This is a genomic window from Microbacterium sp. UBA7513 (genome assembly GCF_002478345.1).
Classification (GTDB): Bacteria; Actinomycetota; Actinomycetes; order Actinomycetales; family Microbacteriaceae; genus Microbacterium.
Genome location: NZ_DLNJ01000013.1, coordinates 1 through 42,356, shown reverse-complemented (window position 1 = coordinate 42,356; position 42,356 = coordinate 1). Strand labels below are relative to the sequence as shown.

Sequence of the window (42,356 nt, the reverse complement as noted above, 5' to 3'; positions counted from 1 at the left end):
CCGTTACTTTCTTCGTGACCCGCTCGGCGGCCATGCTGGGCGGTGGCGGCCTGCCGGGCCCGGCATGATTGCTGCCCCCTGTCCTCGATGATCCGGGGGGTGTTGTCACCGGGCCTGGTTGGCGGTGTGTGATCGCTGATAGGGGCTGGACCCGAGCATGCTCGAGGCCGTTCGTAACGTGGATGCCGAGACGCGCCGCCGCGGACGCCGTCACGAGTGAAGCGGAGGACGAAGTGGTCACCAGCATCGACAGATACGACGAGGTCGACGTGTTCGTTGGGCTCGACGTCGGCAAGGGCGAGCATCACGCGGTCGCGCTCGACCGGGAAGCCAAGCGACTATTCGACCGAGCACTCCCGAACGACGAGCGCCAATTGCGGGCGGTGATCGACCAGCTCGCCTCGCATGGCGTGGTGCTGCTGGTCGTAGATCAACCCGCGACGATCGGTGCACTCCCGGTCGCGGTCGCGCAAGCCGCAGGTGCTCTCGTTGGTTACCTGCCGGGGTTGGCGATGCGGCGCATCGCGGATCTGCATCCCGGTGAGGCGAAGACCGACGCGAGAGACGCGGCGATCATCGCCGAAACGGCCCGCACCATGCCGCACACGCTCCGGTCGATCCAGGTCGCCGACGAGAAGGTCGCGGAGCTGAGCATGCTCTGCGGGTTCGACGACGACCTCGCCGGTCAGATCGTCCAGGTCTCCAACCGGATCAGGGGTCTGCTCACCCAAATCCACCCGGCGCTGGAACGCGTGCTCGGGCCGCGGCTGGATCACCCCGCGATCCTGGACCTGCTGCAGCGCTACCCGTCGCCGGCGGCGATGAAGACTGCGGGTGAGAAGCGGCTAGGGAACCGGCTGCTGAAGAACGCGCCCCGCAAAGGTCGTGTCTGGGCGGCAGAGATCATGACCGCGCTCGGCGAGCAGACCGTCGTGGTGACCGGCACCGACGCCGCCGCGCTGGTGCTCCCCAGGCTCGCAGAGCAGCTCCAGGCGTTGCGACGGCAGCGTGACGAGATCGCCATCGAGGTCGAGAAGATCGTCGACGCTCACCCTCTTCAACCGGTCCTGACGAGCATGCCCGGAGTCGGCGTCAGGACCGCAGCCCGGCTCCTCACCGAAGTCACCACCAAGACCTTCGCCACTGCCGGGCACCTCGCCGCCTACGCCGGCCTCGCACCCGTGACCCGACGATCCGGCACCTCGATCCGCGGCGAGCATCCCTCCCGGCGCGGGAACAAGATCCTGAAACGGACCATGTTCCTCTCCGCGTTCGCCGCACTCCGAGACCCCGAATCACGCGCCTACTACGACCGCAAGATCGCCCAAGGCAAACGCCACAACCAGGCCCTCATCGCCCTAGCTCGACGCCGCTCCGACGTCCTCTACGCCATGCTCCGCGACGGCACCCTCTACCAACCGCGACCAGCCGAACCCGCCCTCGCCGCTTGACAGAGGACATAGGGGCACCCCCCAGATCCTCACGAAGGAGAGAAATGTCCCGCGCCATCAGCACCCAGATCCAGCTCGCCCGCCGCCCCGAGGGGTGGCCGACCCACGACGACTTCCGCACCGTCGAGGTCGAGTTGAGCGATCCGGCGCCGGGGGAGGTGCGCGTGGCGAACGAGTTCGTCTCCGTCGACCCCTACATGCGCGGGCGGATGAACGACGTCCGCAGCTACGTCGCCCCCTACGCCCTCGACGAGGTCATCGCGGGTGGCGCCATCGGCCGGGTCGTCGCTTCTGCGGCGGACGACCTCCCCGTCGGCACCGTCGTGCTGCACCAGCACGGCTGGAGCGATGTCGTGCAGGCGGACGCGTCGACCTTCCGGGCCGTGCCGGAGGTGCCGGGTATGCCGCTGTCGCTGCGCCTGCACATCCTCGGCATGACCGGCCTCACCGCCTACGTCGGTCTCACCGCGATCGCCGGACTCGCCCCGGGCGACTCCGTGTTCGTCTCCGGCGCCGCCGGTGCCGTCGGCACGGCTGTCGGTCAGATCGCCAAGCTCCTCGGCGCGGGCCGCGTCATCGGCTCGGCGGGCTCGCCTGAGAAGGTCGCCCTGCTGACCGAGAAGTACGGCTACGACGCGGCGTTCAACTACAAGGACGGCCCGGTGCGCGAGCAGCTCGCCGCCCTCGCGCCCGAGGGCGTGGACGTGTTCTTCGACAACGTCGGCGGCGACCACCTCGAAGCCGCGCTCGACGTGATGAACGACGGTGGCCGGATCGCGCTGTGCGGCGCCATCACGAGCTACAACACCACCGAGCGCGTGCCCGGGCCCGACAACATGGCGAACATCATCACGCGCGGGCTCCGGCTCCAGGGCTTCACGCTGGCCTCGTACCTGCACCTGTCGCCGGAGTTCAGCGAGAAGATGACCCGCTGGTTCGCGGAAGGGCGGATCGCCTACGACGAGACCATCGTCGACGGTATCGAGAACACGGTCGACGCGTTCCTCGACATGATGCGCGGAGCCAACACGGGGAAGATGCTCGTGCGCGTCACGCCCTCCGCCTGACGTCCGGAGCGGGCCGCCAGCGCTTTTGGGATATATTGCTTGAGACGTAGAACTTCACTCTCCATGACCCCCACTGGAGGCAGTGTGACACTCTCTGGCGGCCCCCTCGAACGCCGGTCGATGAGCGACGAGGCTTTCGTGCGCCTGCAGGATGCGATCATCAGCGGCGAACTCCAGCCCGGCGAGCGCCTGCGCGACTACGAGCTCGCCGAACGCCTCGGCACCTCGAAGACGCCGATCCGTCATGCCCTCGACCGCCTGGCCGACAACGGCCTCGTCGAGATGCAGCGCAATCGCTACACCCGCGTGGCTCCGATCGATCTGGAGCGGGTGCGCAACGCCGTCGACCTGTTCGGCGACATCTGGATCGGCTCGGTCCGTCACGTCATGCCGGTGATCCAGGACGACGATGTGGCCTACCTCGTCGAGCTGGCCGACGACATGGCGGCGTCGGTGCAGGCGCGGGACATCATCGCGTTCGGCGCGGCGCTCCGCAGTGCGGCGACGGGTTTCGCCCGGATCGAGGGCAACGCCACGCGCGCCAACTCCATCGAGCGTCTCGGCCCGCAGATCCGTCGGTTCACCCAGCACGCGAAGGACGCCGTGGACTGGTCCGCCGTCGAGGAGTTCGTCGGTGCGATCCGCGAGGCGACGTCGGAGCGCGACGCGGTCAAGACCCGTGCCGTGCTGGTGAGCTTCTTCGATGAGACGCTCCCGGCGATCATCGATCGGGCCGAGCAGTCGGGACTGGCCGAGATCTCGGAGTGATCGACGGCTGACGAACGAGGGCGACCGCACACCGCGGTCGCCCTCGTCGCGTCCGGGCTACGGCGTGAGGCGATGGACGTCGCGGGGGAACAGCGTCACCTCGCGGACATTGGCCGCCTCGACCAGGCGGCCCACCCAGCGCTCCAGTCCGATGGCGAAGCCGCCGTGCGGAGGCATCCCGTGCGCGAACGCCTCCAGGTAGCCCGCGTACGCCGAGGGCGATTCTCCTCGCGCCTCGATCGCGGCGACGACCTCGCTGTGCCGATGCAGCCGCTGTCCGCCGGTCACGAGCTCCAGACCGCGGAACAGGAGGTCGAAGCTGTTGCTCCCCTCCGCGTCGTCGGGCTGCGGATGCGTGTAGAACGGGCGTTTGCGCAGCGGGTAGCCCTCGACGGCCAGCACGTCGCTGCCGAACTCCTCCTTCGCCCACGCCCCGAGCGCGCGCTCGTGCGCCGGGGAGAGGTCCGGCTCGTCGGCCGGAGCACCGACCCGGCGCAGCGCGTCGCGGAAGTGCACGACGGGGATGTCCTCGGGGATGTCGGGGAGCGTTACGTCGAGCAGTGCGAGCTCGTCCGCCGCGTCGGTGCGTATGCCGCCGAGCATGCCGCGCAGCACGTCGCCGAGAAGGCTCAGGACGTCGCGGTGGTCGCGGATGAACCCGAGCTCGACGTCCAGCGACACGTACTCGGACAGATGCCGCACGGTGTCGTGGGGCTCGGCTCGGAAGACCGGCCCCACCTCGTAGACGCGTTCGAACACGCCGACGAGCTGCTGCTTGTAGAACTGCGGGCTCTGCGCGAGGTACCCGGTCCTGCCGAAGTAGTCGACGGGGAACACGTTCGCCCCTGACTCGGTCACGGTGTCGACGATCTTCGGGGTCTGCACCTCGGTGAAGTCCGCGGCGTCGAGCACCCGGCGGAACGCGCGCACGCTCGCCGCGGCGATCTGCCAGGTCGCGCGGCGTGCGGGATGACGCCAGGTCACCGCCGCGTGGTCGAGCAGAGTCGGCAGGCTCGTCTCGAGCGTCGGGCGCCACAGCTCCACGACCGGCGGTGCGGCCGGCTCCGACAGGCTCTCGATCTGCGGGTCGACGATCTCGACGCCGCCGGGGGCCTGCGGGTTCGCGGCGATGGTCCCCGTCACGCGGACCACGGTCTCCTCCGGAGGGAGGCCGTCCGCTGGATGCTCGGCGGGGCGGACCACGACCTGCGCGAGTCCGGAGCGGTCGCGGACGATCAGGAACGCGACGGTGGCGAGCTCCCTCCGCCGATGGACGTGGCCGAGCAGCGTGACGCGGCGGCCGGAGACGATGTGCACGAGCTCCGCGGCGAGAGTGCGGGCGGGGTCGGGTGATCTCATTTCTCCTCCAGGTTGTGGGAGCCCTGGAGGTGTGGGCGGGGGCCAGATCGCGGTGCCACCACACCTTCGCCGGTGAGAAGCCGGCCTCTCGTCGGTACGCCGGACGCGCGGGGACCGCCTGCCCGGAGGCCGGGGGTCGTCACGCCCCGGCGGTCGCCGCGTCCAGTCTAGGGGCGTTCTCGGCAGATCCACAGAATCGCTTGGGTGCCGTCTCGTACCCTGGATTATCCAAGGGGAGTACTCCGACACGGTCGGGTCGTCATTACGGATGCGTCTGCATCCCGGCCTACCGGTCCCGCTCGGGATGGGGAAGACTTTGGCGCTGTTCCGTCACGCCCGAGTCTGGAGTACCCGTTGGAAATCACCCCCTTGATCTGGGTCATCACGATCGCGGTCACCATCGCGTTCTTCGTGTACGAGTTCTTCGCGCACGTCCGCAAGCCGCACGAGCCGAGCATCGGCGAGTCCGCGCGCTGGTCGATCTTCTACATCAGCCTCGCGCTGCTCTTCGGCGTGGGCATCGGCATGGTGTCCGGCTGGACCTACGGCGGCGAGTACTTCGCCGGCTACCTCACCGAGAAGGCGCTGTCGATCGACAACCTCTTCGTGTTCCTCATCGTGATGACGGGCTTCGCGGTGCCGAAGATCTATCAGCAGAAGGTGCTGATGATCGGCATCGTGATCGCGCTGATCCTCCGCGGCATCTTCATCGCCGTCGGTGCGACCCTCATCGAGAACTTCTCCTGGATCTTCTACGTCTTCGGCGCGTTGCTGCTCTTCCTCGCGTACCGGCAGGCCTTCAGCAATCATGAGAGCAACCCCGCGAACGGCCGCTTCATGACCTTCGTCCGTCGGCACCTCCCCGTCAGCGAGGAGTACAACGGCGACAAGCTCACGGTCGTCCAGAAGGGCAAGCGCTACGTCACGCCGATGCTGCTGACGATCATCGCGATCGGCTTCATCGACCTCGTCTTCGCGGTCGACTCGATCCCCGCCATCTACGGCCTCACCGACCAGGCGTACATCGTGTTCACCGCGAACGCGTTTGCCCTGATGGGGCTGCGTCAGCTGTACTTCCTCATCGGCGGACTGCTCGAGCGCCTGGTCTACCTGGCTCAGGGCCTCGCCGTCATCCTCGCGTTCATCGGTGTGAAGCTCGTCCTGCACGCCCTGCACGTCAACGAGGTGCCGTTCATCAACGGCGGCGAGCCGATGCTGTGGGCGCCCGAGATCCCGATCTGGTTCTCGCTGCTCTTCATCGCCGCGACCATCGCGGTCGCCACCGTCGCGAGCTTGATGAAGACGCGCCGGCACCGCAACTCCGTCTCTTCCCCGACCGATTCCACCCCCACCATCGACAAGGAGCACTCTTGAGCGCGCAGCGCTGTTCTGACTCTTCGGACTCTGACAGTACGAGCACCCGGTTCATCCCGGGTGCTCACCCCGCCACCGAGGAGGTCGCCCGCTGATGGGCGATCTGCTCTGGAACATCGCCCTCGTCCTGCTCTTCGTGCTGATCGGCGGTGTCTTCGCTGCGACGGAGATGGCGCTGGTCACGCTGCGCGAGAGCCAGCTCAACGCGATCGCCGTCCGCGGCCGTCGCGGAGCGAAGGTCGCCGCCCTCGCCCGTAACCCCAACACCTTCCTCTCTGCGGTGCAGATCGGCGTGACCGTGGCGGGCTTCGCGTCCGCCGCCTACGGGGCGACCTCGATCGCGCCGTCCGTCGCGCCGCTGCTGGAGGGCTGGGGTGTCGCGCCTCCGCTCGCGATGACCCTCGCCACGATCGTGCTGACGCTCATCATCGCGTACCTGTCGCTCGTGCTCGGCGAGCTCGTGCCGAAGCGGCTCGCGATCCAGCGCAACGCGCAGTTCGCGTACGCGGTGGCACCGGCCCTGAACGGCTTCGCGACCGTCATGCGCCCGGTGATCTGGCTGCTGTCGGTCTCGACGAACGCCCTCGTCCGCGTGCTCGGCGGCGACCCGCACAAGACGAGCGACGAGCTCACCGATGAGGAGGTGCGCGACATCGTGGCGACCCACCAGGGCCTCCCCGACGACGAGCGCCGCATCCTCGACGACGTGCTCTCGCTGCGTGGGCGCCAGGTGAGCGAGGTCATGCGCCCGCGACCGGAGGTCGTGGCGCTCGACGAGGCTGGCACGGTCGGGGCGGCGGTGGAGCAGGTGCGCGAGCTGCCCTACTCCCGGTACCCGGTGTCGCAGACGTCGATCGACGACATCACCGGCTTCGTGCATGTGCGCGACCTCTTCGAGGCTGCCGCGGACGACCCGGAGCGTCCGCTGCAGGGGCTCGTCCGCGACATCCCTTACATCCCGTCCACGGCGGGGGTGCTGCCCACCCTCACCCGGATGCGGGCCGAGGGACACCACATCGCCGTCGTCGTGGACGAGTACGGCGGCACCGACGGTCTCGTGACCCTGGAGGACCTCGTGGAGGAGGTCGTCGGCGAGATCTTCGACGAGTACGACGCCGAGGTCTTCCTCTCCGCCGACGACGGACTGGACGGGCGCCTCAACCTGCAGGACTTCGAGGAGGCGACGGGGCTCGCGATGCCGCGCGGTTCCTCGGACACGATCGCCGGATTCGTCACGGAGCAGCTCGGACGGCTCGCCGTGGTCGGCGACACCGTCGAGGTGCCGGGCGCGACGATCCAGGTGGTCGAGATCGATCGCCGCCGCATCGCCCGCGTGCGCGTCTCGATGCACACCGATCCGGGTGCCGAGCGGGGCGTCGTGGACTGACGGCCGGCCGGGCGGCGGGGCGCGTCAGTCGCCTGCTCCGCTGCCCAGCTCGCGCAGGCCCTCGCCGAGGACCTCGGTCAGGAGCCGGGCGTAGCGACCGTCCGGGTCGAGGTCCGGATCGAACACGGTGATGCTCGCCCCGATCGCCTGCGGGGCGAGGGCGCGCAGGAGGGCGGTGAGGTCTGCCGCCCCGAGTCCGCCCGGGTCCGGGCTGTCGACGGTGGGCATCACCGACGGATCGAGCACGTCGACGTCGAGCTGCAACCAGTAGCGCCCACCCGCGGACGCGGCGGTCTCAGCCGCGACCGCGCCGGCCCCTCGTGCCAGGACGTCGGCCGCCGGCGTGACGCGCGCGAGGAGGCCGCGGGCCTCCGCCTGCTCCTCGTCGTCGTCGCGGTGCCCGATGTGGGCCGTGCGGGTGGCGGGGAAGTACGGGGCGAGTCCGTCGATGTCGGCGATCGCCGGCCAATGCTTGCCGACCGCGGCCGCCAGCGCTTCGCCGGCCACGCTCGCGCACTCGTCGCTGTTGCCCGGGTGGCGGAAGTCGGTGTGTCCGTCGATGTGCACGAGGCCCGCGCCTCCACGGCGCTTCACGGCGATCCCGGCGCCGACGAGGATGCCGCAGTCGCCGCCGATCACGAGCGGGGCGCGGCCCTCGTCGAGGATCTCGCCGATACGCGAAGCCAGACGGAGGGAGTGGTCGACGAATGCGGCCTCGTTGCGTACTCGGCCAGCGGGCCGCGTGGCGTCGTCGTCCACGTAGCGCCCGGCGAGGACGATGCCGCCGTCGCTCACTCCCCGGTCGGTGAAGCGCCGGAACAGCCCCGCTTCGCGAAACGCCTCCGGTGCCTTCGCGGAGCCGGGCACGCTGCCGGGCTCCGGAGGGCGCAGGCCGAGATTGCTGGCGGCCGACAGCAGTGTGATCATGCGCTCATCCTGCATCGGGCGTCCGACATCGCGACGCTCAGCGGATGGCGTAGACGGCGCTGCCGACGATCACCGCGATGACGGTCGTCCAGGCGACGATCGCGACGGCCTGCCACACGAGGATGCGCCCCTTGCCGATGCCGGACGCGGCGAGCATGGTGGCGGTGAAGTGCGTGGGCAGCAGCAGCGGTCCCAGCAGGCTCACCCCGGGGACGCCGTAGCGCTCGAACGCGCGCTGGAACTTCTCGCGGCGGGCGGACCCGCGTCCGGTCTCCGCCGGGACGCCGTCGGCCTCCAGGCTCGTCCCGCCGCCCACCGTCACCGGCTGCTTCGCCCGCGAGCGGTCCACGATGGCCCGGCGGGCGCCCGCGCTGGCGAGCACCAGGATCGCGACGCAGAGGAAGTTGCCGACCATCGCGGCGATGGCCGCGACCACGGGCGGGATTCCGCCGAGGATGCCGATGCTCGCGGCACCCTCGCCTTCGACGAACGGCACTGCCCCGGCGAGGGCGACGATGAGGGGCTGGACCAGGTCGGGGACCTGGGCGACGAGGTTCTGGAAGGTCTCGATGAGGTTCATGGGGGAAGCTCCGGGTGTCGGTGCAGACGGTCTCTCCGTCGCGATGACCCCAGTCCAGTCGATGCCGCCCCGGGGCGGCAGTGCCGCCGCGTCACCGCTCTCCGTGCGGTTCGCACCCGGATCCCGTGACATGTGTCACGCCTCTATCGTGGGGAGCGTGAGCAGTCCTTCCCCCGGCCCTCTCCGATCCCGGTCCCGGTGCCCGCCAGCTCGCGCGGGGCATCACCGCCACCTGGTGGTACACGGTCGGCGGGGTGATCTTCATCGAGCTCATGCTGGTGGCCGCCTGGCTGGGCATCGCCGTGGCACTGGATCGCTCGGGCGTCGCTCTGCTCGTCGTGGGGGTCGGTGGGGTGCTCTGGGCGGCGTCGACCGTCCTGCTGCTGGTCGACTACCGTCATCGCGTCGACGCCGGCCCCGGGGTGGGCTGGGTGCGGCTGGCCGTGCCGACCGTCGTCGCCCTGATCTACGGCGGCGCGGCGGGGGCTCTGGTCGGTAGTTGGCAGCTCGCCGCGATGCCCGTGGTGCAGGTCCTCGTGCTGGTGAGCTGGCCCCGCGGGATCCGGGTGCGCGTGGCCGTGGCGGCGACGGTCGTGCTCGTCGCGCTCGCGCTGCTCGACTCGACCACGACCCTCGGTTCCGGGATCCCGGCGTGGGTGCCGGTGCTCTACGGAATCATGCTCCCCGGGATGACCGTGAGCTCGCTGTGGTGGTGGGACGTGCTCGTGGCCCTCGACCGGGCACGCGCCTCGGAGGCGCGCCTGGCGGCGACGCAGGAGCGCCTGCGGGTGGCGACCGACGTGCACGACCTCCAGGGGCATCATCTCCAGGTGATCGCGCTGCAGCTCGAACTGGCGGAGCGCCTGCTGCCCACGGATCCGCAGGCGGGGATGGAGCAGCTCCGCGCCGCCCGGGCGAGTGTGGACGACGCGCGGCAGGGCACCAGGGACCTCGCCACGCCGTTCCGCTCCGTGCCCCTCGGCGACGAGCTGGCGAACGCCCGAGACCTGCTCGTGGCCGCAGGGCTGACGGTGGAGGCCCGGATCCACCCGGATGCGGACGCGGCACCCGTGGCCGACCTCGGCCCGGTGATCCGGGAGACGACCACGAACGTCCTGCGGCACGGACGCGGTGGTCACGCGCGCCTGATCCTCGACCGGACGGCGGACGCCTGGCGGTACGAGGTCGCCAACGACACCGACCCCGCGTCCGAGGACGGGGCGGGCGGCTCCGGGCTCGACGGCGTCCGCCGGCGCATCGGCGAGGCGGGCGGCACGTACGAGCAGCGGCGGGACGCCGACGAGTTCGTCGTGACGGTCACCGTGCCCGCGCGCGCGGAGATCGTCCGATGATCCGGGTGCTGCTCGCCGACGACGAGGGCATGATCCGCTCCGCGCTCGCCGCCCTGCTGCGTCTCGAGGCCGATATCGACGTGGTCGCGGAGTGCGCGGACGGCGAGGAGGCCGTCGCCGCCGCCGTCCGGCTCGAACCCGACGTGTGTCTGCTCGACCTGGAGATGCCGGGACTCGACGGTGTGCAGGTCGCCGAGAGGCTCAACCGCACGATCGCGACCCGCTGCATCGTCGTCACCCGGCACGCCCGTCCCGGGGTGCTCCGGCGGGCGCTCGCCTCCGGCGTCTCCGGGTTCGTGCCCAAGTCGCGAGGTGCGGACGAGCTCGCCGCGATCATCCGCCGCGTCGCGGCCGGCGCCCGGTACGTCGATCCGGAGATCGCCGCGGATGCGCTGAGCGACGAGCGGTCGCCGCTCACCGATCGGGAACTGGATGTGCTCCGCGCCGGGCGTCGAGGGGAGACCACGGGACAGATCGCGCGGGCGCTCGCGTTGGCGCCGGGGACGGTGCGCAACCACATCTCCGTGATCCTCGGGAAGCTCTCGGTGAGCACCCGTCAGCAGGCCGTGCTCGTCGCCGAGGAGCGCGGCTGGATCTGAGCATCGTCACGCGTCCGTTCCGAGGGTCGCGGCCTGCGAGAATGGAGGCGCCGAGTCCCGAGCCGAGGAGCACACGTGCCGTTCATCTCCACCCGCGGCGGCATGCAGCCGCAGTCGTTCAGCGAGACGCTGCTGGAGGGCCTGGCGCCCGACGGCGGCCTGGCCGTCCCCGACGTCATGCCCGAGGTCGACGGCGAGACGCTCGAGCGCTGGCGTGCCCTGACCTATCCGCAGCTGGCGACCGAGGTGCTCGGCCTCTTCGCGACCGACATCCCGCGGGAGGATCTCGCCCGGATGACGGCGGCGGCGTACGCGGACTTCCCGGACGGCGTCGTCCCGCTGCGTCGCGTGGACGACGACCTCGCGCTGGTCGGCCTCTCCGAGGGCCCGACGCTGGCGTTCAAGGACATGGCCATGCAGTTCCTCGGGCAGGTGCTGGAGTACACGCTCGAGCGCCAGGGCTCGGTCCTCAACATCCTCGGTGCCACGTCTGGTGACACCGGCTCGGCCGCGGAGCACGCCCTGCGAGGCAAGGAGCGCGTCGCGGTGTTCATGCTGTCGCCGCAGGGCCGGATGAGCGCGTTCCAGCGGGCGCAGATGTTCTCGCTCGACGACGCGAACGTGCACAACATCGCGGTGGAGGGCGTCTTCGACGACTGCCAGAACCTCGTGAAGAAGCTCGCCGGCGACCTCGACTTCAAGCGCGCTCAGCACCTGGGCGCCGTGAACTCGATCAACCTCGCTCGCATCACCGCGCAGACGGTCTACTACTTCTGGGCGTGGCTGCGGGCGACCGATGCCGGCGGGTGGACCGAGGTGTCGTTCACCGTCCCGTCCGGGAACTTCGGCAACATTCTCTCCGGATTCTTCGCGAAGCAGATGGGACTCCCGATCCGGCGCCTCGTCCTAGCCGCGAACGAGAACAACGTGCTCGACGAGTTCTTCCGCACGGGGGTGTACCGCCCCCGCAGCGCCGCCCAGACGCTCGCGACCTCGAGCCCCTCGATGGACATCTCGAAGGCCTCGAACCTCGAGCGCTTCATCTTCGAGCTCGTCGACCGCGACCCGGCGCGCGTCGTCGGAGCCTGGGACGATCTGGAGGCGCAGGGCTTCTTCGACTTCTCGGCCGAGCAGTCGCGCTTCACCGAGGAGTTCGGCATCGTGAGCGGCACCTCGACGCACGAGGACCGGCTCGCGACCATCCGCGACGTGTACGAGGCCTCCGGCGAGGTGATCGACCCGCACACCGCCGATGGCGTGAAGGTCGCGCGGGAGTATGTCGAGCCCGGAGTGCCGATGCTGGTGCTGGAGACGGCCAAGCCGGAGAAGTTCGCCGAGACGATCCACGAGGCCATCGGGGTGGAGCTGGCGTACGCCCCCGAGCTCCGCGCCATGCTCGACGCCCCCCAGCACGTGACCGAGATGCCCGACGACGAGCACGCTCTCCGCGCCTTCATCGAGGAGAACGCCCTCCACTGATCCGCGAAACCCCGCTTTCGCGCCGAAACCCCCTGTCCCGGACGCCGGAGACAGGGGGTTTCGACGTGAACCCGGGGTCTCGGCGACAAGAGAGAGGGACGGGAGGGGGACGGGAAGGGTGGGCAGGGTGCACAGGGGGAGGGGGGATTGAGGCGGAGTGCACATGTCGGGGAAGGCGGGGGATGAGTACCGTGGCGGGCAACCCGTATCCTCCTCCCGAAGGACTTCCCATGGCACGCACGGCGCACGCAGACGACTTCGCGCTCTCCCGAGTGACTCCCGAGGCCCGCAAGCCCTGGTTCGGAATCGCCGTTCAGCGATTCGGACAGGTCTCGGCCCTCTCGCAGTTCCTCCTCGGCGCGACCCTCGGTTACAGCATGACCTTCGGCGAGGCCGTCCTCGCCTTCCTGTTCGGCTCGCTCATCCTTGAAGTGATCATGTGCGTGGTCGGCTTCATCGGCCAGCGCGAAGGCCTGAACACCGCGCTGCTCGCCCGCTGGACGGGCTTCGGCGAGATCGGCGCCTCGCTCGTCGGCCTCGCCATCGGCATCAGCCTCATCGGCTGGTTCGGCATCCAGTCCGCGATCTCTGCGCAGTCCCTCGACGCCCTGATGCCCGGAGCCCTGCCGGTCTGGGCGTGGAGCCTCATCTTCGGCCTCGCCGTCACCGCGATCGTGGCCTTCGGGTTCGTCGGGATGCAGTGGCTCGCGAACATCACCGTGCCGCTGTTCCTGATCCTCGTGGGCTGGTCCGTCATCTCCGAGCTCACCCGCCACGACATCGGCGAGCTGCTCACCGGCCCCGCGCCCGGACCGACCATGAGCGTCTGGGCCGGCACCGGCATCGTGGCCGGCGGTCTCATCGTCGGCGCGATCATCACGGGTGACATGACCCGCTTCAACCGCTCCCGCGCCGACGTCGTCAAGCAGACGGTGCTGGGCGTCTCCCTCGGCGAGTTCGTGATCGGTCTCGCCGGTGTCCTCCTCGCCCACGCGGCGGCGACCGGCGACATCGTCGCGATCGTCACCTCGTCCGTCGGGTTCGTCGGCCTGTTCATCGTGCTCACCGGCACGCTGAAGATCAACGACTGGAACCTGTACTCCTCCACCCTCGGCCTGGTGAACTTCATCTCGACGGCCTTCGGCAAGAACCTGCACCGCGTCACCACCACGATCGTCCTCGGCGTCGTCGGATCGGTGCTGGCGGCCGTCGGCATCCTCGGACAGTTCACCGAGTTCCTGATCGTGCTCAGCGTCGCGTTCCCGCCGATCGCCGGGATCATGGTCGCCGAGTACTACGTGGTGCGCCGCTGGCGCCCCGAGCTGGACGCGACGCGCGAGGCCGGAACCCTGCCTGCCACCGCGCCGCGGATCGTCCCCGCCACGATCGTCGTCTGGCTGGTCTCCTCGCTGGTCGGCTACTTCGTGACCTGGGGCATCCCCTCCCTGCTCAGCCTCTTCCTGTCGATGGTGCTCTACATCGTCGCCGGCAAGCTCGGCTGGGTGCGCGGCGTCGGCGTCGCGACCACCCGGCAGGCGAGCCCCGTCGACAGCGCCCCCGCCGCGGTCTGAGCAGACCCGCCGGATACGAACCACCTCCACGAAAGCGAGCATCATGCACATCGGCATCGACGTCGGCGGCACCAACACCGACGCCGTCCTCATGGACGGCACCCGCACCCTGGCCGGGGTCAAGCACTCCACGACCCCGGACGTGACGAGCGGGATCGTCCAGGCCATCGAAGACCTCCGTGCGGGGCATTCCTTCGAGGGTGCCGACATCGACGCGGTGATGATCGGCACGACGCACTTCATCAACGCGCTGGTGCAGGCGAGCCGGCTCGCTCCGGTGGCGGCCCTTCGACTCGGCCTGCCCGCGACGCGCGCGCTGCCGCCGCTGATCGACTGGCCGGAGGTTCTCGTCGCGGCCACCCAGGCACGCAGCTACCTGGCGCACGGCGGCTACGAGTTCGACGGCCGCCCGATCTCGCCGCTCGACCCCGACGAGATCCGCGCGCACGCCGAGGACATGAAGGCGAACGGCATCCGCTCGGTGGCCATCTCGTCGGTGTTCAGCCCGGTCAACCACGACCTCGAAGTGCAGGCGGCCGAGATCGTCGCCTCGGTGCTCGGAGAGGACGCCGCCATCTCGCTGTCGCATGAGATCGGCCGCATCGGACTGCTGGAGCGCGAGAACGCGACGATCATCAACGCCGCCCTCCGCGAGCTCGCGTCGGAGATCGTCGACGGGCTCACCTCGGCGGTCCGTGCGCAGGGCATCGAAGCGCCGATCTTCCTCAGCCAGAACGACGGCACGCTCATGGACGAGGACTACGTGCGCCGGTACCCGGTCGCGACCTTCGCCTCCGGCCCCACCAACTCGATGCGCGGGGCGGCGGCCACCAGCGGCCTCGTCGACTGCGCCGTCATCGACGTGGGCGGCACCACCGCCGACATCGGCCTGCTCATCAACGGCTTCCCCCGGGAGACGGCGAACGAGGTGAAGGTCGCCGGCATCCGCACGAACTTCCGCATGCCGGACGTGCTCTCCCTCGGCATCGGCGGCGGCAGCATCGTCGACGAGGAGACGGCCGAGGTGGGCCCGGCCTCGGTCGGATACCGGCTGACGACGGAGGCTCTGGTCTTCGGCGGCTCGACCCTCACGGCCACCGACATCGCGGTCGCCGCCGGTCGTGCGCAGGTGGGGGACCCCGCCAAGGTCGCGCACCTCGATCCCGCCTTCGTGGAGCGCGTGCTCGCCCGGATCGCGGAGCGGGTGGCGGAGGCGGTGGACCGCATGCGCACGTCGCCCGAGCCCATCGCGGTCGTGGCCGTCGGCGGCGGGTCCATCCTGCTGCCCGACGAGCTGCCCCTGTTCGGCACCGTGCATCGTCCGGAGAACTACGCGGTCGCCAACGCCATCGGCGCCTCGATCGCGCAGGTCGGCGGCGAGATCGACAAGGTCTACGCGATCGAGCCGGGCCGCCGCGACGAGACGATCGCCGAGGTGCGCGCAGAGGCCGTCGACAAGGCCATCGCGGCCGGCGCCAAGCCCGCGACCGTGTCGATCATCGACTTCGACGAGGTCCCCATCCCGTATCTTCCCGGCAACGCCACGCGCATCCGCGTGAAGGCCGTCGGCGACCTCGACATGGGGGCCTGACATGAGCACGACGATCACCGCCGCCGACATCGACGGTCTCGCCCGCGGCGCGGCCGTGCTCGGCACCGGCGGGGGCGGCGACCCGTACATCGGCGCCCTCCTCGCCCGCCAGGCCCTCGCCGCGGGAGACGTCACGGTCGTGGCGCTCGACGAGGTGCCGGACGATGCCCTCGTGCTGTTCGTCGCGATGATGGGCGCGCCCACCGTCATGGTGGAGAAGCTGCCGAGCCTCGCGGAGGTCATCGAGCCGGTCAAGGCGCTCGGCATCCATCTCGGCCGCCCGGTCACCCACATCGCCTGTGCAGAGGTGGGCGGGGTGAACTCGACGATCCCGATCGCCGCCGCCGCAGCGCTCGGGCTGCCCCTCGTCGACGCGGACGGCATGGGACGCGCGTTCCCCGAACTGCAGATGGTGCTCCCGACGCTGTACGGCGTGACGGCCTCGCCGCTCGCCTTCAGCGACGAGAAGGGGAACACGGGCGTGCTGCAGACCGCCGACAACTCCTGGACCGAGCGCATCGCCCGCGTCGCCTGCGTCGAGATGGGCTGCTCCGTCATGATCTCCGGCTTCTCGATGTCGGGTGCCGCCGCACGCCAGTCGCTGGTGGCGGGATCGCTGTCCCGGTGCATCGACATCGGCCAGCGGATCGCGGAGGCCCGCGAGGCGAAGACCGACCCGGTCGCCGCTGTCGTGGAGCTCCTCGGCGGCCGCGAGCTGTTCGGCGGCAAGGTCGCCGACGTGAACCGGGCCACGACGACCGGCTTCGCCCGTGGTCGGGCACGGATCGACGGAGACGGAGGCACCTCGCTCACGTTGCAGTTCCAGAACGAGCACCTCGTCGCGGAAGCGGACGGGAGGGTGCTGGCGACCACCCCCGACCTCATCATGGTGCTCGACGGCGAGTCGGGGGAGCCCGTCACGACCGAAGGGCTGCGCTACGGTCAGCGCGTCCGCGTGATCGCCGCTCCCGCTGACGAGCGCTGGCACTCGGACGCGGCTCTCGCGATGGTCGGCCCGGGGTACTTCGGCTACGACATCCCGGCGCACCGGTTCGACGGCACAGTCTCCGCCGGAGACGCCGCGGCGGGGGCCGCCGCATGAGCTGGGAGCTGACGGCGGCGGATCTGCCCGACCTCGCCCGCGGCGCGACGCTGCTCGGCACCGGCGGCGGGGGCGACCCCTACATCGGCAAGATGCTGGTGGAGCGGGTGCTCGGCGACGGGGCGATCACGATCCTCGACCCGGACGACCTCGCCGACGACCTCTTCGTCATCCCGACCGCGCAGATGGGGGCACCGACCGTGATGGTCGAGAAGATCCCCGCCGGCACCGAGCCCACGCTCGCCCTGCGCACCCTGGAGGATCACCTGGGACGCCGGGCCGATGCCACCATGCCGATCGAGTGCGGCGGGATCAACTCGATGATCCCGCTCATCGTCGCCGCGGAGACCGGTCTTCCGGTCGTGGACGCGGACGGCATGGGCCGGGCGTTCCCCGAGCTGTCGATGGAGACCTTCGCGGTCTACGGCGTGCACGGCTCGCCGCTCGCCCTCGCCGGAGAGCGCGGAGAGCGCGTCGTCATCGACACCGGGGACGACGATCGTCAGATGGAGTGGCTCGCCCGCGGCATCACGATCCGGCTGGGTGGCGTCGGTCACATCGCCGAGTACGCGATGAGCGGGGCCGACGTGCGACGCACGGCGGTGCCGCGCACCATCTCGATGGCCCTCGCCCTGGGGCGGGCGATCCGGCTCGCCCGGGAGGAGCACCGCTCGCCGTTCGAGGCGATCGCCGCGACGCTCGCGACCACGCTCTACCCGCATGTGCGCGAACTCTGCGTCGGGAAGGTGGTGGACGTCGAACGACGGACCACCGAGGGCTTCGCGAAGGGGCGGGCGGTCATCGCTCCGCTCGGCGCCGCGGAGGACGACACGTTCGAGATCGCCTTCCAGAACGAGAACCTCACCGCGCGGCGGGGTGGGCGGCTCGTCGCGATCGTTCCCGATCTCATCTGCGTCGTCGACCACGAGACGGCCGAGCCCATCACCACGGAGGGCCTCCGCTACGGTCAGCGCGTCCGGGTGCTCGGCATCTCGACGCCGGCGATGATGCGCACTCCCGAGGCTCTGGCGGCCTTCGGCCCCTCCGCCTTCGGCCTGACCGAGGAGTTCGCTCCCGTCGAGGGGATGGTCGCGTCCTAGGCTGGATCCCATGAGGCTGGAGCGGGACGACCTGGAGGCGCTCGCCCGCGGGTACGCGCTGCTCGGTTCCGGCGGCGGCGGCTCCACGACGATGCTCGAACTCATCCTCGGCACGACCGCGCACTGGCCGCTCGAGATCGCGCCGGTGGACGCGCTGGATCCCGCGACGCCCTGCCTCGGCGTGGCCTTCGTCGGGTCGACGATGCTGCTCGGGGAGCGGATGCCCGGTGCCGCCCCCTTCGCCCCGCTGCTGCGCGCAGTGGAGAGGTGGCTCGGGCATCCCGTCCCGGCGGTGTGCTCGCTCGAGGGCGGAGGGATGAACGGCCTCGCGCCGCTCACTCTGGCCGGATCGCACACCGTGGTGGACGCCGACTGCACCGGGCGCGCGGTGCCGGGACTCGATCAGATGTCGCTGTTCGTCGACCGTGTCCCTGGGCTCGTGTTCGCGTGCGAGACCGGTGCCGACGGGGTGGCGCTCGTGGAGGCGACGCGGGCGATCGATGCCGAGCGCGTCGTGCGTTCGGCCATCGTCCAGGCCGGGGGAGTCGGGTGCGCCGTGCTCGCCGGGTTCACCGTCGGCGACCTGCGAGAGCACGCCATCGGCGACCACCTCGCCCGCGCGCTCGCCCTCGGCCGCAGCTTCCTGGCGCACCGGGCAGCACCGCTGCCGGTCCTCGCCGAGGTCCTCGGGGGGACACTGCTCGCCGAGGGCCGCATCGTGACCACCGCGTCCTCCACGGCCGACCCGCACGTGAGCGCGGTCGAGATCGCCGGACTCGGCGGAGCGGTGCACCGCATCGTCACCCGGTCCGAGACCCTCGCGGTGCTCACCGATGGCCTGCTCGTCGCCGCGGCGCCCGAGATCATCGTCCTCCTGGACGCCGTGTCCCGAGACGTCCTCGAAGTCACCGAGCTGGCCCCCGGGCGCACCGTGGCGGCCCTCGCCCTCCCTGCTCCCCCATGGTGGAACGCCCGCCCGGAGCGCCGGGCCCGGGTGGTGCCCTCCGCCTACGGGCTCGTCGATCTGGACGCCGCGTGAGCGGGGCGCTCGCGCTGCCGGCGCTGCTGGCGCAGGAGGAGAACGGCGTCCTCCGCCACGTCGCGGGCCCCCGGGATGTCGCGTGGGACGCGGTGGTGGTGGAAGCCGGCGAGTCCGACCTGCCCGACGAGGGCACCGGCCGGCTCGCGATCCTCACGGCCGGGGCGCCGGTCGCCACCTGGCAGCAGGACGCGATGCTGCGCCGGGTCCGTGACCGTGGGTTCACCGGACTCGCGCTCCCCGGCGCTGCCGATGTCGACCCCGGGGCGCTCCGCCTCGCCGACCGGATCGGTCTCGCTCTGCTCGACGTCGAGAGGCCGGTCCAGCTCGCCCGCGCCTGCTGGATGCTCATCGAGGCCAGGGACGCCCTCACGCTCACGAGGGTGCGCAAGGTCGCGCAGTCCTTCGAGTACGCCGCCGACGACCTCGGCGACCTGCTCGGACACCTCGCGGCGAACCTCGGTCTGGGCGTCGCCCTCGTCGACGCCGCGGGAGTGCTCCGTGAAGCCGGCGGACACCTGGATGCCGTGCTGCACGCGGCGATCCGCTTCGATGCCTGGAGCGACAGTGCCAGGGCGGGGGAAGGCGCGGCCGCCTCGGTACGGGTGGACAGCCCCGGCCGGTCCGGTCTGCGTCTCGTCCTGTTCGGCCACGGCTTCGGAGAGGCGCAGCTGCAATCGCTCCTGGTGGCCGCGGAGGTCGCCATGCCCGCGGTGGCCGCCCGCATCCTCATCGACGAGATCGCGGCGGTCAACGACGTCGCCGCGTCGTCGGGGCTGCTGCGGGACTTCGTCGAGCTCCGCGGAGCCGCCGATGCCGACGTCGAGCGGCGCATGGCGGAGCGGGGATGGCGCACCGGCGGGCATCACCTCGGGTTCCGCATGGTGGCGCGCAGCCGGGTGGAGCCGCTCGCGCTCCTCCGTGCGATCAGGCCCGGGCTCAGCGCGATCGACGCCGAGGCGCACGCGACCACGGCGGGTCGAGGCCTCAGCGGCTGGCTCTCCTTCGCTGAGGCCCCGGAGCCCGACCGCGTCGAGCGGGCTGTGGCGGCACTGCGCGAGCTCCACCTCGCGGCACTGCGCGACTTCGCGGTGGCCACCGGGGTGGGCTCGGCACAGACCGGGCCGGAAGGACTGGCGGCGACCCTCGACGAGGCCGGCGACGCCGCACGGATCGCTGCGGCCCGGTCGGCCACCGGATGGTTCGTCCGCGTCGACAGCCTCGGGCTCGAACAGCTCCTGCTCGCCTGGACCGGCAACGACACCTTCGTCCCGGCCGCGCAGTCGCTGCTCGCCCCTCTGGCCGAGGGGAGCGGCGAGCTGCTCAGGACTCTGTCGGCGTACCTCGACCACGAGTCCGGAATCGCGGCCACCGCGGCCGCGCTCGGGCTGCACCGCAACACGGTCGCCGTGCGGATCCGACGAGTACAGGAGCTCCTCGGGATCGACATGAACGACCCCGAGGCGCGGCTGGCGCTGCATCTCGCCTGCCGGGCGGTGCTGCCGGGCTGAGTCCGGAGCACACCGTCCGGGGTCACTCCGGGTCGCCGTGCAGCATCCAAGCGATCCCGAAGCGGTCGATGAGCATCCCGAACGTGCCGCCCCACGGCGGGACATCGAGCGGCATCGTGATCGTGGCGCCTTCGGAGAGACGGTCCCACACCTGACGGGTGACCTCCTGGGTATTGCCACTCAGCGACACGGAGACGCCCTGCGGCTTCTCGTAGGTCATGCCCTCCGGGGTGTCCGAGGCCATGAGCACCAGCCCGTCGGGGGTCGTGAGCTGCGCATGCATCACGAGATCCTTCTGGCTCGGATCCTGCACCATGTCGGGGAAGTCGCCGAAGACCGTGATGTCGAGGTCGCCGCCGAGGACTCCCCGGTAGAACTCCATGGCCTCGCGGGCCTCGGTGCGGAAGGACAGGTAGGGATTGAGGTTCGCCATGCGTGCTGCTCCTGGTCGCTCGACTGCGGAAAGACCCCCGCCCCACCTCAGTCTGCGCGCGCCGGCACCGCCTCGGCAAGCCAATCTGCGAACGTCTGGGTCCCGCGTACCGCGTCGGGTCCCGGCAGCGCCTTTCCCGCGCGCATCCCCGCCATCTGCGGACCGGGCACGTTCAGTGCCGGGATCCAGCCGCGGTACCCGATGCGTCGCGCGTACGCCCGCACCATGTCGGCGAGCTGCTCCTCGCGGGGGCCGGCGAGATCAGGCACGCGACCCCGCGCGTCCCCGGTCGCGAGCGTGACGAGCCGTTCGGCGACCTCGCGGGCCGCCACCGGCTGCGTGCGCGCACGCGGGGCGAGATGCAGCGGCCCCGCCTTCGCCCGAGCGAACATCTGCGCGGCGAACTCGTGGAACTGCGTGGCTCGGAGGATCGTCGAGGGGACGGCGGACGCGGAGACAAGCTTCTCCTGGGCCACCTTGCCCGCGTAGTAGTCGTAGGGGATGCGGTCGATGCCGACGATGGAGAGCAGGACGACGTGTCCCACGCCGGTGTCCGCGGCGGCGGCGAGGAGGTTCCCGGTGGCGGCCGTGAAGAACTCGATCGCCGTACTCGCCTTCAGGGTCTCGACGCTCACGACATCGATCACGGCGTCGGCTCCGGCCAGCGCCGCTTCCAGCCCGCGCCCGCTGACCAGGTCGACGCCGTGCGAACGACTGAGCACGACGGCCTCATGACCGGCGCTCCGGACGGCCTCCACCGTGGGCGTGCCGACGACGCCGGTCCCTCCTGCGACGACGATCCTCATGCGTCGGTCCTCACTCCCGATCCAGCCCGAACGTGCGCTTCACGAGCGCCTGCACATCACGGTCGGACCCTTCGATGCGCGGTCATCTCGTTGCGTAGGCCGCCGATCTCGCTGCGCAAGACGCGGATGAACAGCATCGCCGATCATGGTCCAGATCTGCACACCGTCGATGGTCTCCATCCCCTCATCGTGGCACCGGATCCTTCAGCCGCGCTCAGATGCTCTTGCGTGACCGGCCAGGCGAGCGGAGAATTCTGGATAGCGTCTAACATGTTACCTCGCGCGTTGCAGGGGTCGTGGCGTGACGTGTCTCCGGGTCTTCCCCGAAGAGCAGAAGCCGATGAGAGGTCGTCACGTGAACACATCCCCTGCCGTTCCCTCCGCCAACGGCCCGACGGCGGACGGTTTCGTCGCGGGCTCCGGCACCCACCCGCACGACCGCGCAGTCGCCGCCGTGCGGAGACCGCGCATCGTGGGGGTCGACGTCGCCCGCGGCCTCGCTCTTGTCGGGATGTTCGGTGCCCATCTGGCGGTGGCGAGCGGGCCCGGGCTCACGCTCTTCGATCCTTCGAGCTGGCTCGATGTGGTCAACGGGCGCTCATCGATTCTGTTCGCGTTGCTAGCGGGCGTCTCGCTTGCCCTCATGACGGTGGGCATTCGCGATGCCACGGCGGACGAGCTCAGGAGGGTGCGTCTTCGGCTGGTAGGGCGAGGAGCGGCGATCTTCGTCGTCGGGCTCGGTGTCGAGCTGTTGGGGTCGGGCATCGCCGTGATCCTCAGCCTCTACGGCGTCCTGTACGTCCTCGCCGCGTTCACGGTGCATCTGCGCACGAAGACGCTCCTCATCGCCGGAGGGGGACTCATCGTGCTCGGTCCACCGCTGCTCGCCCTCGTCGGAACGCTCTCTCCGGATCTCTCCGGTCCCGGACTCGCTCTGGTGGTGTTCGGGACCTATCCGATTACCGTGTGGGCCGCGCTTCTCTGCGCGGGGCTCATCATCGGACGCCTCGATCTGACGCGGGTGCGGACGGGGCTCATGATGGTGGTCGGCGGCACGCTGCTCTGCCTCGGTGCGTACACCCTCGGCGCAATCCTCGCTCCACCGCAGGGAGATGCTTCCTCGTCGACTGCTCCCTCCTCATCCAGCGGCATGGTCCCGGGGGATGAGATCGATATCTCTGGCCTGACGTGCAACAAGAGCGACGGCATCGTCGCCTGTGTCGCACCCGAGCGGGTCTCTCTGTTCGGCGGAGCCGACTCGGAGGATTCCTACTTCGACTGGGTCGTCTCCCAGGATCCGCCGGCGGCGATGCTCAATGCGGTCACGGGTGTCTCGCCGCACTCCGGCGGTGTCCTCGAGATCGTGGGATCAGGCGGTTTCGCCGTCGCGGTACTCGGGCTCTGCCTCCTCGTCACCCGCTACGCTCGCTGGGCCGTGCTCCCGTTGGCCGCCTACGGTGCCGTACCTCTCACCGGTTACGTCGTCCAGGCGATCCTCATCCGTGCCGGCGCCTCGGCATGGCTGCCGAACCCCGTTCTCTCCTGGGTCGTGCTGTCGATCCTCATGATGATCGCAGCACTGATCTGGACCCGCACGGCGGGCAAGGGGCCGCTCGAACGGCTCGCCGCCCATGCGGCCGATGCCATGGCGCTGACCACGAAGCAGAAAGCTCAGCGCCGGCCAGGGCAGCGTTTCCCCTCCTTGACCTCGCAAGAAGAGTCGTCGTCGATCACACGAGGGGCGTGTGCCCCCGCAGAAGAGGAGGAATGATGTCGATATCACCGGGACCGCGCATGATGGCGGTCGGCGCAATCGCCGCTATTGCCGGCATGTTGGTCGCAGGCTGCACGGCGGCGCCTCCGCCCTCCCCGAAGACGACTCCCACCCCCGCATGCAGCGCGTCGCCCGTGACGCTGTTCTCGGAGTTCACGGAAGCCTTCAACGCGCACGACGCGGCGCAGCTCGCAGACCTGTTCACGGAAGACGCCAACTTCGTCAACATCTTCGGGCAGTTTATGCCCGGCCGAGACGGCATCGAGTCCGGTCACGCCGACGCCTTCGACAGCCGGATCGCCGTCGCCGACCTGAATCTGGACAAGGTGAAAGTCGTCGACGTCGACTCGGAGGTCGTCGTGATGTACGGGTTCTGGACGCTGAAGCAGCCCGACGGAGCCGACGCCGCCCTGAGCGTGCCGGACGGATCGGGCATCCTCACCGGGGTCGCGGAATGCGCCGGACGGGAATGGCGATTCGCGGCCGTCTCCAACACCCGGGTCACGCCGGCTCCGAGCTGAATCTCAGGCCCGTGGACGGGCTCGGACAGGATGATCATGAAGTGAGGCCCAGGCGGCGACACGCCCCGGGCGTCAAGCGTCCTTCGGCGGGTTGTACATGAACTCCAGCCGGATGCCGTCGGCGTCCTCGACGAAGGAGGCGTAATACCGCTCGCTGTACCGCGGGTACTCCTTCGGCTCGCGCACCGCGGTCCATCCGGCGTCGAGGGCGAGGTCGTGGAGTCGGTCGACCTCCGCCCGCGACGGCACCGCGAAAGCCATGTGCTGCCAGCCGACGCGCCCGTGCCGGTGGGGCGCGGAATCGTCGTCCCACGTGTAGAGGATGATCTCGGTCTCCTCGCCGGTGTGCCAGGAGATCGAGTGATCGTCCTCGCCGCCGAGCTCATAGCCGAGCGCGGTGAGCACGGGATGGAACTGCGCGCGCCCGCGTTCGAGGTCGGCGACGGTGATGCCCAGGTGATCGAGGAGAGCCATGCGCCCAGTCTGTCAGCGCAGCACCTCCGTGTCAGTGCGGAGCGTGGTACTCGGCTTCGCCACGCTTCCAGTAGCCCTTCACGACGGCGTTCGCGCTGTCCACGTCCCAGCGCCCGAGCAGGGCCCGGCCGGGCTTCACGATGGACTGCTCGGCGGCGATGAAGACGAACGGGTCGTCTCCCACGACGTCGTCTGCGGTCAGCGCGTCGAGGAAGGCGATCAGCGCGGAGCCGGCCGGCGCGTCGCCGCGATGCAGCCACTCGACCGGCACCGGAGCGTCGATCTCGACCTCGCGACCCGCCGACACCGTCTCGATGACGATGCGTGCGGGGGTGCCCTCGGGGATGAGGGCGGCGAAGCGGCGGATCGCGGGGATGGCGGTCTCGTCGCCGAGGAGGAGCCAGGATCCCGGCTCTCCGGTGAGGACGGCGGCGCCGCGCGGCCCGCCGACGCCGATGGTCGACCCGAGCGGGGCGTTCGCGGCCCACGGGGCGGCCACGCCCTGATCGCCGTGCACGGCGAACTCGACGTCGAGCCAGTCGTCACCCCAGGCGAGGGGCGTGTACTCGCGGCTCGGGGCGGCGCGCAGCTCCTCCACCGAGTCCACGGGGCCGCTCGGAAAGAAGAGCCGCATGTGGTCGTCGGAGCCGGGGGAGTCGAAGCCGGCGAGGTCGGGCCCGGACAGGCGGACGCGCACGAAATCCGGAGCGAGCCACTCGCGGGCGCTCAGCGTGACGTTGCGGAAGCGCAGCTCGAGGCCGCGACGCTCGATCGAGAAACCGGATTTCGTATCGCTCATAAAGTAAGGCTAACCTAAAAACCGACGCGGTCGGCTCGCCCGCCCGTCGGACCGGCGCTCCACGAGAGCGCACACATCCCCGCAGAACAGGAGTCTCTCCATGTCCGTGCCCAGAATCCTCACCGCCACGAGCGTCGCTCTCGTCGGCCTGCTCGCCCTCTCCGGGTGCGCGTCCGGCGGCGAAGCCGAACCCGACGAGACGACGGCGGGATCGCGGACCGTGACCATCGAGGACAACACCGGCACGCACGAGATCACCACGCCGCCGACCTCGGTCGTCGCTCTGGACAACCGGACGTTCCAGACCCTCTCCGACTGGGGCATCGAGCTCTCCGCCGGTGCCGTCTCCCTGATGCCGGAGACCGTCTCCTACGCGAAGGACGAGGACGTCGTCGACATCGGCCTGCACACGGAACCCGACCTCGAGGCGATCGTGGCAGCCGACCCCGACCTCATCATCAGCGGGCAGCGGTTCACGCAGCACAACGAGGCCATCGCGGAGCTCGTCCCTGACGCCACGATCATCGACCTGGAGCCCCGGGACGGCGAGCCGTTCGACGAGGAGCTCAAGCGGCAGACCACCGTCCTCGGCGAGATCTTCGGCACGCAGGACGAGGCCCAGAAGCTCGTCGAGGAGTTCGACGCCGCGGTGGACCGTGCGAAGGCCGCCTACGACGACGCCGACACCGTCATGGCGGTGAACACCTCGGGCGGGCAGATCGGCTACCTCGCCCCGACCGTCGGCCGCTCCCTGGGCCCGATCTACGACATGCTGGGCCTCACGCCCGCACTGCAGGTCGACGACGCGAGCGACGACCACCAGGGCGACGAGATCTCGGTCGAGGCCATCGCCGCCTCGAACCCCGACTGGATCCTCGTGCTCGACCGCGACGCCGTGTTCGCGGCGGAGACGCCGGACTACGTGCAGGCGGCGGAGATCATCGAGAACTCCGAGGCGCTCACCGGCGTCACCGCGGTGAAGGACGACCAGATCGTCTACATGCCCACGGACACCTACCTCAACGAGAGCATCCAGACGTACACGACGTTCCTCAACGACCTCGCCGACGCGCTCGAGAAGAGCGCCGACAAGTAAGGGCTGTGCGGCGGCGTCCCGACCGGGGCGCCGCCGCCGGCATCCCCCCATGACCTCTCCTCTCCTCACAGCGACACCGCGATCGTCCGTACGGCTGTTCGATCCGAAGCTGCTCGTCGGCGTCCTCGTCGTGGCGGCACTCCTGGTGATCTCGCTCTTCACCGGCGTGTACGACATCGCGGGCGCGGACGACGGCGCGCAGATGTTCCAGATCACCCGCGTTCCCCGCACGATCGCGCTCGTGCTCGCCGGCGCGGCGATGGCGATGGCCGGCCTCGTGATGCAGCTGCTCACGCAGAACCGCTTTGTGGAGCCGACCACCACCGGGACCACGGAGTGGGCCGGACTCGGGCTCCTCACCGTGATGGTGCTCGTGCCGCAGCCCTCCCTTCCGCTGCGCATGGCCGGGGCCGTGCTCGCCGCGTTCGTCGGCACGATAGTGTTCTTCGCGTTCCTCCGGCGGGTGGCGTTGAAGTCGTCGCTCATCGTGCCCATCGTCGGCATCATGCTGGGCGCGGTGGTCGGCGCGATCACGACCTACTTCGCCCTCGTCACGAACTCGCTGCAGATCATCGGCGTCTGGTTCGCAGGCAGCTTCACCTCGGTCATGCGCGGCCAGTACGAGATGCTGTGGATCGTCGCGATCATCGGCGTCGTCGTCTTCCTCGTGGCCGACCGGCTGACGATCGCCGGGCTGGGGGAGGAGATCGCCACCAACGTCGGGGTGAACTACAACCGGATGATCCTGCTCGGCACCGCGCTGATCGCGGTGACGACCGGCGTGGTGACCGTGGTCGTCGGCAACCTCCCCTTCCTGGGGCTCATCGTCCCGAACATCGTCTCGATGGTCCGTGGTGACGACCTGCGCAGCAACCTGCCGTGGGTGTGTCTGCTCGGCATCGCGATCGTCACCGTCTGCGACATCATCGGCCGGACGATCATCATGCCGTTCGAGGTGCCGGTGTCGCTGATCCTCGGTGTCGTCGGCGCGGTCGTGTTCGTGCTCCTCCTCCTGCGGCAGCGTCGTCGTGGCTGAGCAGACGATGACGGCGACCGGGGCCCCGCGGACGACGCGGTCGGCCGGGGCGTTCACGACTCCGCGGGCGCGCCGCCGCTACATCGTCGTGCTGGTGGTGCTCGGCGTGATCACCCTCGGTTCCGCCTTCGGTCTCCTCGCCTGGGACAACCCTCTCCCCATCGGCACCCCCGGCTTCTGGCGCATCGCGCAGCACCGCGCGACCGCGGTGGTCGTGATGGCCCTCGTCGCGGTCGCCCAGGCCGTCGCCACGGTCAGCTTCCAGACGGTCACGAACAACCGGATCATCACTCCCTCGATCATGGGCTTCGAGTCGTTGTACCGCGTCGTCCAGACCACGACCGTGTACCTCTTCGGCGTCGCGGGGTTGGTGGCGATCCAGGGGGTCGGCCAGTTCGCGCTTCAGGTGCTCATCATGGTCGGGCTCGCCGTCGTCCTCTACGGGTGGCTGCTCTCGGGCCGGTACGGCAACCTCCAGATCATGCTGCTCGTGGGCATCGTGATCGGAGGAGGTCTCGGGGCGATCGCCACCTTCATGCAGCGGCTGCTCACCCCCAGCGAGTTCGATGTGCTCGCCGCCCGGCTGTTCGGCAACGTCTCCAACGCCGATCCCTCGTACCTCCCGCTCGCGATCCCGCTCGTGATCGCGGCCTCGACCCTCCTGTGGCTGCGGTCTCGCCGGTTGAACGTCCTCGCGCTCGGCCCCGATGCCGCGCGGTCGCTGGGGCTCGACCACCGCCGGGAGCAGTTCCTCGTCCTGACGCTCGTCGCCGTGCTGATGGCCACCTCCACCGCCCTGGTCGGGCCGATGACCTTCCTCGGCTTCCTCGTGGCGACGCTCGCCTACCAGTTCGCCGACACGCACGACCATCGGCTGATCTTCCCCGTCGCCGTCCTCACCGCGTTCTCGATCCTGGCGGGGGCGTACTTCGTCATGAAGAACGTCTTTTACGCGCAGGGCATGGTCTCGATCCTCATCGAGATCGTGGGCGGCACCGTGTTCCTCATCGTCATCCTCCGAAAGGGCAGACTGTGATCGCACTCGACGGCGTCCGCCGTGACTACAGCAGCGAGGTGGCGATCGGCCCCGTCGACCTCCGTATCCCGACCGGCGGGATCACGGCCCTCATCGGGCCGAACGGTGCCGGCAAATCGACGCTCCTGACCATGATCGGCCGGCTGAACGGGATGGACGCCGGAGCCATCGAGATCGCGGGGCTCGACGTCGCCTCGACGAAGTCGAAGGATCTGGCCAAGGTGGTCTCGATCCTCCGCCAGGAGAACCACTTCGTGACCAGGCTCACGGTGCGGCAGCTCGTGGGTTTCGGCCGCTTCCCGCACTCCCAGGGCCGGTTGACGAGGGCCGACGAGGAGGTCATCAGCCAGGCGATCGACTTCCTCGATCTGGGGGCGCTCGAGGGGCGCTACCTCGACGAGCTCTCCGGCGGGCAGCGGCAGCGGGCCTACGTGGCCATGGTCCTCGCGCAGGACACGGAGTTCGTGCTGCTGGACGAGCCCCTCAACAACCTCGACATGCGGCACGCCGTGCAGATGATGAAGCACCTGCGGCGCGCGGCAGAAGAGCTGGGGCGGACGATCGTCATCGTGCTGCACGATATCAATTTCGCCGGACACTACGCCGACCACATCTGCGCCATGAAGGACGGCCGGGTGGTGGAGTTCGGCACCCCGGCCGAGATCATGACGGACGACGTGCTGAGCCGCGTGTTCGACACCCCGGTGCAGGTCGTGGAGGGACCTTCCGGCCCCCTCGCCGTCTACTACTGACGGGCGTCAGAGCTCGACGCCATGGTCCTCGTCGTTCACGCCCGCGTTGTGACCGCGGCGGGACTCGTAGCCGAGAAACCAGCCGAACCACACGATCGCGGCGAGCAGCACGCCCAGCCAGACGTTCTGGAAGATGAGGCCGAGGACGACACCGGCGATCAGCAGGCCGACCGTGACGAAGATGCGCAGGGCGGTACGGGACATGCGCTCAGCATACGTCGGCCGCTGCGGGAACGGGCTGGTCAGCGTCGGCGGTGGTCTTCCGGGGCGAGCCGGGGTCCGCGCCGCGCCTCGGCGACGCCGCTCGCGAAGATGAGCCGGATGACGCGCTGCCGGTGGCCGGCCCAGGGTGCGAGCAGTTCGACCATGCCGGCATCGTCCGTGCGGTGCCCGGTCAGGGCATGCCCGACCTCGTGCGCCAGATGGTAATCGCCCACGCTGACGGCATCGGGGTCGCCCAGCGCGCGGATCCGGGTCTCCGCGGCGGTCCAGACCCCGACTCCGGGCAGGCTCGTGAGCACGCGGTCACGGTCAGCGCCGGTCGTGGCCGCTCGGACGGCAGCGGCGATGCGATCGCCGCGCTCTGCGGCCCGCACGATGGTCTTCGACTGCGGCGGCTCCACGCCGGCGCGATGCCATGCCCAGGACGGGATGCGTCGCCACTGCGCCGCCGTGGGAGCGACGGCCATCGGTCGCGGCGTCGGCCCCGGTGCCGGGTCGCCGTAGCGCGAGACGAGGTACCTCCAGGCGCCGAAGGCCTGCATGGAGGTGACCTTCTGCTCGAGGATGCCGCAGGCCAGGGCATCGAAGACCTCGTCCGTGCGCGCGAGCCGGATGCCGGGGTGTCGCCGGGCTGCCTCGGCGATGAGGGGGTGCAGGGAGGGATCGAAGCCGGTCGGGTCGTCGCCGGCGCCGCACAGCGTCGGCACGAGGGCGAGGGCGTGCTCGGCGCCCGGACCCCAGGCGGTCGCCTTGACCTCGTTCCCCGACATCCGCAGCGCCAATGTCGACGGACCCTGTGGCGTGCGGACCGCGCGCCAGATGACGGGGCCGTCGAAGACCGTCGTCGGATCGGTGCCGCCGCGACGCAGCATGCCGACGGTGCGCCGGAGATCGAGCGGGTGCGGCGGGCGGTACGTCGTCTCCCGCGGGACATCCGCGCGGACGGCGCCCGCCGTCGCGGGGGCGGCGGCGAGGGTCATGCGCCCACCCTACGCGCGACTCCTGACACAGGCCTCCGGGCTGAGCAGAGCGGGTCAGAAGCGGTCGGGCGACGGGGTTCCGTGGCCGTAGCGGATGACGACATCGGCATGACGGTCGAAGCGGTAGCCGATGCCGCGCACGGTACGGACGATGTCCTCGTAGCGGCCGAGCTTCGCCCGCAGTCGCCGCACGTGCACATCGATCGTGCGCTCGCCCGGGGTCTCGTCGTCCTGGGCCTGCCACAGGGCGGCGACGAGTTCGCTGCGCTCGATCGTGCGCCCCTCGCGGAGGACGAGGTACTGCAGCAGCTCGAACTCCTTGTAGGTGAAGGCGGCGGACTCGCCGTCGATGAGCACGCGCTTGCGGGAGATGTCGACGGTGACGCCGGACTCCTCGGGCGTGGTCTCCTCCTCGGCGGCGGCCTTGGTGCGGGCGATCGCGCCGGGCTCCTGCAGGGCGAGACGCACGACGTCCAGGTCTCGGCCGCCGGAGCCGTGCGGGGCGAGGGCGACGGTGGCGTGGGTCTCGGCGCCGGGCGCGAGCTCGGCCAGCGTGCGGCGGAGGGCGTCGACGAGCAGCGGAAGGCTCACACCGGCTTCGGCGGCCTTGATCTCGTCCAGGCCGACGTAGAGGGCGAAGCCGCGGGGCGAGCGGACGGCGGGGAGGTCGGCGCCGGCCGGGGCCAGCGGAGCCGACGACTCGGCGGGTCGGACGGTGCGGTTCAGGGCGGTGACGGCGGGACGCTCGAGAAGGGCGGAGTTCGACATGATGATGGGTCCTCAGGACGTGAGCCCGATGGGAGGGGGCTCGGATGCGTTGCACGAATGACCGGCGGAGCCGGGGAAGCGAGCACGGGTGTGTGCTCGGGACGCTGCTCTCGCAGATGGCGAGGAGTCAGGTCAGGCGAGGTGGCTGTTCGTTCAGCGACACATTCGGCAACACATGTCAACGCGACCGGGCATCATCATCCCGGCAGTCCCGTTCGCCTCCTGGGCGGACAAAGGGCGTGCGTTGATGGTCATGGGGGGATTATGTCCGATCGTGACGGGACATGTCAAAACGCCCGGGCGCGTCGCAAGAGGCGTAACGTGACACGGATGACGATCTCGCACACCGTCGGCGGCTTCATCCTGACCGACGAGAAGGACGCATCGCGGTACACCCTCACGCGCGACGGGAAGCTCGTCAGCGTGCTCGACTACCGGGACGACGGCCAAACGGTCGCGCTCACCCGGGCCTATACGGTCCCGGCATTCCGCGGAAACGGGTATGCCGGGAAGGTTGTCGAGGGGGCCGTGGCCGACATCGCGGAGCGCGGCGACCGCAAGGTGGACGCCGTCTGCTGGTACGTGGCGGAGTGGTTCGCCGCGCACCCCGAGCAGTCGGGCCTTCTCCGCACGCGCTGACCTTCGGCCTGTATGACGAACTGTTACGGCCGCCGCCTGCGAGGATGAGGGCATGAGACTCGCCGAAGCCCTCGCCGCCCGCGCCGACCTGCAGCGCCGCATCGAGCAGCTGCGGGCGCGCATCGTCGCGAACGCCCGGTATCAGGAGGGTGAGGAGCCCGCCGAGGATGCGGCGGCGCTGATCGAAGAGGCGGAGGGCGCGTTGACCCGGCTGCAGAGCCTGATCCGACGCATCAACGCGACGAACGCCCGCCTCGACCTCGGCGCGGACGGGACGATGACCGATGCGCTCGCCGCGCGGGACGTGCTGCGCCTGCGCCATGCCGTGCTCACGGACGCGGCGGCCGCGGCCTCGGGGGCGAGCGAGCAGTACCTGCGCCAGATGCGCTCGGAGCTGCGGCAGGTGTCGGCGCTGCCCGTCGCCGCGCTGCGTGCGCGGGCGGATGCGGTCGCCCAGGAGCTCCGAGAGCTCGACAACCGGATCCAGCAGGCGAACTGGTCGCACGACCTCGAGGAGGAGAGCGGAAGTCGGTAGTCGCGGCGGAGCGGGCACAACCCTCAGCCGGCGGGGCAAGCCGGCCCCTGTGGGCGGAGGGCAGCCCTGATCTCGCATCGCGCAGCCCCGCACGCCGCACAGGTGAAGGTGCACAGCGCATCTCGCATCACCACGTGCCGGTCGCCGCGACGAGGGTGGGTCAGGGGACCTTCCGCTTCCTCCTCGTGCCTCGGGAGACGGCGCTCCCGGCACGCCTCGGAGGGAATGTCCGAGGGTCTTCGTACCGTGGGGGTATGCGGATCCTGCACACCTCGGACTGGCACATCGGCCGGACGTTCCATGGCAACTCGACCATGGATGCGCTGGCCGAGGTGCTCGCCGCCCTGACCGCGCAGGTCAGGGAGCACGAGGTCGACGTCGTGATCGTCGCGGGCGACGTGTTCGACTCCGCCACGCCCTCGGCCGCCGCGTACACGCTGCTGGGCGACGCCCTCGTCGGTCTCCACGAGACGGGTGCGCGGGTGGTCGTCACCAGCGGGAACCACGATTCGGCCGCGCGGCTGGGGTTCCAGGCCCGGCTGCTGCGCGACGGCATCCACGTGCTCACCGACCCCCTCGCGGTCGGTACCCCCGTCACGATCGACGACGCCCACGGTCCGGTGCACTTCTTCGGGATTCCGTATCTGGAGCCCGCGATCGTCCGTCAGCATTGGCCGGAGGGTGACGCCGAGGGTCGGCAGCTGCGCACGCAGGCGCAGACCATGACGCACGCTATGACCCTCGTCCGCGCAGGCATGCAGAAGCACGCAGGCCGTGCGGTCGCGATCGCCCACTGCTTCGCTGCGGGAGTGGAGCCGACGGAGGGTCTGGAGCGCGAGGTGCGACAGGGCGGTCTCGACGTCGTGCCGCTCCGGGCGTTCGACGGCCCCGACTACGTCGCACTAGGTCATATCCACGGTCGTCAGCAGGTGAGCGAGCGGGTGCGATACGCCGGCGCTCCGCTGCACTACAGCTTCGGCGAGCAGCAGAAGCCGCGCGGCTCCTGGCTCGTCGACCTCGACGCCGACGGACTCGCGGGCGTCGAGTGGCTGGAGCTGCCGGTTCCGCGGCGCCTGGTCACTCTGACCGGCACCTTTGAAGGAATCCTCTCCGCAGAGAACATCGCCGCGCACGCCGACGCCTGGGTGTGCGCCGTCTACACCGACGCCGTACCGCAGACCGAGCCCATGCGTCGGCTCCGCGAGGCGTACCCGCACTGCGCCATGGTGCTCCATCAGCCCGCGGTGGTCGCGGGCATGCAGGAGCGCTCGTACGGTGAGCGGCTGCGCTCCGCGGTGACCGATGCCGACCGGATCGAGGCGTTCCTCGAGCACGTGCGGGCCGGCCACGGAGCCACCGAGGTCGAACGCGAGCTGATCCGTGAGGTGCTCGACGACCGGGTCCGCGCGGAAGCCCTCGTCTAGTGCGGCTGCATCGACTGGAGGTCGAGGGGTTCGGCCCCTTCCGTGCCCGGCAGACCGTGGACTTCGACGCCTTCGCCGACGACGGGATCTTCCTCATCGCCGGCCGCACGGGAGCGGGGAAGTCGAGCATCCTCGATGCGGTCTGCTTCGGGCTGTACGGCGGGGTGCCGCGGTACGACGGCGGGGAGAAGAGGCTCCGCAGCGACCACAGCGAACCGGACGACCCCTCCGAGGTCGTCGTCGAGTTCAGCACGCCGTCCGGCCGCTACCGGGTCACGCGGTCCCCCGAGTACCTCCGGCCGGCCCGGCGGGGAGGAGGCCTGACCAAGCAGGCGGCGGCGGTCTCCCTGGAGGAGCTCACGGACGATGGCTGGGTCGGACGCGCGGCGCGGGCGGTCGACGTGGCGCACGAGCTCGATGACATCCTCCAGCTCAGCCGCGAGCAGTTCCTGCAGGTGATCCTGCTGGCCCAGAACCGGTTTTCGGAGTTCCTGCTCGCAGGCAGCAGGGACCGGCAGGCGCTGCTGCGCCGGCTCTTCGGCACCGAGCGTTTCGAAGACGTGCAGGCCCGGTTCGACGAGCGGCGGCGCCACGCCGAGCAGAGCCTCGGGGCGCGTCTCGCCACGGTGTCCGCCCGGCTGGACGAGGCCGAGCGTCTGGTGGCGGATGCCGACCTCGGGCGCGATGCCGGCGACGCCGACGGCGAGGTCGGACCGGAGGCGCAGGGGGAGGGCCTCACGACGGCCGATCGCCTGGCGGAGCTGGAACGGGCGCAGGCTCGCGCTGCGTACCGGGCGGAACGGCGCGCTGCCGAGCGTCAGGAGGCGGAGAAGCGGTTCGAGGCCGCCGATGCTGTTCTGGCCGCCGCACGGGAGGATCAGCGTGCCCAGAGCGAGCGGGACCGTGCCCGTGCGACGATGGCGCGCCTGGACGCCGAGGAGGAAGCCATCGCCGAGGCGAAGGCGGAGCTCGCCAGGGCGCGGGCGGCCGAGGTGCTGCGGTCCTCGATCACCGCGGCCGACCGTGCCGGGACGGCGGCTGATGACGCGGTGGCTGCGGAGAAGCGCGCACGGGCGGACTGGGATCAGCTCGGTGTCGAGACCGACGACCTCGATGCGTGGATCGCCGACCGGACACGGGCATCCGGGGTCTGGGAGCGCGCCGTCGCGCTGGAGGCCGAGACGCCGCGCCGCGCCGCCGAGCGCGTCACCGCAGAAGAGGCCGTCGCCGCCGCCGAGCGCCGGTGCGCCGACGGCGAGGCGGAGCGCGCGGCGCTGCCCGGGCGGATCGCCGCCGTCACCGCGGAGCGGGATGACGCCCGTCGGCTCGGCGATCGGGTCCCCGCCGCGGAGGGCGCGCGCGTCGCTGCCGAGCTCCGCCGCGAGGCGGCGGAAGAGGCGGCACGTCTGCAGCTGGAGTGCGCCGCGGCCGAACGGGTTCTCGCCGAGGCGACGTCCGTGCAGGCCGCCGCGCAGTCGGCTCTCGCCGATCTGCGCCAGCGCCGGATCGACGGCATGGCCGGGGAGCTGGCGTCCGCTCTCATCGAGGATCACCCCTGCCCGGTGTGCGGGGCGCGGGAGCATCCGGCTCCGGCAGACCACAGTGCCGCGGTCTCTCTAGAGGACATCGCGGCTGCGGAGACCCGGAGAGACGAGACGGCGCGCCGCGAGCAGCAGGCGGCGGCGACCTGCACGTCGCTGCAGGTCGAGCTCGCTGCGGCTCTGGCGCGCGCGGACGGACGAGACGTCGAGACGTCGAAGGCCGAGCTCGATGCCGCCGTGGCCGCCGAGAAGGAGGCCCTCGCCGCGGCCGAGACCGCGCGGCTGCGCGACGGCGAGCTCGTCGAGCTCGGTGCGCAGCAGGATGCGCTCGAGGAGCGGCGCGTCCAGGACGAGGCGGCCCTCGCCCAGGCCCGCGAGCAGCTCGCCCTGGTCGTCCAGCGCGACGAGGCCGCCCGCGCGGCGATCGACGAGGCGCGAGGCAGCTATGCGTCGGTCTCTGAGCGCGTGACGGAGGCCACCACCCACCTCGCCGTCGCCCGCCGCCTCCTCGACGCCGAAGCCGAAACGGCGCGGAGGCAGCAGGCCGCGGCGGAGGCGGCTGCCGAGAGGGATGCCGCGCTCGACGCCTCCGAGTTCTCCGACGTCGAGGCCGCCACCGCGGCGCTGCGCCCGCCGGCCGTGCAGACGGAACTGGACGAGCGGGTGACGACGCACGCGGTGCAGCGCGAGAAGGAGCGCGCCCTCCTCTTCGACCTCGAGCTGCGGACGCTGCCCGAGGAGCCCATCGACCTCGCGCCGGTCGAGCAGGCCGCCCGCGAGGCCAGGGCGGCGTGGTCGACGGCCGTCGACGAGGCCACCAGGGCGGCGGGCGACGCGGTGCGGCTGGCCGGCCTCATCGACGCCGCGAAGGACGAGCACGCCCGCACGGCAGCGGATGCCGCGGAGTTCGAGGTGCTCCAGGCTCTCGCGGACACGATCGCCGGACGCGGAGCGAACACCCGCAAGATGACGTTGGAGACCTTCGTGCTGGCGGCGGAGCTCGAGGAGATCGTCGACGCCGCGAACCGCCGGCTCCACGACATGTCCGAAGGACGCTACCGTCTGCAGCACTCCGATGCGCTGGCTGCGCGCGGGGCCGCCTCCGGGCTGGGCATCGTGGTCGCCGACGCCTTCACCGGGCAGACCCGTCCGCCGCAGTCCCTCTCGGGCGGCGAGACCTTCCTCACCTCCCTCGCGCTCGCCCTCGGTCTGGCCGAGGTCGTGACGGCCCGCGCCGGAGGCATCCGCCTGGACACGCTCTTCATCGACGAGGGTTTCGGTTCCCTCGACGGCGACACGCTCGACGTCGCGATGCGCACGCTCGACGAGCTGCGACAGGGCGGCCGCACGGTCGGCGTCATCAGCCACGTCGAGGCCATGCAGGAGCAGATCCCCGCGCAGCTCACGGTCCGTGCGCTGCCGAACGGACCGAGCGTCATCGAGACGCGCTGAGGTCAGACCCCGTACTCGGTGCGGATCACCTCGCGCAGCTCGATGCTGCACCGCGCGATGGCCTCGCGGAAGTCGGCCAGGGCGCCGTCCTCCGCCTGATCGGAGACGGCGCGGAACGCCCGGATGGGCACGCCGAACTGCCCCGCCACCCAGATGTAGGCGTAGGTCTCCATGTCCACCAGCGCCGCACCCATCGGCCGGATCACGGCGGTGACCTCGGCGTCGTTCACGAAGTGGTCACCCGTGGCGATCACGACGCCCTCGCGGCCCGTGGTCACCTGCGGCGGAAGCGAGACATGCCGTCCGACGACGCCGTCCAGGTCGATCACGTCGTGCTGAACAGCGGTCGCGATCTCGTGTACCGCGTACGCACGCCCCTTCTCGATGGAGCCCGCGGTGCCGACGACGACGACCTCGTCGTAGCTCTTCGCGTCCAGGGCACGAGTCAGCGCGTACGTCGCCGGCAGCTTCCCCGGGCCCGTGACAAGCCGGTCGAAGCCGTCGAGCTCCTCGGGGAAGGCGGACAGTTCGGACTCGAGGGCGGCGACGAGGAGCTTCACCGTCTCAGTCTGTCAGGTCGCCGCTGGATAGCTCGTCCGCGCGGTGGCGTGACCCGCACGAAACACGGAAGGGGGATACTGGAGCCGAACCGATGAGCGGAGGACAACGTGTCGTTGCAGAAGCAGATCGCGGAAGACCTGGGCGCCCGGCCCGACATCGATCCCGAAGCGGAGGTGGAGCGTCGCGTCGGCTTCCTCGCGGACTATCTGCGCACGACCGGCGCGAAGGGCTTCGTCCTCGGCATCTCCGGCGGACAGGACTCGACGCTCGCGGGGCGCCTCGCCCAGCTCGCAGTGGAGCGCGTGCGTGCCGAGGGCGGGGAGGCGACCTTCCTCGCCGTCCGCCTGCCCTATCGCGTCCAGCACGACGCCGACGACGCCCAGGCCGCGCTGGACTTCATCGCGCCGGACTCCTCGATCGAGGTGAACATCCAGAACGGCGTCGAGGGCGTCGAGAAGGACATCGAGTCCGCCGTCTCCAGCGACATCTCCGATTTCAACCGCGGCAACATCAAGGCGCGCCTCCGCATGGTCACGCAGTACGCGCTCGCCGGGCATGAGGGGCTGATCGTCATCGGCACCGACCACGCCGCCGAAGCCCTCACCGGGTTCTACACGAAGTTCGGCGACGGAGCGGCTGATGTCCTCCCGCTGGCCGGACTCACGAAGCGACAGGGGCGCGCCCTGCTCCAGTTCCTCGACGCTCCGGAGCGCTTGGCCTTCAAGGTCCCCACTGCCGACCTCCTCGACGACCAGCCGGGGCGCACGGACGAGGACGAGCTGGGGCTGACGTACGAGCAGATCGACGATTTCCTCGAAGGGCGGGAGGTCGACCCCGAGGTCGCCGGCCGCATCGAGGCGCGGTACCTCGCGACCCAGCACAAGCGTCACCTGCCGGTGACCCCCGACGACACCTGGTGGCGCTGACCGCGACACGTCGTGCGGGACCGCCCGCTTTTCGCCGTGTCGGATGCCGCGGATAGTGTCGAAGCAGCCGACAGAACGGGAGAATCGTGCGGATCGACACAGAGGCGCAGCGGGTCATCTGGAGCGCGAGCGACCTCAAGGCGGCCGCCGAGTGCGAGTTCGCATGGTCGCGGGCGATCGACGCGAAACTGGGTCGGGTCCCCGCCGTCGAGGAGCCGGAGGACGCGACGCTCCTCCGCGCCGCTCAGCTGGGAGACGTGCACGAGCAGAACGTGCTCGACCGCTACATCCGGGAGCTCGGCGACGAACGGGTGCATCGGATCGCCAAGGTCTCCTCGAGCGATCCTGAGGCCCTCGCGGCCGCCGTCGATGAGACGCTGAGCGCTCTACGGTCCGACGCACTGGTCGTCTTCCAGGCAGCCTTCGCCACCGACGAGTTCGTCGGGTTCGCCGACTTCCTCCGCCGCGATGCGGACGGGCGCTGGCGTGTGCAGGACTCCAAGCTCGCGCGAAAGGCCCGAGTGACCGCGCTCATGCAGCTCGCGGCATATGTCGACCAGCTCGACCGGCTCGGCATCCCCCGAGCGGATGAGGTCGACCTCATCCACGGGGACAACAGCGTCAGCACGCACGCGGTCGACGACCTCCTTCCGCTGTTCCGGGTTCGCCGGTCGCGGCTGCGGGCTCTCATCGCGGACCGCGCCGTGGCCGATGGTGCCGCCGGGGCGCCCCTCGCGTGGGGTGACGACCGCGGCGACCTGCGCGTGGTCGCCTGCGGGCGCTGCGCCACCTGCGAGGAGCAGGTGCTGGCTCACCGGGACCTCCTCATGGTCGCCCGCATGCGTCCGGTGCAGCGGGCCCGTCTCCGCGCCGCCGGGATCCTCACGATCGACGACCTAGCTGCGGCGACGCAGGCCCCCGAGGGCATGAACGTCGACACCTTCGAGAACCTCCGCGCCCAGGCCCGCGTGCAGCTGCGGGCGGATGCCGAGGGCGCGGCGACGTACGACGTGCACTACGCCGCGGCGATCCACACCCTCCCGGTGCCCAGCCACGGCGACATCTTCTTCGACTTCGAGGGCGATCCCCTGTACACCGAGCCCGCCCCCGACGGCGAGGCGGAGTGGGGCATCGACTATCTGTTCGGCTGGGTCGACAACGCCGACCAGTACACCGCGCTCTGGGCGCACTCGTTCGCGGAGGAGCGGCGGGCGCTGGAGACCTTCCTCGACTTCGTGAAGGTGCGCCGCGCCGCGCACCCCGGCATGCACATCTACCACTACGCCCCCTACGAGACCTCGCATCTGGTCGCGATGGCCGCCCGCCACGGCGTGCGCGAGGGCGAGGTGGACCGTCTGCTCCGCGAAGGCGTGTTCGTCGACCTGTACCCGCTGGTGCTGCGCACCGTGCGGGTCGGTTCGCGGTCCTATTCCATCAAGAAGCTCGAGCCGCTCTACATGGGGGAGGACGTGCGCACGAGCGACGTCCAGAAGGGCGACGACTCCATCGTGCAGTACGTCGCGGCGCGGGAGCTCGCGGCAGCGGGCGCGCAGACCGAGGCCGACGCCGTGCTCGCCGACCTCGCCGACTACAACCGCTACGACTGCGTCTCGACCCGCCGGCTGCGCAACTGGCTCATCGAGATCGCCCGCGCAGAGGGCGTCACGCCGGCCCCGCCGGACGATGCGGACGAGGTCATCTACGAGCCATCGCCGCGTTCGCTCGCTCTGCTCGGCGACGCGGAGCGTGCGGTGGAGGCCGGTGACGACGGGCTCGTGCACCGGATCGCGGCGGCCGCCATCGACTACTTCCCCCGCGAGGCGAAGAGCTTCTGGGTCGCGCACTTCCAACGGCTGCGGGAGCCGGTCACCATGTGGGACGGCACGCGCGATGTGGTGAAGGTCGATGCCACCCGCTCGCGGGTGCGCCGCGACTGGAGCATCGGCGAAGGCCGCCGAGTGCTGTCGCGGGAGCTCGAGATCCGCGGCGAGGTGTCCCCGGGCACGACGCTCGGCCCCGGCGCGCAGCCGTTCGCGCTCTACGACGTCCCGGCCCCGTTCGACACCGACGTCCCGTCGCGGGCCGTGCACGTGCCGCACGGGGTCACAGTCGTCGAGGTGCTGGACGACGGGTACCTCGTGGTCGAGTCCGCCGTGCAGGGACAGACCTGGGACGACCTCCCCGTCGCCCTCACCCCTGCCGCGCCGCCTCGGGTGGTGTCGCTGCAGCAGGCGATCGACGAATGGGCCGACGCGGTGCACGCGGCCGCCCCGGGCTTTCCCGAGGACGCGGCCACCGACATCCTCCGCCGCCTGCCTCCGCGCACGGTGTCGGGGAACGCGCTTCCGGCCGCCGGGGATGACACGATCGACGCGATCGTCCGCGGAGTCCTCGACCTCGACCGCAGCTACCTCGCGGTGCAGGGCCCCCCGGGCACGGGGAAGACCTACACCGGCTCGCAGGTGATCGCCCGGCTCGTCAACGAGCACGGCTTCCGCATCGGCGTCGTCGCGCAGTCCCACGCGATCATCGAGACGCTGCTGGAGCGCGTCGTCGCCGACGGCGTCGCCCCGGGTCAGGTGGCGAAGTGCCCCAAGGATGCCGACGCCGATCCGGGCTACACGGTGATCCCGAAGACCGGGATGGCCGCCTTCCTGGCCGAGCACGGGAACGAGGGTGCCGTCGTGGGCGGCACCGCGTGGGACTTCAGCAACACCCAGCGGGTGGCCAGGGGAGAGCTCGACCTGCTCGTGATCGACGAGGCCGGACAGTTCTCGCTCGCCTCGACCATCGCGGTCGCCGCCGGTGCGCAGCGGCTCCTGCTCCTCGGCGACCCCCAGCAGCTGCCTCAGGTCAGCCAGGGCGCCCACCCGGAGCCGGTGGACACCTCTGCGCTCGGCTGGGTGATGGACGGCGATCCCGTCGTGCGTCCGGAGTACGGCTACTTCCTCGCCCGTTCCTGGCGGATGCACCCGTATGTCGCGGCTCCGGTGTCGAAGCTCGCCTACGCCGGGAAGCTCGCGTCCGCTCCCGGTACCGAGCGGCGCGCGGTCGAGGGCATCGACCCGGGCCTGCACGTGGTGCCGCTGCGGCACCGCGGCAACGCGACCCAGTCCCCGGAGGAAGCCGCAGAGGTGGTGCGTATCGTCCGCGACCTCGTCGGCCGCACCTTCCACGACAACGACGCGGAGGGCAGCGTCCGCCCGCTGACGCCGGAGGACATCATCGTGGTGGCGCCTTACAACGCGCAGCGGCAGCTCGTGCACGATGCGCTCGCGGCGGCCGGTTTCGGCGGGGTCCCGGTGGGGACGGTCGACAACTTCCAGGGCAAGGAGGCGGTCGTCTCTATCACGACGCTCGCCGCGTCGAGCGGTCGGGATGCCCCGCGGGGCCCGGAGTTCCTGCTGCTGCAGAACCGCCTCAACGTCGGCGTCTCCCGTGCCATGCACACGGCGTACGTCGTCTACTCGACGGGGCTCCTGGAGGACCTGCCTCGCACGCCGGACGGCGTCGCGCGGCTCAGTGCGTTCGCGCGTCTGGTCGGCGCGGCCTGACGGGCGGGCTCGCCTGCTTCCGCCTCGAGGGGGGTCAGACGGTGCCGTAGAGGCGGTCGCCGGCGTCGCCGAGTCCGGGCACGATGTACCCCTGCTCGTTGAGCCGCTCGTCGACGGCACCGAGCACGAGGGTCACATCGCGGTCGCCCACCTGCTTCTCGATGGCCGCGAGACCCTCCGGAGCGGCGAGGATGCAGATCGCGGTGACATCCTGCGCCCCGCGGGCGAAGAGGAAGTCGATGGCGGCGCCGAGCGAGCCTCCGGTGGCGAGCATGGGGTCGAGCACGAAGCACTGCCGGTCGCTGAGATCCGTCGGGAGGCGTTCGGCGTAGGTCGTCGGCTCGAACGTCTTCTCGTCCCGCGCCATCCCGAGGAAGCCCACCTCGGCCGTGGGGAGGAGCTTGACCATGCCCTCCAGCATCCCGAGCCCGGCACGCAGGATCGGGACGACGAGCGGACGCGGCTCGCTGATCTTGACGCCGATCGTCGTGGTGACGGGGGTCTGGATCTCGTGGTCCTCGACGCGGACCGAACGGGTCGCCTCGTAGGCCAGGAGGGTGACCAGTTCCTCGGTCAGCTGCCGGAAGACCGGCGACGAGGTGTGCGCGTCGCGCAGGACCGTGAGCTTGTGGGTGATGAGCGGGTGGTCGGCGACGTGGACACGCATGGGACCAGGTTACCGGGGCCTACTCTGATGCTGTGACTGTCTCGGCCCACGACTCCGCCGCGATGGACCGCGCCCTGCAGCTCGCCGCCGCGGCCGGCGCCGC

The 42,356-nt window shown here is 70.7% G+C and carries 38 protein-coding genes; 26 read left to right on the top strand and 12 right to left on the bottom strand.

What is annotated here, in order from left to right:
* The first annotated feature begins 182 nt into the window (after nt 1-182).
* From B2W79_RS06985 to B2W79_RS06975, 3 genes are all read left to right on the top strand, one after another.
* Nucleotides 183-1,451, top strand: coding sequence for an IS110 family transposase (locus B2W79_RS06985; protein ID WP_374754502.1), 1,269 nt, complete (start codon nt 183-185; stop codon nt 1,449-1,451).
* Between the two features lie 44 nt (nt 1,452-1,495).
* Nucleotides 1,496-2,518: an NADP-dependent oxidoreductase gene (locus tag B2W79_RS06980; protein ID WP_292788146.1), complete on the top strand. Its 1,023-nt coding sequence runs from the start codon at nt 1,496-1,498 to the stop codon at nt 2,516-2,518.
* A gap of 120 nt (nt 2,519-2,638) precedes the next feature.
* Nucleotides 2,639-3,286, top strand: coding sequence for a GntR family transcriptional regulator (locus tag B2W79_RS06975; RefSeq protein ID WP_071327624.1), 648 nt, complete (start codon nt 2,639-2,641; stop codon nt 3,284-3,286).
* 57 nt (nt 3,287-3,343) lie between these two features.
* Here the strand turns inward: B2W79_RS06975 and aspS are convergent, their stop codons facing one another.
* Complete coding sequence (aspS, locus tag B2W79_RS06970; protein WP_292788144.1) at nt 3,344-4,645, bottom strand: aspartate--tRNA(Asn) ligase; 1,302 nt, start codon at nt 4,643-4,645, stop codon at nt 3,344-3,346.
* A 354-nt stretch (nt 4,646-4,999) separates the two neighbouring features.
* On the opposite strand from aspS, the gene B2W79_RS06965 reads away from it, so the two are divergent.
* Nucleotides 5,000-6,019, top strand: a complete 1,020-nt coding sequence (locus B2W79_RS06965) for a TerC family protein (protein WP_071327622.1) — start codon at nt 5,000-5,002, stop codon at nt 6,017-6,019.
* Between the two features lie 94 nt (nt 6,020-6,113).
* On the top strand, nt 6,114-7,406 hold the full coding sequence (locus tag B2W79_RS06960) for a hemolysin family protein (RefSeq protein ID WP_292788142.1): 1,293 nt from the start codon (nt 6,114-6,116) through the stop codon (nt 7,404-7,406).
* A gap of 24 nt (nt 7,407-7,430) precedes the next feature.
* Here B2W79_RS06960 and B2W79_RS06955 read toward each other — a convergent pair whose 3' ends face one another.
* On the bottom strand, nt 7,431-8,333 hold the full coding sequence (locus tag B2W79_RS06955; protein ID WP_292788140.1) for an arginase family protein: 903 nt from the start codon (nt 8,331-8,333) through the stop codon (nt 7,431-7,433).
* A 37-nt stretch (nt 8,334-8,370) separates the two neighbouring features.
* Nucleotides 8,371-8,913, bottom strand: a complete 543-nt coding sequence (locus B2W79_RS06950; protein ID WP_071327620.1) for a small multidrug efflux protein — start codon at nt 8,911-8,913, stop codon at nt 8,371-8,373.
* Between the two features lie 254 nt (nt 8,914-9,167).
* Here B2W79_RS06950 and B2W79_RS06945 point away from each other — a divergent pair, with 254 nt between their 5' ends.
* The 9 genes from B2W79_RS06945 to B2W79_RS06905 all read left to right on the top strand — a co-directional run bounded on the left by B2W79_RS06945 (nt 9,168) and on the right by B2W79_RS06905 (nt 20,257).
* Nucleotides 9,168-10,265, top strand: a complete 1,098-nt coding sequence (locus B2W79_RS06945) for a sensor histidine kinase (RefSeq protein WP_292788138.1) — start codon at nt 9,168-9,170, stop codon at nt 10,263-10,265.
* On the top strand, nt 10,262-10,864 hold the full coding sequence (locus B2W79_RS06940; RefSeq protein WP_025104505.1) for a response regulator transcription factor: 603 nt from the start codon (nt 10,262-10,264) through the stop codon (nt 10,862-10,864). Before B2W79_RS06945 ends, B2W79_RS06940 begins: the two co-directional genes overlap by 4 nt.
* A 75-nt stretch (nt 10,865-10,939) precedes the next feature.
* Nucleotides 10,940-12,343 carry a threonine synthase gene (gene thrC, locus B2W79_RS06935; protein ID WP_292788135.1) on the top strand — a complete coding sequence of 468 codons (1,404 nt, stop codon included), beginning with the start codon at nt 10,940-10,942 and terminating at the stop codon, nt 12,341-12,343.
* A 230-nt stretch (nt 12,344-12,573) separates the two neighbouring features.
* Nucleotides 12,574-13,914, top strand: coding sequence for a purine-cytosine permease family protein (locus B2W79_RS06930; RefSeq protein ID WP_071327617.1), 1,341 nt, complete (start codon nt 12,574-12,576; stop codon nt 13,912-13,914).
* A gap of 43 nt (nt 13,915-13,957) precedes the next feature.
* Entirely contained in the window at nt 13,958-15,505 is a 1,548-nt protein-coding gene (locus tag B2W79_RS06925; RefSeq protein WP_292788133.1) for a hydantoinase/oxoprolinase family protein, read from the top strand.
* Between the two features lies 1 nt (nt 15,506).
* Complete coding sequence (locus tag B2W79_RS06920) at nt 15,507-16,607, top strand: DUF917 domain-containing protein (protein ID WP_071327615.1); 1,101 nt, start codon at nt 15,507-15,509, stop codon at nt 16,605-16,607.
* A complete protein-coding gene (locus B2W79_RS06915; RefSeq protein WP_071327614.1) occupies nt 16,604-17,707 on the top strand; it encodes a DUF917 domain-containing protein in 1,104 nt (367 codons plus the stop codon). Before B2W79_RS06920 ends, B2W79_RS06915 begins: the two co-directional genes overlap by 4 nt.
* Before the next feature lie 10 nt (nt 17,708-17,717).
* Complete coding sequence (locus tag B2W79_RS06910; protein WP_071327613.1) at nt 17,718-18,746, top strand: DUF917 family protein; 1,029 nt, start codon at nt 17,718-17,720, stop codon at nt 18,744-18,746.
* Nucleotides 18,743-20,257 (top strand): helix-turn-helix domain-containing protein, encoded by a 1,515-nt coding sequence (locus tag B2W79_RS06905; RefSeq protein WP_292788129.1) that lies wholly within the window; start codon nt 18,743-18,745, stop codon nt 20,255-20,257. The genes B2W79_RS06910 and B2W79_RS06905 overlap by 4 nt, the downstream gene beginning before the upstream one ends.
* A 22-nt stretch (nt 20,258-20,279) precedes the next feature.
* On the opposite strand, the gene B2W79_RS06900 is transcribed toward B2W79_RS06905, so the two are convergent.
* Together B2W79_RS06900 and B2W79_RS06895 are read right to left on the bottom strand one after the other, a co-directional pair.
* Nucleotides 20,280-20,690 (bottom strand): VOC family protein, encoded by a 411-nt coding sequence (locus tag B2W79_RS06900; protein WP_071327611.1) that lies wholly within the window; start codon nt 20,688-20,690, stop codon nt 20,280-20,282.
* Nucleotides 20,691-20,737: 47 nt separating this feature from the next.
* Nucleotides 20,738-21,496: an SDR family oxidoreductase gene (locus B2W79_RS06895; RefSeq protein ID WP_292788128.1), complete on the bottom strand. Its 759-nt coding sequence runs from the start codon at nt 21,494-21,496 to the stop codon at nt 20,738-20,740.
* A 355-nt stretch (nt 21,497-21,851) separates the two neighbouring features.
* Here B2W79_RS06895 and B2W79_RS06890 point away from each other — a divergent pair, with 355 nt between their 5' ends.
* On the top strand, nt 21,852-23,267 hold the full coding sequence (locus B2W79_RS06890; RefSeq protein WP_292788126.1) for a hypothetical protein: 1,416 nt from the start codon (nt 21,852-21,854) through the stop codon (nt 23,265-23,267).
* Between the two features lie 137 nt (nt 23,268-23,404).
* Nucleotides 23,405-23,791, top strand: coding sequence for an SgcJ/EcaC family oxidoreductase (locus tag B2W79_RS06885; RefSeq protein ID WP_071327608.1), 387 nt, complete (start codon nt 23,405-23,407; stop codon nt 23,789-23,791).
* A gap of 72 nt (nt 23,792-23,863) precedes the next feature.
* Here the strand turns inward: B2W79_RS06885 and B2W79_RS06880 are convergent, their stop codons facing one another.
* Together B2W79_RS06880 and B2W79_RS06875 are read right to left on the bottom strand one after the other, a co-directional pair.
* Entirely contained in the window at nt 23,864-24,265 is a 402-nt protein-coding gene (locus B2W79_RS06880) for a VOC family protein (RefSeq protein WP_292788124.1), read from the bottom strand.
* Nucleotides 24,266-24,296: 31 nt separating this feature from the next.
* Nucleotides 24,297-25,064, bottom strand: coding sequence for a siderophore-interacting protein (locus B2W79_RS06875; protein ID WP_292788122.1), 768 nt, complete (start codon nt 25,062-25,064; stop codon nt 24,297-24,299).
* 100 nt (nt 25,065-25,164) lie between these two features.
* On the opposite strand from B2W79_RS06875, the gene B2W79_RS06870 reads away from it, so the two are divergent.
* The 4 genes from B2W79_RS06870 to B2W79_RS06855 are packed head-to-tail and all read left to right on the top strand — an operon-like array spanning nt 25,165 to nt 28,984.
* Nucleotides 25,165-26,160 (top strand): siderophore ABC transporter substrate-binding protein, encoded by a 996-nt coding sequence (locus B2W79_RS06870; protein ID WP_292788120.1) that lies wholly within the window; start codon nt 25,165-25,167, stop codon nt 26,158-26,160.
* 49 nt (nt 26,161-26,209) lie between these two features.
* Nucleotides 26,210-27,196, top strand: coding sequence for an ABC transporter permease (locus tag B2W79_RS06865; RefSeq protein WP_292788118.1), 987 nt, complete (start codon nt 26,210-26,212; stop codon nt 27,194-27,196).
* A 7-nt stretch (nt 27,197-27,203) separates the two neighbouring features.
* The gene (locus B2W79_RS06860) at nt 27,204-28,232 is read left to right on the top strand and encodes an iron chelate uptake ABC transporter family permease subunit (protein ID WP_292788148.1); all 1,029 of its coding nucleotides are present in this window, start codon (nt 27,204-27,206) and stop codon (nt 28,230-28,232) included.
* Nucleotides 28,229-28,984 (top strand): ABC transporter ATP-binding protein, encoded by a 756-nt coding sequence (locus B2W79_RS06855; RefSeq protein ID WP_071327603.1) that lies wholly within the window; start codon nt 28,229-28,231, stop codon nt 28,982-28,984. The genes B2W79_RS06860 and B2W79_RS06855 overlap by 4 nt, the downstream gene beginning before the upstream one ends.
* Before the next feature lie 6 nt (nt 28,985-28,990).
* Here B2W79_RS06855 and B2W79_RS06850 read toward each other — a convergent pair whose 3' ends face one another.
* Genes B2W79_RS06850 through B2W79_RS06840 form a run of 3 tightly spaced genes read right to left on the bottom strand, consistent with a single transcriptional unit; the run spans nt 28,991 to nt 30,954 of the window.
* Nucleotides 28,991-29,188, bottom strand: coding sequence for a hypothetical protein (locus B2W79_RS06850; RefSeq protein WP_025104487.1), 198 nt, complete (start codon nt 29,186-29,188; stop codon nt 28,991-28,993).
* A 38-nt stretch (nt 29,189-29,226) separates the two neighbouring features.
* Nucleotides 29,227-30,186, bottom strand: coding sequence for a DNA-3-methyladenine glycosylase family protein (locus B2W79_RS06845; protein ID WP_292788115.1), 960 nt, complete (start codon nt 30,184-30,186; stop codon nt 29,227-29,229).
* Between the two features lie 54 nt (nt 30,187-30,240).
* Entirely contained in the window at nt 30,241-30,954 is a 714-nt protein-coding gene (locus B2W79_RS06840) for a winged helix-turn-helix domain-containing protein (RefSeq protein WP_292788113.1), read from the bottom strand.
* A gap of 330 nt (nt 30,955-31,284) precedes the next feature.
* On the opposite strand from B2W79_RS06840, the gene B2W79_RS06835 reads away from it, so the two are divergent.
* From B2W79_RS06835 to B2W79_RS06820, 4 genes are all read left to right on the top strand, one after another.
* Entirely contained in the window at nt 31,285-31,593 is a 309-nt protein-coding gene (locus B2W79_RS06835) for a GNAT family N-acetyltransferase (RefSeq protein ID WP_071327595.1), read from the top strand.
* 52 nt (nt 31,594-31,645) lie between these two features.
* Entirely contained in the window at nt 31,646-32,128 is a 483-nt protein-coding gene (locus B2W79_RS06830) for a DIP1984 family protein (protein WP_071327594.1), read from the top strand.
* A gap of 254 nt (nt 32,129-32,382) precedes the next feature.
* Nucleotides 32,383-33,552, top strand: coding sequence for an exonuclease SbcCD subunit D (locus B2W79_RS06825; RefSeq protein WP_292788109.1), 1,170 nt, complete (start codon nt 32,383-32,385; stop codon nt 33,550-33,552).
* Nucleotides 33,552-36,545, top strand: a complete 2,994-nt coding sequence (locus B2W79_RS06820; protein ID WP_292788107.1) for an AAA family ATPase — start codon at nt 33,552-33,554, stop codon at nt 36,543-36,545. Before B2W79_RS06825 ends, B2W79_RS06820 begins: the two co-directional genes overlap by 1 nt.
* Before the next feature lie 2 nt (nt 36,546-36,547).
* Here B2W79_RS06820 and B2W79_RS06815 read toward each other — a convergent pair whose 3' ends face one another.
* Entirely contained in the window at nt 36,548-37,105 is a 558-nt protein-coding gene (locus B2W79_RS06815; RefSeq protein WP_071328054.1) for a nucleoside phosphorylase, read from the bottom strand.
* 108 nt (nt 37,106-37,213) lie between these two features.
* Here B2W79_RS06815 and nadE point away from each other — a divergent pair, with 108 nt between their 5' ends.
* Nucleotides 37,214-38,032, top strand: a complete 819-nt coding sequence (nadE, locus tag B2W79_RS06810; RefSeq protein WP_071327591.1) for an ammonia-dependent NAD(+) synthetase — start codon at nt 37,214-37,216, stop codon at nt 38,030-38,032.
* Nucleotides 38,033-38,118: 86 nt separating this feature from the next.
* Nucleotides 38,119-41,586 (top strand): TM0106 family RecB-like putative nuclease, encoded by a 3,468-nt coding sequence (locus B2W79_RS06805; protein WP_292788104.1) that lies wholly within the window; start codon nt 38,119-38,121, stop codon nt 41,584-41,586.
* A gap of 34 nt (nt 41,587-41,620) precedes the next feature.
* Here B2W79_RS06805 and upp read toward each other — a convergent pair whose 3' ends face one another.
* Entirely contained in the window at nt 41,621-42,253 is a 633-nt protein-coding gene (upp, locus tag B2W79_RS06800) for a uracil phosphoribosyltransferase (protein WP_028496993.1), read from the bottom strand.
* Nucleotides 42,254-42,356: the final 103 nt, after the last annotated feature.

Excerpts from the sequence above, each read along its gene's own strand:
- B2W79_RS06985 (WP_374754502.1), top strand. The coding sequence starts at position 183 with ATGCCGAGACGCGCCGCCGCGGACGCCGTCACGAGTGAAGCGGAGGAC.
- B2W79_RS06980 (WP_292788146.1), top strand. The coding sequence starts at position 1,496 with ATGTCCCGCGCCATCAGCACCCAGATCCAGCTCGCCCGCCGCCCCGAG.
- B2W79_RS06975 (WP_071327624.1), top strand. The coding sequence starts at position 2,639 with ATGAGCGACGAGGCTTTCGTGCGCCTGCAGGATGCGATCATCAGCGGC.
- aspS (WP_292788144.1), bottom strand. The coding sequence starts at position 4,645 with ATGAGATCACCCGACCCCGCCCGCACTCTCGCCGCGGAGCTCGTGCAC.
- B2W79_RS06960 (WP_292788142.1), top strand. The coding sequence starts at position 6,114 with ATGGGCGATCTGCTCTGGAACATCGCCCTCGTCCTGCTCTTCGTGCTG.
- B2W79_RS06955 (WP_292788140.1), bottom strand. The coding sequence starts at position 8,333 with ATGATCACACTGCTGTCGGCCGCCAGCAATCTCGGCCTGCGCCCTCCG.
- B2W79_RS06950 (WP_071327620.1), bottom strand. The coding sequence starts at position 8,913 with ATGAACCTCATCGAGACCTTCCAGAACCTCGTCGCCCAGGTCCCCGAC.
- B2W79_RS06940 (WP_025104505.1), top strand. The coding sequence starts at position 10,262 with ATGATCCGGGTGCTGCTCGCCGACGACGAGGGCATGATCCGCTCCGCG.
- B2W79_RS06930 (WP_071327617.1), top strand. The coding sequence starts at position 12,574 with ATGGCACGCACGGCGCACGCAGACGACTTCGCGCTCTCCCGAGTGACT.
- B2W79_RS06925 (WP_292788133.1), top strand. The coding sequence starts at position 13,958 with ATGCACATCGGCATCGACGTCGGCGGCACCAACACCGACGCCGTCCTC.
- B2W79_RS06920 (WP_071327615.1), top strand. The coding sequence starts at position 15,507 with ATGAGCACGACGATCACCGCCGCCGACATCGACGGTCTCGCCCGCGGC.
- B2W79_RS06915 (WP_071327614.1), top strand. The coding sequence starts at position 16,604 with ATGAGCTGGGAGCTGACGGCGGCGGATCTGCCCGACCTCGCCCGCGGC.
- B2W79_RS06910 (WP_071327613.1), top strand. The coding sequence starts at position 17,718 with ATGAGGCTGGAGCGGGACGACCTGGAGGCGCTCGCCCGCGGGTACGCG.
- B2W79_RS06900 (WP_071327611.1), bottom strand. The coding sequence starts at position 20,690 with ATGGCGAACCTCAATCCCTACCTGTCCTTCCGCACCGAGGCCCGCGAG.
- B2W79_RS06895 (WP_292788128.1), bottom strand. The coding sequence starts at position 21,496 with ATGAGGATCGTCGTCGCAGGAGGGACCGGCGTCGTCGGCACGCCCACG.
- B2W79_RS06880 (WP_292788124.1), bottom strand. The coding sequence starts at position 24,265 with ATGGCTCTCCTCGATCACCTGGGCATCACCGTCGCCGACCTCGAACGC.
- B2W79_RS06875 (WP_292788122.1), bottom strand. The coding sequence starts at position 25,064 with ATGAGCGATACGAAATCCGGTTTCTCGATCGAGCGTCGCGGCCTCGAG.
- B2W79_RS06870 (WP_292788120.1), top strand. The coding sequence starts at position 25,165 with ATGTCCGTGCCCAGAATCCTCACCGCCACGAGCGTCGCTCTCGTCGGC.
- B2W79_RS06865 (WP_292788118.1), top strand. The coding sequence starts at position 26,210 with ATGACCTCTCCTCTCCTCACAGCGACACCGCGATCGTCCGTACGGCTG.
- B2W79_RS06860 (WP_292788148.1), top strand. The coding sequence starts at position 27,204 with ATGACGGCGACCGGGGCCCCGCGGACGACGCGGTCGGCCGGGGCGTTC.
- B2W79_RS06850 (WP_025104487.1), bottom strand. The coding sequence starts at position 29,188 with ATGTCCCGTACCGCCCTGCGCATCTTCGTCACGGTCGGCCTGCTGATC.
- B2W79_RS06845 (WP_292788115.1), bottom strand. The coding sequence starts at position 30,186 with ATGACCCTCGCCGCCGCCCCCGCGACGGCGGGCGCCGTCCGCGCGGAT.
- B2W79_RS06840 (WP_292788113.1), bottom strand. The coding sequence starts at position 30,954 with ATGTCGAACTCCGCCCTTCTCGAGCGTCCCGCCGTCACCGCCCTGAAC.
- B2W79_RS06835 (WP_071327595.1), top strand. The coding sequence starts at position 31,285 with ATGACGATCTCGCACACCGTCGGCGGCTTCATCCTGACCGACGAGAAG.
- B2W79_RS06830 (WP_071327594.1), top strand. The coding sequence starts at position 31,646 with ATGAGACTCGCCGAAGCCCTCGCCGCCCGCGCCGACCTGCAGCGCCGC.
- B2W79_RS06825 (WP_292788109.1), top strand. The coding sequence starts at position 32,383 with ATGCGGATCCTGCACACCTCGGACTGGCACATCGGCCGGACGTTCCAT.
- upp (WP_028496993.1), bottom strand. The coding sequence starts at position 42,253 with ATGCGTGTCCACGTCGCCGACCACCCGCTCATCACCCACAAGCTCACG.